Consider the following 56,548-nt stretch of genomic DNA (forward strand, 5'->3'; position numbering starts at 1 on the left):
GCCCGAATTCACCTATTCGTAGGCCCTCTTGCCCGATATGCTCCCGCGATGACGCCATTCACCCGCGGAACCGCCGTCGCGCTCATGCTCGGCGCCGCCCTCGGCGCGGGCATCCCGGCCAACGCGACGCCCGGCACGGACATCACCGCCGTCACTCTCGCCCAAGCCCAGATCCCCGCCGGCCTGCTCCCGTTCGTCGCGGGCACCGATCTCGTGGTCCGCGAAATCACCATCGCCCCAGGCGGTTCCACCGGCTGGCACTACCACGACGGCCCCGTCTTCGGCATCATCCGCGCAGGCACCCTCACCCACCCCGGCCCCGACTGCGCCGCTCCCGTCTACCACGCGGGCGATTTCATCTACGAACCCGAAGGCGACTGGAACATCCACATCGGCCGCAACCTAGGCCCCGACCCCCTCATCCTCGACGTCGTCTACGCCCCGCCCACCGGCAAACCCCTCTTCGAAGACGCCCCCACCCCACCCTGCGCTTAAACCGATTTCACACCGATATTGTGACTCGAACATATTTTCGAATCTCGAGGTATCTTCGTCGGCATGGTCGGTTCACAACACGAAGCGTTGCACCGGATCTTCCAGCACGACCCAGGAATGTTCGCGCGCGCATTTCGCGAATTGAAAGTTCCCCTTGGCGTCCCGAGCGAAGTAGCTTTGCTACCAACCGATCTCACCGAGATCAGACCACTCGAGCGCCGAGTGGACACCCTATTACGATTCACTACGCCAGCGGGCCGATTTCTATTACTTGTCGAGGCGCAAGGCGAATGCGACCCCGACAAGCCTTCGGCGTGGACGTACTACCTTGCCCACGCACACGCGAAATACCGCCTTCCCGCGGTGCTGCTGGTCGTCTGCCATGACCGTGGCACCGCAGCGTGGGCAGCCCAGACCGCCCAGATCGGCCCGTCGTTCTGGGCTGGCAGCCTCACCATGTCGCCCCTGGTCCTCGGCCCGGACAACGTGCCAGTCGTCACCGATCCAGCCCTCGCCGCCGACGACGTCCCGCTCGCCACCCTCTCCGCAATGACGCACGCCAAAGACCCCAGCATTGATGCGATACTGAAGTCGCTGGCCGCCGCACTGCGGGGGATCGACGAAGAAGACGCCCACATCTTCGCCGAACTCACCGAACTCGGCCTTGGCAACGCCCAGGCCGCCGAAACTTGGAGGCATATGATGACCCTCGATCCGGCGTTCTTCCGCTCGGAAACCTCGCAGCGCCTGCGGGCGGAGGGCCGGGCCGAAGGGGAAACCAGCGAGGTCGTCAGAAGCATTCTCGACATCCTTGATGTGCGATCGATCGAGGTTCCGCCCGACGCCCACGTCCGCATTACATCGTGTGACGACCTGGACAAGCTGCGCTCATGGCTTCGCCGTTCGGCGACAGTGACCTCTGCCGCTGAACTTTTCGAGGCCTAGTGGCGGAGATATACGTCCACCAGTCTGTCTTGGATGAGATTTCTCGGCGAGTGCACGAGCTGCGGCGAGAAGCGGTAGTAGCCGACGTAATCGCAGAATGCGTTCTCGAGGTCCTGCATGTGCGATCGATCGAAGTCCCACCCGATGTTCGTGCTCGCATCACGGGACACCCGCCGAACCCGAAGGTGGTGCTTCCGTGGCTCCAGCGTGCGGTGACCGCGGCCACGATCTCCGACCTCTTGATCGATGATCAGGCGTAGTCAAAGCAAGCCTTCGCGCAGACAAACTGATTGGGGGAGTGAGATCGATGGGCGAACATGTGCGCTGGTCCGAACTGCGCGCCGAAGTTATGAATCGACCAGGGGCCGAGGTCGCTTAAGAGGCGGCACGAACGCGGTTCGAACTCGGGTTTGAGATCCCTGACCTGGACGCCGTGGTCCGTCCGGGATCGGGTCGGAAACAACTTTCGAGAAATTTGGTGAGATAGGTCGAGGTGGGGATGACGGCTCCGACCAAGGGGTGACAGCAAGTCACATCACTGGCAAGGAGCCGTTATGTCTATCAATACTTTCTTCTGGTTCGAGAGTGCGGCTGAGGAGGCTGCCACTCTGTATACGGCGCTGGTGCCGAACTCGCGGATTACCGATGTCGCCCGGGACTCGGCGGGGGTGGCGTTTGTGGTTTCGGTCGAGCTCGACGGGCAGTCGGTGACGCTGATGAACGGTGGGGCCGGGCATCCGCTGACCGATGCGGCGTCGTTGCAGGTGGTCGTGGAGACGCAGGAGGAGATCGACCGGTTGTGGGATGCGCTTACCGAGGGTGGCGCGCCGGCGCCGTGCGGCTGGCTGACCGATCGGTTCGGTCTGTCCTGGCAGGTCACCCCTGCGGTTTTGCCGACACTGATGAGCGGTGCCAACCCGGCGAAGACCATCGCCGTCGGGACCGCGCTGCGCGGCATGTCCAAGCTCGATATCAAGACGCTTCAGGATGCTTACGACAACGCCTGAGGACGTTTAGGGTCGGGTCATGCAGCAATTCGAGGCGACCATCGAGTCCGGTACTGGTGGCGGCGCGTACGTCGCGGTGCCGGGCGAGGTGGTCGCGGCGCTGGGCGGCGGCGGCGGATTCCGGTTGCGGCGGCCTTCGACGGTGTCGAGTATCGCGGGTCCATCGCGGACATGGGCTCCGGGCCCTGCCTCGGCGTGCTGAAGGCGATCCGCACCGAGTTGGGCAAGGAGCCCGGCGACCGGGTCGTGGTGACCGTGGTGCGCGATGACGCCGAACGGACTATCGAGGTCCCGGACGACCTGGCCGACGCACTGCGATCCGCCGGGCTGCGTGCCGCTTTCGACAAACTGTCCTATTCGCGGCGGCGCGACCATGTCACGGCGGTCGTCGAGGCCAAGCGCGCGGAGACACGCACCCGGCGGATCGCGAAGGTCGTCGAGTCGTTGAGTTGATCCTGCTTATTCGGCCCCGGGGTCGATGTCGGCGAACGTATCGACCCAACGATGTGGTGGACGTGGCGGATTGGGCTCACCGGGGCGGGCGAGACCGATGGCATGCCAGCCCGCCGCGACGGCCGCGTCGACCTCGTCGGGATGATCCGACAGGAAGAGGATGCGGTCGCCGGGGACACCGATGGCGCCCGCGATCTTCTCGTACGACGACGGCTCGCGTTTGCCACCCGCCGTTGACAGATCGAAGTGACCACTGATCAGCGCGGACAACGCACCGCCACGCGCGAACGCGAACCAATCCTGTTGGTTGCGAATCGATCCCGACGAATACACGTACAGCGCGAGACCGTTCGCATGCCAGGCCCGCAGCGCGGGCGGCACATCGGCGAAGAACTCACCATGCAGCGCACCGTTGCGGAACCCTTCCGCGCAGATCAGCCCCTGTGCCGCTTTGAGCGACTCGGCCTTGACGTCGGTGTCGAGCCAGCCCCGCAGGATATCGGCGACCTCGTCGGTGTCGGCATCGGGCCGCCCGGCCTGTTCCCGAGTTGCGGCGATGATGGGAGCCGCCGCGTCCGTGCGGTTTTCGGCCAACCACGCCGGAAGCCGTTCGCGGGTATAGCCGTACAGGTCTTCCCGCACCGAACTGGTGGGGCTGGTGGTCCCTTCGATGTCGAGTACCACCGTCGTGATCATGAGTTGGCGAGCAGTTCGTCGAGGGTCGGGAACCCTTCGCTGATCCGGTCGCCGCTGAAATCGCCGACCCAGCCGTCCTCTTCCTCGAAGAATCGGATGGCGATGAAATCGGGCCTGCTGCCCATGTCGAACCAGTGCAGGGTGCCCGCGGGCACCGAGAGCAGGTCGCCGCCCTCGCAGACGACGGCCAGCACCTCGTGCCCGAGGTGCAGGTAGAAGCAGCCGCGGCCGGCGGCGAAGTAGCGGACCTCGTCCTCGGCGTGCCGGTGCTCGTTGAGGAACTTCTCCCGCGCGCCCTTGGCGATGTGCGGCCACTCCGGGTTCGCGTCGTCCGGGTGGATCCGGGCGATGTCGATGTGCCGGTAGCGCCCGGACTCGTTCAGCTCGGCGACCTGGTCGGTGTAGTGCGTGAGCAACTCGTCGGAGTCGACCGCGGCGGCGTTGTCCACCACCGGCCACCGACCGAATGTGATGCCGTGCTTTGCCAATTCGGTGCCGATCACCGCGTCGTCGGTGGTCCGCACCCGCACGTCGGCCGCGTTGTCGGCGGCCATCACCTGGAGCAGGGTCATGTCAGTCCAATCTCGAGATTCTCGTCGCGCGTGCCGAAGGCCTGGCGACGCCCGGTGCGGGCGACCAGCTCGCACAGGGCCTCCAGGCATTCGGCGCGATCGCGCGCCTGGGAAAGATTGTCCCCCCACGCGGTGATCCCGTGGCCGGCGATGAACAGGACCGGGGGAGCGGCGGGGTGGTCGGTGAGGTAGCGCTCGATATCGGCGCCGATGCGTGGCACGTCGGACCAGTTGGGGAACACCGGGATGTCGATGGCCGCGGGGTCGGTGCCGCCGAGACCCTTGATCAGCTCGTAGTCGGTGATGCGTAAGAAGCTCAGCTCGTCGGAAGCGCCGGAGCGCGTTGCCAACGCGGTGGCATACGGCGGATGAATGTGCACGACGGCCTGCGCGGCGGTGGCTCTATACGCCGCGGTGTGAATCGTGGTCTCCGCCGAGGGTTTCCGGCTGCTGCTCGCGATCGGCGTCGAATCCGCGACCTGGACGGTCACCATGTCGTGTTCGGTGAGTTCGCCTTTGGACAGACCACTTCCGGTGATCACGGCCGTCGCGCCGGTCCGCACCGAGATGTTGCCCGCCGTGCCCGGCATCCACCCGCGTTGATACAACCCGTGCGCGATATCGGCAATTGCCTTGCCGGGCCACGGATTTTCGCCGGTGCCCGCATCATCGCCGGATCGGTCCGACGCGCCATGCACCACACCCAACTCGGTGACGACCGCCGTCACCAAATCCCCTGGCGTCACATCGAATGCCGGGTTGAACACCTCGGTTCCCTCGGGAGCCGTTGCGACGCCGCCGAATCCGATCACCTCGGTGGCGGCGCGCTCCTCCACCACGATGTCGCGCCCGGTCGCCATGTTCGGATCGCGGGTCGATTCCGGTGCCACCACGATGAACGGAATCCCGTGCTGGCGCGCCGCGAGTGCCAGCGAGTACGTGCCGATCTTGTTTGCCACGTCTCCGTTCACGGTGACCCGATCCGCGCCGACCAGGACGCAGTCGACCTGGCCGGTCGCCATGGCCCAGGCCGCCGCGGCATCGACGGTCAGCCGATGCGGAATGCCCGCCTCGGCCAGTTCCCAGGTGGTGAGCCGCGCACCCTGCAGCAGCGGCCGGGTCTCGTCGACCAGCACGTTCTCGATCGCACCACGATCGGCCAGCACCCGCAGCGCGCCGATCGCGGTACCGAACGCGCTCGTCGCGAGCCGTCCGGTGTTGCAGTGGGTGAGCACGCGCAGCGGCCGATCCGGGCAGAGCCGCTGCACCAGATCGGCGGCATGCGTCGCGGCGGCCCGGTTGACCCGGCCGTCCTCGGCGAGCATGTCCAGAGTTGCGGCGAGCACCGCGTCGGCGCCCTGCGCGATCTCGGCGCGCACCCGCCGCACCGCCCACGCGAGGTTCACCGCGGTCGGCCGGGCGGCCGCGAGGCGGTCGGCGTCGGCCTGCGCGCGAACCTCGTCGACGACGCCGTCGACGGTGTGCGCGGCGGTCGCGATGACCACGCCGAATGCCCCCGCGATGCCGATGGCGGGCGCGCCACGGATGGCCAGCACCTGGATGGCCTCGATGACCGCGTCGACGGTGCCGAGCCGCAGCTCGCGGACTTCGTGCGGCAGCCCGCGCTGGTCGATGGTGACCAGCGCACCGTCGTCCCAGATCAGGGAACTGTCGTCCATCAGGCGCATCCTTTATCGCGTGGAGCCATAGTTGTGCCTGGTCAACGGTATCGGACGGGACGGATCGGAGAAAGTCGGCCGATCGTCGAGAACCGGCATCGGCGGCTCGGGATGCGCGAGCGGGTTTATTCGGCGGCGGCCTGGGCGCGCAGCTTAGCGGCCCGTTCGCGGGGGTCGTAGTCCGGCCCGACGCCCTCGATCAGCAGCAGATCGCCGTCGATGTGATCGGTGCGCAGCCGGATAATCGCCTGATACGCGGGGGAGCGGTACCACGCCCGTGCCGTGTCCAGATCGGGAAATTCGATCAGGACCATGCTGCCCGGCCAGTTGCCCTCCGCGATCTCGGCGGGCGGGCCGTGGATGACGAAGCGGCCGTGGAACGGATCCAAGGTGTCCTGAATGCGCTCCAGGTACTCGAGGATGTCGGCGTGCGGCCTGCGTGCGCGCAGGTGGGCGAAGCCGTAGGCGGCCATGTGCTGTTCCCTTGTTCGGTGGCGGCGTCGATCCGCGACGCCGATCCGAACGTATGCCGCGCAGTGCGACGGAACAATTACCTCGGAGGTAAGCACCGATCCGACTACCCCGCAACGAATTCCGCTCTACCGTCTCGATGCCCGCGGAACGTGTCGCTGATTCTCGCGACGTTCGGCCGACGAATCCGGTTCCGGCAATGGCACACTCGTTGAGGCCGTGAATCCTTCTGGCTGCCAAGGGCTTCAGCGACGCGCCGCCTCGGCGGGGCTGTCCGACGCCCTGATAGACACGGCGGCTGTTCACGCGGTACCGCGGCCCGATCCGGTAGCGCGAGTGACCGCGGCAACGGTTCGTCACCAGTCGCGGCTGACGCCCAACGACCACAGCCGCGGCCGCCGGTTCCACAGTGAACCGGCGGCACGCGGTGCAGATCAGTTAGTGGTTGTCCATCCGGCGCTGGTCGGCATTACGCCGATCGTCGTCCGACTGGCGCTGGTTCGGCATGCGCTGGCCGTCCGAGGGTGCGCCGGGGCGGTTCATGCCCTGGTTCTGGTTTTGATCCTGGCGCTGCTGTTGCTGCTGCCGATCCATCTGCCTCGGCATTTTCTTAGGCGTTTTCTTGGACTTTTCAGCCATCTCCACTCGGTCCTTTCCGGGGATTGATATTCGCCTAACGTCACTCACGATAGCGAGCCGCGAGCAATTCCGGAAGGGAAAGTGAAAAATGCCTGTCACACCGGCGATCCGACCGATATCCGCAGGTAGCGGCCGTATTGGTCGATTAAGGCTTGCGTGCTTCGATTAGAAATCGGGTCGAGTGGGCGACGAATGGACCGTGCGCTTCGATCTCGTCGTGCAGCGCGCGGAGGCGGTCCCGATACCCGTCCACGGTGAAGTCGGGGACCATCCACGGCACCTTCCGCAGGAAGTACGCGACCGCCCCGATATCGCCGAACTCGACGCGCAACCGTTCGTATCGGAGATCGACGATATCGAGTCCGGCGGCGGTCGCGGCGGCCCGATCATCATCGGGATTTCGGCGCTTACGAATTTCTTCCGTTTGTGCGCCGATGAAATACTCGACGAGTTCGAAAACACTTGCATCGCCGACGTGTTGCGCCAAATAGGTGCCGGACGGGCGCAGCACCCGCGCGATCTCGGACCACCACACGGTCACCGGATGCCGGCTACTCACCAGATCAAAGGCATTGTCCCCGAATGGCAACGGCGGCTCGTCGGAATCGGCGATCAGTGCTACACCCAAGGGGTGCAGCAGTTGCGTCGCCTTGGCGATGTTCGGCGGCCACGACTCGGTCGCCACCATCAGCGGCGGCAGGCTCCCGGCCCCGGCCAGCACCTCGCCGCCCCCGGTCTGAATATCCAGTGCCGCAGCGACTTTCCCCAGCCGCTCACCGAGCACCCGTTGATAGCCCCAGGACGGCCGCTGCTCGCTGGCCCGCCCGTCGAGCCACCCGAAATCCCAACCGGCGACGGAGACCGCACCGGCCTCCGCTACCAGATCCTCGAAGCTGCGTCCCATGCCCCGATTGTTGCCGAGCGGTTGCCGACACGGCAACAGGTTTCCTACCTTGGCAGCGGCAGGAACTCGACCGTCGCGCCGTCGTCGGCGTCGGCGGGCACGATGACCAGGCCGTCTCGGTCGACCAGGCCGCCGAGATGGGCGGTGCGGATGGTCGGGTCGCCGAGCCAGCCACCCTGCGGTGCGAAGCGGGCGGGAACGATGCGGGCGACCGGTCCCGATATCTCGGCGGCGTTGTGCAGCGGGCCGAGCAAGCGGTGACCGGCGGAGCCGCCGGTGCGGCCCTCGACCAGGGCGGGTACCAGCGCCATCAGGGTGGCCACGGCGGCGAACGGATTACCGGGCAGGCCGAGAACCGTAGTGCCCGAAGCCAGTTCGGCGACGACCGTGGAGCCACCAGGCCGTAGCCGTAGTCGCCGCACCAGGACTCGCGCCTCGGTGCGGTCCACCGCGGCGCGTAGCTGATCGGCCGCGCCACTGCCGGTCGCGCCGACGATCACCAGCAGGTCGCACTCGGGCGGCGCGGTGAGCACCTCGTCGAAGCCGTTCGGGGTGTCGCGTAGGTGCACCCGATCGGTGGTGCGTATCCCATACCAGGACAACAGGTCCGGCAGGATCGGCCCGATCGAGTCGCGGGTCTGGCCCGCGTGCAACGGACCCTCGCTGCGAATCTCGTCGCCGGTCATCACGATCCTGGCGCGGACCGGTCCGCGCACCGCCGCCGCGGTCACCTCGACGCTCGCCGCCGCGGAAATCAACGCCGCGGTGACCGGAGTCCCCTGCGGCGCAACGAGATCGCCGGGACAACGGTCCTCGCCTTGGCGGCGGATGTCGTCCCTGATCGGGGTGTCCGGCAGCCGATGCAGGCTGTCATCCGGTGCCACCCGGACGAATTCGTCGCGAAGCACACCGGTGGTGCCGTCCGGCACGTGCGCGCCGGTGGCGATGCGCACCGCCTCGCCGGGCAGCAGTCCCACCGGGCGCTGCCCACCGGCGAACCCGATATCGCGGCGCAACCGCCACGGTCCCTCGCCCGCCACCGCGTACCCGTCCATCGCGGACACGTCGAAGCGGGGCAGTGGCGCGGCGGCGGCCAGGGGCGCCGCGAGCGCCGCGCCGCGCACCGAGCGCAGGTCGGCCGTATAACTGGTCAGCCGGGAAAGGTTGTCGCGCAGGATGTTCCGTGCGTCGTCCAGGGAGAGCGCTGGCGCGGGCTCGGCGACCGAGGCGCGGGCCTGCCGTACCTGCTCGTCGGTATCGCAGTCGGCGACACCGGGCAGCGCGATGATCGCCGAATCGGCGGGAATCAGCGCCTTCATCGGCTGATTGATCAGCGAATCCAACCTGTCGAGCGCCGCCGCCAGCGCGGTCCGCCGCCACACTCCGATCAGGTACTGCGGCCGCCCCGACTCGTCCGCCGCGAACACCGCGTCGGCCCCGGATTCGCAGGTATGCCTGACCAATTCGGTGATCGACCAGGTGGACAGGAACGGCAGATCGGCCGCGAGCACCACCACCAGCGGCGCCGCCGACCCGAGCGATCGCAGCCCGGCCCCGATCGCCGCCACCGGCCCCGACCCCGGTGGCACCTCACGCGTCTGGGTGATCTCCGGCGGCAGCTCGGGCCGGTGCGGTCCGACCACGACGGTGTGCGCGCACGAGGCGACGGCGGCCAACGCGGCGTCGAGCATGGACCGACCACCGATGACGATCGCCGGTTTATCGACACCGCCCATCCGGCTGGCCCGTCCGCCCGCGAGCACGATCGCGTCGGCAGCGGTCACCGAGCACGGCCTCGGGGTAGGTACACCATGGCGGACATGCTAATTCGTCGCCGCCGCGAAGCCGGGAGGCGGGACGCGACTGCTTAGCTGAGCGAGTGGTCGCGCACCGGCCGGAGCAGGCAGAACTCGTTGGCCTCCGGATCGGCGAGGGTCAGGGTGGGTGCGATTGCCGGGGCCGCGCTGTCGCGATCGATCGGGGTAGCACCGGCGGCCCGCAGCCGGGCCACCTCGGCGGCCTGGTCGTCGAACGAGGCCAGATTCAGATGCAGCAGGTTGCGCCCGGACTTCTCCTCCGGCGTGCGCACGAACTCCAGCCACGACCCGAGCCCGGTCGCCGACCGCAGCCCGGCGACCCGCTCGCCGCCATGGGTGACCGGCCAGCCGGAGGCGGTGGCCCAGAATTGGGCCAGCCGCAGCGGGTCTCGGGTGTCCACCACAACGGCCGCGACCGCGCCGGTGTCCACGTACTGCTCGCGCGGCTCCAGCACACAGAATTCGTTGCCCTCGGGATCGCCGAGCACCACCCACGGCACCGCGCCCTGCCCGATGTCGACGCGGCGGGCGCCGAGCGACAGCGCGCGGTCCACCTGCAGGCGTTGATGATCGATCGAACGGCTGGCCAGGTCGAGGTGAATCCGGTTCTTGCCGTGCTTGGCTCGGGTAGCGGGCAGGAAGGCCAGGGCCAGGTCGGCACCGTCGGGGTCGGGGGCCGCCACGTCGACCTCTTCCGGGCGGTCGATGGTCACGGCCCAACCGAGCAGCTCGGCCCAGAAATCCGCGACGAGCCGCGGCCGGTCTGCATCGAACACGACACACGCCAGGCGGGTGGACATGGAGTAACGGTAACCGTCGGGCGGCGCGCCGGGTGTCCGTTTACGGAAACGGAAAACGCGCCGCCCGCAGGTTCACTCGGCCCTCACGAATCGGCACGCCCTCGGTCGCCAGCAGCCGCAGTTGCCGGTCGGCCAGATGCGCGGCGGGCTTGCCGCCCGCGCCGATGACCCGGTGCCACGGCAGGTCGGCGGCGTCGGTGCGCATGATCCAGCCGACGGTGCGCGGCGTGGAGAGTCCGGCGGCCGCGGCGATGTCACCGTAGGTCGCCACCCGGCCGGGCGGTATCGATGCCACCAGGGCTCGAACCCGCTCGACCTGATCGTCGGTGGTGGCCATCGCGCTCAGAGCACCGAGCGGATCAGCGCGGCGGTCTCGGCGGGCATGGCCTGCGGGATCATGTGATCGTTGTCCCACTCGTGCACGGTGAGGTGCTCGCCGAGGTGCGCGGTGAGCGCGGCGCGGAACGCGGGCGTGACGAACGGCGGCTGCACCTTCAGCGCCTGCACCAGCACCGTCGGCAGGCCCCGCGGCGGCAACACGAAGGGGCGGGCCAGCTGACCCCAATAGGAGGTGACCGCGGGCAGACTCATCCGCCAGGCGAAGCGGCCCTGCGGCGTCGGCACCAGATGTTCGGTGAGCTCGGCGGTCAGAATGCCGGGTGCCGCATCGGCCCACGCGGAGGCGAGTTTGTCTTCGCGGGCCCGGGCCACGGATTCGTAGTCGGGTTCGGCCAACAGTGATTCGGCGACGTCGCCGACCAGGTCGGGCGCGAGCGCGATGGCCGGATCGAGGAGCACAAGCTGCCGGACCAGGTCTGGGCGGCGTTGCGCGAGATATAACGCACTCGCGCCGCCGAACGAGTGCCCGACCACAGTCACCGGTTCCACCGTCTCCGCTTCGAGCAACTCGACCAGGTCCTCGACGACGGCCTCGAAGGTCCACGGCGGCAGCGCGCTCGATCGCCCGTGTCCGCGCAGGTCGGGAGCGATGATCCGGACGTCGGGGAGATGGTTGGCTGCCAGGTCTTCCCAGCGTTTGCCGTGGCCGGTCACACCGTGCAGGGCCAGCACGGCCGGTCCGGTCGCCGGGCCGAATCGATAGACATTCAGAGCAGACACCGGTCCATTCTGACCTGTGCCGCCCACGGCCGTTGGGCGAGTCGCGCGAGGGGGCCGTCGGCGTGTCGGTCGTGTCTGTTGCAATAGCCCGCGTGGTGCGATCGGATAGCGCGGTGCGACTTGTTCGCCGGAACGTGGCGGCACCCAGGCCGCGCGCCTGGGGTGCCGACGTGCGCGCGCTGTTCGACGCCGCGGCGGCGGCCGGTCCGACGCGTCCCGGGTGGCGGCCCTGGCAGGTGCTCGGCGGACCGGGCACGGGCAAGACGGCCCTGCTCGTCGATCTCGCGGCCGATCGCATCGCGGCGGGGGACGATCCGGAATCCGTGCTGGTCCTTGCCCATTCGAAGCAGGCGGCGAGCGCCGCCCGCGACGCCATCACCGCCCGCTTGAGTTCACCCACCCCGTCGGCTTCGCCTCCTGCCGTCCCCTTGAGCTCACCCACCCCGTCGACTCCGCCGCTGGCCGGCCCAGACTTCGAGGGCGGTGTACCCGGCGCGACCAGGGAGCCGCTGGCCCGCACCCTGCACTCCTACGCCTTCTCGGTGCTGCGCAGACACGCGACCGCGCACGGCAACCCGCCGCCGCGTTTGCTGACCGGTGCCGAGCAGGATGCGGTGCTGCGCGAAATGCTGCGCGGCGACCTGACCGACATCGCGGCGGGAGCGGACGGGCTGTGGCCGCAACGCCTGCAACCCGCGCTCGCGCTCGGTGGGTTCGCCGAACAGTTGCGCGATCTGATGCTGCGCGCCACCGAACGCGGCCTCGGTCCGGAGGATCTGGTGCGCCTCGGCCGCGAGCACGGTAAACCGGAGTGGGTGGCGGCGGGCAAGTTCGCGGTGCGGTATGAGCAGACGATGCTGTTGCGCTGGTCGGTGGGCGTCGAGGCGCCGGAGGCGACCGCGCCCGCGCTGGATGCCGCCGAACTGATCGGCGCCGCGCTCGACGCGCTCGCCGGTGACGCCGATCTGCTTGCCGCCGAACGGGCCCGGATCCGGTACCTGCTGGTCGACGACGCGCAGCATCTCGATCCGCAGGCCGCGATCCTGGTCAGGGCGATCGGGCACAGCGCGCACACCACCGTCGTCGCGGGCGACCCCGATCAGGGCATCTTCGCCTTCCGCGGCGCGGACGCGCGGTTCGTCGCCGACCTGGCCGAGCCGGACGGCCGGCGAATCGTGCTGCGGGACAACCATCGAGCGGGCGGACCGGTGCAGCTGGCGGTCGCCAGGGTGGCGGCCAAGTTGCCGGGCAGTGCGCCGCAACGCTTTTCGCTGCCGAAGCGGGCCGAGCAACCGGCCGACGACGGCACCGAGGTGCGGGTGCGGGTACTCGCCACCCCGGCGAAGGAGGCGGCGCTCATCGCCGACCACCTGCGCCGCGCGCACCTGACCGGCGGGGTGCCGTGGTCGCGGATGGCGGTGATCGTCCGCTCGGTGCCGCTGTCGTTGCCGCCGCTGCGTCGTGCGCTGCTCGCGGCGGGGGTGCCGGTGCAGCAGCCCGCGCTGGATACGCCGTTGGCGCGGCGGCGCGGTGCGGCCTGGATGCTGCTGTCGCTTAGGGCGGTGCTCGCGGGGGAGAAGGGGTCGGCGTTCGATCCGGAAGACGCGCTGGATCTGCTCGCGGGCCCGCTCGGCGGCGCCGATCAGATCACGCTGCGGCGGCTGCGCCGTGGCGTGCGGCGCAGCGTGCTGGAATCCGAGCGGAACCGGGCGCGGTCCGGGCGGGCGGCGCCGGAGAGCGAGCCGGAGCCCGAACGGATCATCGAAAGCTCGGAGCGCGGTTCCGGGCTGCCTGAACCGAGTCCAGGGACGCTCGAGCGGGACGCCGACGACGCCGATTGGTATGGCGTAGAGCCCGAATGGACCCCCGAAGACTCCGAATGGCGCGGCAGCGAGGCCGAGCAGGCCGCGGAAACAGCCGAACAGCCCGCTCCCGACTCCGACAGCTCCGAACCGGCCGCGGACGACGAGGAGCCCGCGGAGAGTTCCGAAGCGGGTGACGAGCCCGTCGAATTGCGGCACGGCATCGATCAATCCTCCGCGGAGGTGCTGCGGGATCTGCTGATCGGCGCCGGGGATTCGCGAATCCTGGATCGGCTGACCGATGTCGAGGCGGCACCGCTGCGGCGGGTGCTCGATGCGTTGGCACGGGCTCGCAAGGCGCGTCGTCGCGGGGCAGGTCTCGAGGATGTGCTGTGGGCGCTGTGGACGGCATCGCGGCTGGAGCGTCGCTGGGTCGGGCAGTCCGAACGCGGCGGCGCCGTCGGGATGCAGGCCGACCGCGATCTCGACGCCGCCGTCGGGCTGTTCGATGCCGCCGCGGGCTATGTGGACCGGCTGCCCCGCGCGAGCATCGAAGGATTCGTGGAATACCTGCTGCAGCAGGAGATTCCGAACGGCTCGGGGCCACGCACCGCGCCGAAGGAGGCCGTCGCCCTGCTCAGCGCGCACGCCGCCGCGGGTCGCGAATGGGATGTCGTCGCGGTTGCCGCTGTGCAGGAAGGGATTTGGCCGAACCCGCGGGCGCGCGGCACGCTGCTGAACACCGAGGACCTGGTCGACCTGACCGCCGGTGTCATCGACGGCGGCGAACAGGTGAGCCGCGCGGCGCCGATCCTGGCCGAGGAACGCAGGCTGTTGCTGGTCGCGTGCAGCAGGGCGCGGCGTTCGTTGCTGGTCACCGCGGTGGAATCGGTGTCGGGAGAACGGGATCTGGTGCCGTCGCGGTTCCTTGCCGAATTGCTCGGGCACGACGAAGACGGTGAACCGGGCGCGCTGCCGATCGCCGATCCCGGTCGCGCCCTGGTGATGCATTCGCTGGTGGCCGAATTGCGTGGCGCCGTCTGCGATCCCGAGTCCGACCCGGACCGCAGGCAACGCGCCGCGCACCAGTTGGCCCGGCTGGCCAGTGCCGGCGTGCCGGGTACCCATCCCGACGACTGGTATGGCACCGCCGAATTGAGCTCGCGGCGGACGCTGTGGGACGAGGACGACAGCGCCGTCGGCCTCTCGCCGTCCACCGTGGAACTGCTGCGCACCTGCCCGCTGCGCTGGGCGCTGGAACGGCACGGTGGCACCGACGGCGACAACCCGCACGCCGTCAAGGGCAATCTGGTGCACACGCTGGTGCAGGCGCTGGCCGGGCAGGTGCCCGAGGCGCAGGTGCGTGCCGCGCTCGACAAGGCCTGGCAGTCGGTCGATCCGGGGTCCGGCTGGCATTCCCGGCAGGAGCTGCGCCGCACCGAGACCATGCTGGAAACCTTCATGGCCTGGGTGCGCAACACCCGCGGCGAACTCACCCAGGCCGGGGTCGAGGTGCCGGTGGACTGCGTGCTGCCGCCGCGCACGGAAGACGAACGGCCCGTGCGGATTCGTGGCCGGGTGGACCGGCTGGAGCGGGATGCGCTCGGCCGCTTCGTGATCGTGGACGTGAAGACCGGGAAGTCGCCGGTCACCAAGCAGGCGGCGGTCGATCACGCGCAGCTGGCGACGTATCAGGTGGCGGCGGCGATGGGTGCGCTCGACGCGGCCACCGTGGAAGCGCGTGCGGAGGTGGGTGAATCAGGTTCCGTAGCAGGCGAATCGGATGCTGTGGATTCCGGCCAAGGTGAATTGGACGTCGCGCCAGGCGATTCGGAGACTGCGGACAAGTCGATTGCTGACGAGTCGGGTACGACCGGACCCGGCCTCGACGCGGACGAACAGGGCTCGGCCGCAGGTGAATCCGGCCCACTTGGCGAACCCGGCGGCGCCCGGTTGGTGTATGTCGCCAAGCCGAGCAGCAAGGAGGGCGCCACCCAGCGCATGCAACCGCCGCTCGACCCCGAAGCACTCGACAAGTGGCGCGACACCATTCACGACGCGGCCGCGGCCACCCAGGGCCCGAGCTACCTCGCCATGCGCAACGACGGTTGCCGCCACTGCCCGGTCTCCGGCAGCTGCCCCGTCCAGGACACCGGCAGGCAGGTGACCGACGAGTGAGGGATAAACGCTTCCGGGTACCGCTGCCGATCTGTGGGGCCGAGTGTCTTTGCTGCACAGTCATACCGGAGCGCGCGATCGATGCCGCGGCGCACTCGAATGTCGGGCGTCGTCGCGGTGCCACCCGGCGCGGGCGTCGTGCGCGGCCTGGCGGCCCGGGATCGTCGGTGTGCGACGCCGATGAGGCGCAGCCGTGACCGGCGGGCGGGTAACGCCGCATCAACTGGCCGACGCACTCGGCCTGCCGCCGCCCACCGACGAACAGGCGGCGGTGATCGCCGCGCCGCCCGGTCCGACACTGGTCGTCGCGGGCGCGGGCGCGGGCAAGACCGAGACGATGGCCGCCCGGGTCGTGTGGATGGTGGCCAACCGCCTGGTGCTGCCCGATGAGGTGCTCGGCCTGACCTTCACCCGAAAAGCCGCGCAGCAGTTGACCGCTCGCATCCGGACCCGGCTGGCCCGGCTGGCTGGCGCGCCGTTGTTGCGCGAGCTCGACCCGTCCGGTCAGCTGCGGGCACAGCTGTCCGGCGCGGAGCCGGAGATCAGCACCTACCACTCGTACGCGGGCAGGCTGCTCACCGAACACGGCCTGCTGCTGCCCGTGGAACCCTCGGCGACGCTGCTCACCCAGACCCAGCTCTGGCAGCTCGCCCACCAGGTGGTGCGGACCTGGGACGGCGACCTGGACACCGACCGCACCCCGGTCTCGGTCACCGAGGCGATCCTCGCCCTGTCCGGACAACTCGCAGAGCATCTGGTCGAGCCGGAACAGCTGGCCGAGGCGCACACCGACCTCGAAAAGCTGGTGCATACCCTGCCGCCCGGCCCACGCCAGCGCGGCGGGCCGAGCCAGACCCTGCTCGGCATCCTCCAGGTCCAGCGCGAACGCATCGCCTTGCTGCCGCTGGTCCAGCAGCTGGCCGACGCGTTACGCCGTCGCGGCGCACTAGATTTCGGCGCTCAGATGTCCCTGGCCGCCCGCCTCGCCGCCGAACACCCCGAGGTCGCCGCCGCTGAACGCACCCGCTTCCGGCTTGTGCTCCTCGATGAATACCAGGACACCGGTCACGCCCAACGCGTCCTGCTGGCCGCTCTGTTCGGTGGTGCTCCGGAGGCCGATCCGACGACCGGTGCCGAGCACCCTGCAGGAGCCGAATCGGCGTCAGCTGACGCCCAGGGTGGATCGCGTGCCGCCGAGCCCCGGTATGTCAGGCCGATGAGCGAGGAGTCCGGGCGACAACGAACCGGCAGGCAGCGCACCGCCAAGCCCGCGAATGCCGTTGCGGAGGAAGCGACATCGCGCCGACAGCGCCTGGCCGTCACGGCGGTCGGCGATCCGATGCAATCGATCTACGGATGGCGCGGCGCGTCCGCCGCGAACCTGCCGCGCTTTGCCACCGACTTTCCCATGGCACCCGGCGTTCCCGCGCCGACGCTGCCGCTGCTGACCAGTTGGCGCAATCCGCCCGAGGCCTTGGCGCTGGCGAATCTGGTCGCGGACCCGTTGCGCCGCAAGGCCATCGAGGGCGGCGGCGTGACCGTCGACGCCTTGCGGGCGAAACCCGATGCGGGGCCGGGCGTTGTCGCCCTGGCCTTGACCGAAACCGTTGCCGAGGAACGCGAGTGGCTGGCCATCCGGATCGCCGAGGAATGGTCGGCCCGCCGTGCCGCAGGGGAGCCGCCACCCACCTCCGCGGTGCTGGTGCGGCGCAACGCCGATGCGTCCCCGCTCGCCGAAGCGCTACGCGCGCAAGGGTTGCCGGTGGAGATCGTCGGCCTCGGCGGCCTGCTCGCCACACCCGAGGTCGCCGATATCGTCGCCACGCTGCGGTTGATCGCCGAACCCGGCTCCGGTAGCGCGGCCATGCGGGTGCTCACCGGCGCCCGCTGGCGGATCGGTGTCGCCGACATCGCGGCGCTGGCCCACCGCGCGCGCACCCTGTCGATCAGCCGCTTCACCAGCGGTGACGCACCGGAGATCACCGACGGGAGCACCCTGGCCGCGGCCTTGCGCGAGGTGGCGCCGGAGCCTGCCGAACAGGCGGGCTTGGCCGACGCGATCGCCGATCCTGGTCCGCGCGAACAGTATTCGGAGTCCGGCTTCGCCCGTATCCAGGCGCTGAGCAGGGAGCTCGGCGCATTACGCGAACGCAGCGGCCAGCTACTGACCGAGCTGGTCGCCGACGTGGAGCGCACCATCGGCGTCGGCGTGGAGACGCAGGCCCGCCGTGCCATGTCGGGCACCGGTGCCGGGCGCGAGCATCTGGACGCCTTCGCCGAAGTGGTCGCCGGGTACGCCGCCGACTCCGGTGCGGCGCTGAGCGGGTTGCTGTCCTTTCTCGCCGCTGCCGAGTCGGTCGAAAACGGCTTGGAGCCAGGCGAAGTCGAGGTCGCCAAGGATCGGGTGCAGGTGCTGACCGTGCACGCGGCAAAGGGGCTCGAGTGGGAGATCGTGTCGGTACCGCACGTGGTGCGCGGCGTGTTCCCGTCGGGCACCGCGTCGGGCACCTGGCTCGGCGCGCTCGCCGAACTGCCGACCAAATTGCGCGGCGACCGCCAACAGGACGACGCGGCCGAGGGCGTCCCCGTCCTCGACCTGGCCGACCTGTACGACCGCGCCGACCTCGAGCGCGCCATCAAGTCACACAAGGAGGCGCTGGAACGCCGCCGCATCGACGAAGAGCGCCGCCTGTTCTACGTCGCACTCACCAGAACCGAACGCGTGCTGCTCGTTTCGTCGCACCACTGGGCGGAAACCGGAACCTCCCCCAAGGGCCCGTCCGACTTCCTGCTGGAACTGAAGCACGCCAGCGAATCCGCCGACAGCCCGGCCGACGGCGTCGTCGACATCGCCCGCTGGGACGACCCACCGGAGCACGACGCGGTGAACCCGTTCACGGACAACCCCGCCACCGCCGAATGGCCGCGCGATCCCCTCGGCAACCGCCGCGACCCCATCGAACAGGGTGCCGCTCTGGTGCGCGCCGCTCTTGTCGAACTCCGCGCCGAGCCCGCCGCACCGCGAGACTCCGCGAAAGACGTCACCATCGGAAAACCGGACGCCGGTTCGGCGCTCGACCAGGCCCCCGAGGGACTCTTCGACGAAACCACCTTTGCGACAGACGAATTCAGCGAGCCCTACCCCTTCGAGCCGCCGGACGACATCGATGCCCTGCCACCGGACCCCATGGACGATCCCGGTCCCGCAGCCGCCGAGCCCCCGCACCTCGGCGCCGTCCCGCCCGACCCCATGCACGAGCGCATCTCCGACGAGGACATCGCCTTTGCCGCAGCGGAATTCATCGACGACTACCCGCTCGGCCCGACACCGGACCCCGACGACCCCGACGGCTGGGCCGCCGACGTCGACGCCCTACTCGCCGAATTCGAATCCGAGCAGGCCGCCGCCGAAGAGGTCGAACTGCCCGGCCAGATCGCCGCGACCGCGCTGGTGGAGATGCGCGCCGACCCGACGAAACTCGCTGCCCGCCTGCGCCGTCCGCTCCCGTTCCCGCCGAGCCCGCTGGCCCGCCGCGGCACCGCGTTCCACGCCTGGGTGCAGCGCTGGTTCGGTGCCACCCGCCTGCTCGGCCTCGACGAACTCCCCGGCGCGGCCGACGGCGCCGCGGCCGACGCGGGTGTCGACGACGAGCTGACTGCCATGCAGGACGCGTTCCTGAATTCCTCGTGGGCCAACCGTAGCCCGATCGACGTGGAGGTCCCGTTCGAAACCTCCCTGGCGGGCACCGTGATTCGCGGCCGGATGGACGCGGTGTTCGCCGAGCCCGGCGGCGGCTGGATCGTGGTCGACTGGAAGACCGGCGCCGAGCCGACCCCCGCCGAGGAGCCCGCGGTCGCCATGCAGCTCGCCGTCTATCGGCTGGCCTGGGCCAGGCTGATGGCGTCCAGGGAGGGCAGACCCGAGCAGGAGATGCTCGAACGCATCGGTGCCGCTTTCCATTACGTGCGCACCGGCCGCACCATCGCCCCCGCCGAGCTGGCCGGGGCCGCCGAACTGGCCGAGCTGATCAGGAATTCCGCGCCGACCGGCTCACCTTCAACGCCTGGGTGATCAGCGGGATCTGCAGCGGCAGTCGCAGCACCGTCCCGATCTTGAACAGCTGCGAGGCCTTCTTGTTGCCGAGCGTGTCTACGGTCATCTGCACGTTGGCCGGGAGGACCGCGAGGAACAGCAGCGCGGCCAGCCGCCCGCCGAGGCCGCGGGTCCGCGGGAGCGCCAGCGCGGCGGCGACGCCGAGCTCGGCGACGCCCGAGGCGTAGGTGTAGTTCCTCGGCTCGCCGGGCAGGGCCTTCGGCACGATCGAATCGAAGGGCTTCGGCATGACGAAATGCAGCACCCCACTGCCGAACAACAGGGCGGCGAGGGCCAATGCGGGCCGTCGCCCGGAGTTGCGGACGGGGGCGAGTGCGTTTTCTGCCATGAGGCACCTTTGCATTCATCGGGTGTTCGCGTCGAGGCCGGGTGGTAGCGCGGGCAGCAGGTAGGCTCCCGTGCTGTGCTGGCGGGACAAGCAATGCCGGAGACATCCGGCACGAGAAATATCAGGGCGGGTGCGTCCGGTGTTCGGTGATCGAGCGCGCACGCTCGGGCTGTCGAATCGCCCGCATTTCGCCCTGGTCGGCGTGCTGCGCATCCCGGAAGTCCAGAGCAGCCCGTGGATTTCGCTGTCGCGCCGGGTGCTGTTCGCGGTCGCGCTGCTGTTCGCCGCGGCCCTGGTGGTCTACGTCGGCCGCGACGGCTACCACGACAACGCGGGCGACCCGCTCGGCTTCCTCGACGCGTTCTATTACGCGACGGTGTCGCTGTCCACCACCGGTTACGGCGATATCGCCCCGGTGACGGCCGAGGCCCGGCTGGTGAACATCGTCATCATCACCCCGCTGCGCATCCTCTTCCTCATCGTTCTCGTCGGTACCACCCTCGGCGTGCTGACGGAACGGTCCCGGCAGGCTTTCAAGATTCAGCGATGGAGGCACAGCGTGCGCAATCACACCGTGGTCGTCGGATACGGCACGAAGGGCCGTACCGCGATCGACGCCATGCTCGGCGACAACGTGCAGCCCGCCGACATCGTGGTGGTGGACACCGATGTCGTCGCGCTGGACGCGGCCGCCAACGCGGGCCTGGTGACGGTGCACGGTTCGGCGACCCAATCCGACGTGCAGCGGCTGGCCGGCGTGCAGAACGCGTCCTCGGTGGTGGTCGCGACCAATCGGGACGACACCGCGGTGCTGGTCACCCTCACCGCCCGCGAGCTCACCAAGAGCGCCAAGATCGTGGTCTCGATTCGCGAGGCGGAGAACACCCATCTGGTCCGCCAGTCCGGCGCCGACTCGGTGGTGGTCTCCTCGGAGACCGCGGGCCGGTTGCTCGGCATCGCGACGACCACGCCGTCGGTGGTCGAGATGATGGAAGACCTGCTCACCCCGGAGGAGGGGTTCGCGATCGCCGAGCGCGAGGTGGAGTCCACCGAAATCGGTGGCTCGCCACGGCATCTGGGCGACATCGTGCTCGGTGTGGTGCGGGCCGGCGTGCTGGCCAGGGTGGGCGAGCCGGAGGTCGACTCGCTCGAGGCGGGGGACAAGCTGCTCTACATCCGCCGCGCGGCCAAGTAAGGCCGCGCGAGGGGCGCCGGGGGTACGGCGCGATAGTCTCGGTGGGTGCCGGTCTTTCAGCTCAATGGTGTTCCCTTGCTGTCCCGTCCTGTGCTCGATCGCGCCGAGGAGACGCGGGCCGACGCGCAGGCTCTCCAGGAGGGTTGGCGCGACGCCAAGCTGCTGCGGGTGAACGCCCGCGGCCAGGTCAGATACGAAGACGGCGCGCTCGTCCTGGACAAGGCGATCGACCTCGCGCCCGAGCCGAGTCCCGAGGCGGTGTTCCTCGGTATCGACGGCGGCACCCACCTGTGGGCCGTGCGCGACCGGGAGCTGCAGGGCTCGCTGACCGACCTGCGCGGCATGTCGAACACGGTCGACGATCTCACCGCGGCCGTCCTCTCCACCGCGGTCGCCCTGCTGAACTGGCACGACAAGGCCGGATTCAACAGCGCCGACGGCACGGTGACCACGCTGAGCAAGGCCGGTTGGTCGCGGGTGACCGAAGGCGGCTACGAGGAGTTCCCGCGGATCGACCCCGCGGTCATCTGCCTGATCCACGACGGTGGCGACCAGGTGCTGCTCGCGCGGCAGCACAGCTGGCCGGAGACGCTGTTCTCGCTGCTCGCCGGGTTTGTCGAGGCGGGCGAGTCGCTGGAGCGGTGCGTCGAGCGGGAGATCAAGGAAGAGGTCGGCGTCGATGTGCGCGACATCAACTACCTGGGCAGTCAGCCGTGGCCGTTCCCCCGGTCGCTGATGCTCGGGTTCGCCGCGGTCGGCGATCCGGCGCAGCCGCTGGTCTTTTCCGACGGTGAGATCGCCGAGGCGCACTGGTTCAGCCGCGCGGAGGTGCGCGAGGCGTTGAACGCCGGTGACTGGTCGGCGCAGGGCACGGGCGCGCGCCTGTTGCTGCCGGGTTCCATCTCCATCGCCCGCACCATCATGGAGTCCTGGGCCGCGCTCGACTGAGCGCGAAAAAGTCCGCTGCGGGCCGGTCGGCCCGCGCGGAGGGACGGAACTACGTGGTGATCAGGCCAGTGCGGCCAGCGCCTGCTTGACGGCAACCAGGGTCGGGTTGGTCGCGGTCGAGCCGTCCGAGAATTTCACCGTCGGCACCACATGGTTGCCACCGTTGACGCTGCCCACGAACTCGGCCGATGCCGGATCTTGTTCGATGTCGATCTCGATGTAGCTGATACCGGACTCGTCCAGCTGCTTCTTCAGCCTGCGGCAGTAGCCGCACCAGGTGGTCGAGTACATCGTCAGGTCGGGCGTCGCGTCAGTCACGGATTGTGCAACGCCGATCAGGTCGCCGGTGTTCCAGTCAAGTCTTTTTCCGCTACCTCTTGCGTTGATTTTAGTAAGCGCGCATACTAATCCCATGACGATCATTGCCAACGCGCAAGCCAGCTCGACCGCACCAGCCGCCGCCTTCTTCGCCAAGTGGGCGGACATGGCCACCTGGCCGGAATGGAACAACGACACCGAATGGGTTCGACTCGACGGCCCGTTCGTCCAGGGCGCCACGGGGACGTTGAAGCCGAAGGGCGGGCCGAAGGTGCCGTTCGTCGTCGAGCGGCTCAACGACACCGAATTCGTCGACGTCTCCAAGCTCATCGGCGCCCGGCTCACCTTCGACCACCAGATCACCGAGGCCGATGGCCGGACCACGATCAGCGTCACCGTCTCGATCGACGGACCGCTGCGCTGGCTCTGGACCAAGGTGATGGGCGGCGACCTCGCCAAGTCGGTGCGGCCCGACCTCGACGCGCTCATCGTCGTCGCCGAGGGGGTGCGGGCATGACCAGGTATTGGTTGGGTGTGGTGTCCAAGGAGCACGTGCTGCGCGGCGTCGAACTCGGCTTCGCGCAGGCCAATCACGGCAAGCGCACGTCCGTCGAACGCATGCAGCCCGGCGACACGCTCATCTACTACTCGCCGCGCGAGGGCATCCGCTCCGGCGCTCAGGTCCGCGCGTTCACCGCGATCGGCATCATCGATGACCGCCCCGCCTGGCAGGCCGACCCGGTCGAGCTGCCGGACGGCGGCTGCTTCCAGCCGTGGCGCCGGTCGGTCAGCTACCGGACCGAGGCCAAGGAGACGGCGATCGACGAGCTGCGCGACGAGCTCGATCTGACCAGCTCACCGAACTGGGGAATGGTTTTGCGGCGCGGCCTGATAGAACTCACCGCACACGATCATGCGGTGATCGCGAAAGCGATGACCGGCGAGTGAGGGAGGCCGATGAGGAATGAGGGGCTACGCACCGAGTTCGAGCAGGCCGACGAAAGTCCTGGATTGTTGCTCTGGCAGGTGACCAATCGGTGGCAGGCGGCACAGCGCGCGGCGCTCGCGCCGTTCGACCTCACCCACGTGCAGTTCGTGCTGCTCGCCTCGCTCACCTACCTCACGGTGGCAGGCGACCCGGTGATGCAGCGCGACCTCGCCGCGCAGGCCGCCACCGACCCGATGATGACCTCCCAGGTGTTGCGCGCGCTCGAACAGAAAGGCCTGGTCGAGCGCCGCGATCACCCGAGCGATCGGCGGGCGAAGTCGCTGGTGCCCACCGAAGCCGGTGCGGCACTGGCGAATCGGGCGGTGGTCGTGGTGGAGGCCTGCGATCGCGAGTTCTTCGGCCCGCTCGGCACGCGGACCGGGCAGTTCGCCACCGACCTACGCAGCCTGCGGCGGCTATAAGACCTCGTCGATCCCGAGGCCGTGGTGCGGCCACGGCGTCCGGCGTGGCCGGTCGGGACCGGATCCGGCGCCCCATTGACCCGCGGCGTGCGTCTGGCACAGCAGCGCCCAAAGGCACAGGGCCACAACCCCGTACACCAGGCCGAGCGCCCCGATACGCGGTCCGAAGGCGCCGAGCACCACCGCGAGCACCGCACACGGCAGCGGCCAGGTCAGCACCCAGCGCCACCCGGCCCCGCTGCGCGCGCCACCGAGCCCGGTGATGATGAAATACGCCGACGCACCGCCGGCCAGCGACCAGCCGATGCCGGTGGAGACGTGTCCCTGCGCGTGTTCGACGGCCAGCCCGAGACCGGCCGTGATCGTGGCGATCGCGCCGGTGACCCAGCAGTGCATGGCCATGACGTGCTGCCTCGGTATCGACCCGTCCGACTCCGCACCCGTCATCAGGCGCGGCACGAAGCCGTACAGCAGGGTCAATGCCCACATGCTCGCCAGCACCACGAACGCACCGAAGCCGAGGGCGAGCACCTGCACATTCCACGTCACCCCACCCACCGCGCCGATCACCGCGATGACACCCTCACCGAGCACGATGATCACGTACAGGCCGAGCCGCTCGCCGAGATGCGCCGGATTGGTGTGCAGCGCCTTGACTTTCGGCGGCTCGATCCCCTTGAAGCGGCGCGAGTTGCGCACCCGGCGGTCGATCGCCTCCTGTGCGCCCGCCATCATCTGTTCGCCGGTCAGCGCGAACATCAGCCACAGATCCAGGGCGAGGCCGAGCGCCCACAGCCAGTACTTCCACGGTTCGGGCACCCAGAGCGAGGCGATCCACGGCAGCACGCCGATGGACAGCTGGGTGATCGGCCAGTCGACCATCAGCCTGCCGCGCCCCCATACCTGCGCGGCCACCATGCGCACCAGCACGTAGACCGCCGCGAACGTGGTCGCGTGCCGGTCCGGGATGCCGGTGACCGCCGCCGCCATCACGCCGAGGCCGAGCATCGCCCCGAGCATCAGATAGATCCTGGTGTGATCGCGGGCGATGTTGCCGTACAGCATGATGCACGCCCAGACCGTCCAAAAAGCCAGGTAGAGCAGGACGTACAGGGCGAAGTCGCCGAGCGAGGGGCCGCGATGCAGCAGATGGGTGAGCTGACCGATGCCTGCGACCGCGACGAGGTCGAAGAACAGCTCCATCCAGGTCGCGTGCCGGTCGGTCGGTTGCGCGTCGGTCGACGGCGTGTCGTGTGCCACGAGGGGACAGTATTGCGCGCGCGGCGAGAGTTGTCGGCGGGCACTGTCATGATGGTTGCCGTGTCGTCTACCAGTACGCACCAACCGACCGGCCCCGAGCTGGATTCACTCGACCCCGAACAAGCCGCCGCCGTGCGCGCGCCACGGGGTCCGGTGTGCGTACTCGCGGGGGCGGGCACCGGCAAGACCAGGACCATTACCTATCGGATCGCGCATCTGGTGTCCGCGGGACATGTGAAGGCCGACCAGGTGCTCGCGGTCACCTTCACCGCGCGGGCGGCGGGGGAGTTGCGCAATCGGCTGCGCGCGCTCGGGCTCGGCGGCGACGCGAACCAGGTGCAGGCGCGCACCTTCCACGCGGCCGCGCTGCGCCAGCTCAAATACTTCTGGCCGCAGATCGTCGGCGATGTGCCGTGGCGGCTGATCGACGGCAAGTTCCCGATCGTCGCGCAGGCGGCGAACCGGGCCGGGCTCTCCTCGGCCACCGACAGCGTGCGCGACCTGCTCAGCGAGATCGAATGGGCGAAGGCCTCGCTCATCGCGCCGGAGGACTATCCGGCGGCGGTGGCCAAGCAGCGCCGCGAGACGCCGTACGACGCGCTGCGGGTGGCCGAGGTGTACGCGGGGTACGAGAAGCTCAAGGCCACGCCGGACGGTCTGCTGCTCGACTTCGACGATCTGTTGCTGCACACCGCGGCGGCGCTGGAGGACTATCCGGCGGTGGCCGACGAATTCCGCGGCCGCTATCGCAGTTTCGTGGTCGACGAGTACCAGGACGTCACCCCGTTGCAGCAGCGCGTGCTCGACGCCTGGCTCGGCGAGCGCGACGACCTGACCGTGGTCGGCGACGCGAACCAGACGATCTACTCGTTCACCGGCGCTACCCCCGGCTATCTGCTCGACTTCTCCCGCCGCTTCCCCGACGCCACCGTGGTCCGGCTGGAACGCGACTATCGCTCGACCCCGCAGGTGGTCTCGCTGGCCAACCGGGTGATCGGCGTGGCGCGCGGGCGTATCGCCGGCACCCGGCTGCAGCTCATCGGCCAGCGCCCGGACGGACCCGAGCCGGTCTTCGCCGAATACGACGACGGCCCGGCCGAGGCCGCCGCGGTAGCGAAGTCGATCAAACGGTTGATCGACGCGGGCACACCCGCCGCCGAGATCGCCGTGCTCTACCGGATCAACGCGCAGTCCGAGAGCTACGAGCAGGCGCTCACCGAGCGCGGCATCGCCTACCAGGTGCGCGGCGGCGAGGGATTCTTCTCGCGGGCCGAGGTCAGGCAGGCCGTTTCGGTCCTGCGGCAGGCCGCCTCGCGCGACGACCTGCCCGCCGAGGCACGCAGCGGTGCCGCGCTGGTCACCCTGGTCCGCGCGGTGCTGGCGCCGGTCGGCCTCACCACGGAAGAGCCCGTCGGCGCGCAGGCCCGGGAGAAATGGTCCTCGCTCGTCGCGCTGGTCAGCCTGACCGAGGAACTGGTCAGCCACGACGACCAGCTCGACCTGCCCGGCCTGCTGCGCGAGTTGGCCGCCCGTACCGAGGCGCGGCACCCACCGACCGTGCAGGGCGTCACGCTCGCCTCGCTGCACGCCGCCAAGGGGCTGGAGTGGGACGCGGTGTTCCTGGTCGGCGTGGCCGACGGCACGCTGCCGATCGCGCACGTGCTCGCCGACGACGGTTCGGTCGGCGACGAGGCGAAGCTGGAGGAGGAGCGTCGGCTGCTCTACGTCGGCGTGACCAGGGCACGCGAACATCTGCAGCTGTCCTGGGCGCTGGCGCGCGGCGAAGGCAAGCGCCGCACCCGCCGCCGGTCCCGGTTTCTCAACGGTCTCGTCCCCGACGATTCACCCGCATCCAGGATCGCGACGCCGGTCGTCGAGGCGAAAGGCATGCGTCCGACCTGCCGAGTGTGTGCGAAGCCACTCATCGGCACCTATGCGACTATGCTTGGCCGCTGTCGTCGTTGCCCGGCGGAACTCGATGCCGAACTTCTGACGGCTCTGCAGGAGTGGCGCGCGGAGAAGGCGGAGGCGTTGCAGGTGCGCGAGTTCGTGGTGTTCACCGACACCACGTTGACCGCGATCGCCGAACAACTCCCAGGTGACGACGCCGCGCTGGCCGCGATCGCGGGCATCGGCGCGAAGAAGCTCGAACAGTACGGCGCCGACGTGCTCGCGATCATTGCCTCGCGGCTGCGCGCAAGACCCCAAAACCGCAGGTAGAAAATAGGTTGTACCGCCCGGCGAACTTGCCTATGGTGGGTTTTACGCACCGGGAGGTTATCCCGGCGCGCAGAGTTCAAACAGACACAACGAGTTAGGAGGGAGGCAGACGTGAACATCACATTCTTCAATGCGATCGGCGTTGCGGTGAATTCACCCATGTCGGCCTCCCGGGGGATCCTCGCCTTGCAGGGGATCGGTCTGTCCGAAATCGGTGTCTTCGGCACGCAGGCGCAACTCGCGCCCACGCATGCCCCGATGTGCACCGTCATTTTGGACAAGCCCAGTGCGGGTGGCTGGCACCCGTCTGTCGTCGAAACGGCAGACGTCAACGTCGCCGCAGCAGCCGGTTATGAGCCGGCGGATCTGCAGGCAACACGCCTCCGCCCCGCACACCAAGCGATCGTGATCAGGACTCGACAGAAATGTCGAATACCTAGGTAGGGAACTTCCCTCCCAGACCTCCTGGCCACGGCTCGCACGAAGCGAAACCGTGGCCAATCTTTTTCGGCCCTTCAGCCAGCCGGCCCCGGTTTCGCGGACAACACAACGAACCGCTGCAACGAGCTGAAGGAGAACGACGTGTTCACCGCCCAGGAATGGCCACAAGCCACTACTGACGTGACATGCGAAACCGTGGCGCCGACCACTCGGACCCGGGAGGGCAACAAGTCCGTGCCTTGCCGAGCCGGAGATCCCGATCTCTGGTTCGCCGAGAGCCCCAACCAGTTGGAGCAGGCCAAGGCGCTGTGCGCCAGCTGCCCCATCCGCAGGGGCTGCTTGACCGCGGCCATGGATCGGCGTGAGCCGTGGGGTGTCTGGGGTGGCGAGATCTTCGATCAGGGGGTCGTCATCGCCCGCAAGCGCCCGCGCGGACGTCCGCGCAAGGTCGCGGTACCGGCATGAAGCCGGAAGTAACTTCCCTCCCTCCGGTCGATGTGCTCGATTCGGTTGGTCCTGACACGGGCCGAGCCAACGAACGAGAAAGCAGACGAACCGCTCACCGTCGCTCGGTGAGCGGCTCGTTTGCGTTGTCGTGCAGTGCTTTCGGGGATATGCGGGGTGGGGATCAGGTTCGTCGTGGCCCGTGGGGTGCCCGGCGGACCGTCAGCCCGTCGGCAACGGCGAGCAAGAGTGTTCTGGTGTCGTCGGCGTGCGCCCACCAGCGGTGGCGCACGCCCGACGGGCAGTAGTAGGAGTCTCCGGTGGACAGCGTCACCTGTTCGCCGTTGGCGGCGACCGTGATGGTCCCGGAGACCACGTAGATCAATTCGTCGTTCTGATGCTTGAATTCACGCTCGCCGCGGTCGGTGCCGCCGGTGAACTCGAGCGCGCGCAGTTTCCTCGGCCCGTGCACCAGCGAGCGCACCGAACCGTCGTTTTTCCGATCGGCCTGTTCGAGCACGCCCTCGCCCGCCCGGACGATCACCGAGCCCGGCGTGCTGTCGGCCGCCGCCAGCAGTTCCGTCGCCGTGGTGCTGAGCGCGTCGGCGATGCGCTGCAACGAGCGCAGGCTCGTATTGGTCCGCCCGTTTTCCAGCTGGCTCAGAAACGACTGCGACAATTCGGTCTTCGCCGCCAGCTGGGCCAGCGTCAGCCGAGCCGCCCGCCTGCGGTCATGCACGACGTTGCCGAGCCCGGGCCACCGCGCCCGGTCGTCGTGTCCGATCTGATGCACTTACTCAAAACCTCTCTCGCTGCTTCGCACAGTGTCAGCAGCGAGGTACGGAATCTCGTATTTACATCACGGTGATCGCAATGCTTCCAGAGCTTTCTGTCTGGTTGATAGGGCAGAACCCCCTCGAACACCGACGGTCGCCATCGACCCGACGTCAGAAGTCGAATACCGACACCGTCGTCGCGCGCAACACGCACGAATTGGAAAAGAAGCCATGATCGGAGATCGGCTGCCCGCGCCAGACACCGTCGATGGTGGCGACGACGGGATCGAAATCCTGCGAACACAGCGGCGGCACAGTGAAATCCGCGAGTTCGCGGATGTTTCCGTCGGCCGCCTCCAGGTTCTTACAGGCCTCCTTGGCTTTCGGATGGGTCCCGCCGATCGTCGGCGCGCAAATCAAGCTGACCACGCGCTTGTCGACCACCTCGACCGATACCCCCGGCCCCACCGAGAGCGACACCACCGACTGCGCATCCTTGTCGGTCGCGGCGTCGACCGGCGCGGCCACCGATGATCCGAGCAGCACCGCCGCACTGATCGAAACACCGACAATCCGACCGGTGCGCGCCATGGCCATCACCCTTCGTAGACGGAGCCGATCCGACCTGAGACGAGGCTAATCGACCAACCACTCCGCTCCGCGCAATTGGCGTCGCCCGGCTGGGTCTCGCCGATCGCGCTGCCTACGCCGACGACAGGCCGGATGGCTCAGCTGACGGTGCGCTCCTCGCGGAAACCGGGCATCCAGGTGCGCACCAGTTCCATGAAGGGCAGTTCGGCGTCGAGCTGGGCGAGGATGCCGACGGAGCCGCCGAGGACGCGGAAGATCATCACGTATTCGGCCGGGAGTTGCAGGGCGCGTGCGGTTTTCATCTCCTGGCTGGAGATGTCGGAGGCCTTGCCGGCGACCCGCTGCATCCACTTGCGGGTGAAGTGGAACGAGTCGGACTTGATCGGGTCGGTGAAGGGACGCAGGTAGTCGGCGATCTCCTTGTGCGTGACGGTGCGGCCAGGGATGACCCAGCCGTTGTCGTACATCAGCGCGGTGAGTTCGGCGAAGCGTTCCTCGACCGCGAGCGCGAGCATCCGGCCGAGTACCACGGGGAAGCCGTTCGGCATCGGCGCGCAGGCGCCGAAGTCGATGACGGCGAGCTTGCCGTCGGCGAGCATCATGAAGTTGCCCGGGTGCGGGTCGGCGTGCAGCAGGCCGACCGTCTCGGGGGAGGAGAAGTGGAAGCGGCCCATCAGTCCGGCGACCCGGTTGCGCAGCTCGCGGGTGCCTTCGGGATCCTCGGCGCCCGCCTTGATGATCGAGGAGACCGCGGTGCCGTCGAGCCATTCGGTGACAATCACCTTCGGCGCGCTGGCCACCACCTTGGGCACCACGATCTCCTGGTGCCCGTCGAAACCCTTGGCGAAGGCGCGCTGGTTGGTGGCCTCGTTGCGGTAGTCGAGCTCTTCCTCGGTGCGCTCGGTGATCTCGGCCAGGATCGGCTTGACGTCGGCGCCGGGGATGACCGACGCGAGCAGCCCGGTCATCCGGTTCAGCGTCTTGAGGTCCGCGCGCAACGCCTCGTCGGCGCCGGGGTACTGCACCTTCACCGCGACGGTGCGCCCGTCCGACCACACCGCCTTGTGCACCTGCCCGATGCTGGCCGACGCGGCCGGGCTGTCGTCGAACTCCCGGAACCGCTCCCGCCACTGGGTGCCGAGCTGCTGGTCGAGCACCCGATGCACGGTCTCGGCGGGCATCGGCGGCGCGGCGGCCTGCAGTTTGGTCAGTGCCTCGCGGTAGTGCTCGCCGAACTCCTCGGGGACCGCGGCCTCCATCACGCTGAGTGCCTGCCCGAACTTCATCGCGCCGCCCTTGAGCTCGCCGAGCACGGTGAACAGCTGCTCAGCGGCCTTCTGGTTCAGCTGCGCGTTGATCTCGGTCCGGTCGCCGCCCGCCAGCTTCTTCCCGAACCCCACGGCGGCCCGCCCGGCGATACCGAGCGGAATCTTGGCCAACTTGGCGTTACGGGACGAGCGACGGCGCACAATCTCAGACACGTACCCATCATGGCGGAAGGAACCACCACTTAGCCATGGCAATCTTGAATCGACCCTGCCCGCGGGAGTGACCCCGATCACTCGGTCTCCGATCGCGCGGGCAATCGAGGGCGGCCTCGACATGCGGTGAGCCCAGCGGGAATTCGCCGGCAATCGCAGTCCGCGTGGCGCGGCCACCGCCGCCGACCGAGCAGATGCGCGGCCAGGTCCAATTCGAGAGTCGCATCCAACGTGGCCAGCTTTCGCCGGGCCGACAGCGCCAGGATGTCCTCCACCTCGCTGACCGCGAGTGCGGCGGTGGCCGCGATCTTGGCCGGGGACGCGTGCCCGACCCGGCCGAGCAACTGCGCGGCCAAGTGCGGCCAGTCGGCATCGTTGTCGGCGCGCAGCAGGTCGGCACAGCGCAGGCAACTGGTCGCACCGGGCAGCACCAGCGGGCCGATCACGCCGCGGCCGTCGCGGATCCGCACCGGCAGGTGCGCGATCCGATGCCGCACCAGATCGTCGATGAGCCCCGGGTCGGCGATCATCGTGTCGGCCAAGACCACCAGGTCGGCCTGCCAGCCGGACACCGGCGCCGCGTGCGGACGGTAGTCGCGCGAACGGCTCGGCCGGACACCGAGTTTGCGCAGCCCCGCGGCGATCGCGTCGGACATCGGCCCGAGCCCGTGCACCCGCACCGACCTGATCCGTCCGCCGCGATCCTCGGGATGTTCGAGCAGCCCGGCCTCGTCGAGCACATCGAGCAGCGCCACCGCGAGATCCGGCTCGACGCCGCATTCGCCGGCGCGCCAGACGATTTGGGGCCGGGTCTGGGTCCCGTCCAGCAGGCGTAGGAAGGCGAGCACGGTGTCGGCGTCGAGACCGGCGGCGTCGAGCAGCAACGCGGTCTCGGGGTGCCAGCCGAGTTGTACGGTGCCGGACGGGCGCACCAGCACGGTGATCTGCGGGGGCAGCATCGGGCCGCGACACAGTGATGTCATGCCGGGCAGTATGCGCAACCCGCGCTGTCCGGCCGGTGCCGAATCCCCTAGTTATCCACAGGGATTCGGCACTACCAACAGGACAATCAAGCGGACGTGCCGCTGTCCTTGCCCAGGTCCGGGCCGGACTCACCGCCGTCCGCGCGTCGTTCGGCGGCCTCGTCGGACTTGTCTCGCTCGGCCTTTTCCCGCGCCTCGGTCTCCGCAAGCTGCGCCAGCGGATCGTCGAACGCGGTGGTGCCGCCGCCGATCACCGAATCGATGAATCCGGCGGGGGAGTCCAGGTCGTTGGAGTCGGGCAGCAGGTCCGGGTGCGCCCAGACGCCGTCGCGCTTCTCCACGCCCGCGTCACTGGTGAGCCTGCGCCACAACGCGGCCGCCTCACGCAGCTTGCGCGGCCGCAGCTCCAGCCCGACCAGGGTCGCGAACGTCTGCTCGGCCGGACCACCGGTGGCCCGCCGCCGACGCAGCGTCTCGGCCAGCGCGCCCGCGCCGGGCAGCCGGTCACCGACGGCATCGGTGACCACGACCTCGACCCAGCCCTCGATCAACGCGAGCAGCGTCTCCAGTCGTTCCAGCGCCTGCTTCTGTTCCGGCGTGGTCTGCGGCTCGAACGTGCCCTGCGACAGGATCTCCTCGAGCTTGCCCGGATCGGTCAACGCCGTCGGGTCGATGCCCTGGGCGGCTTCCTCCAGCGCGGAGAAGTCCATCCGGATGCCGCGCGCGTAGTCCTCGACCGCCGCGAGCACCTGCTGGCGCAGCCACGGCACGTGCCCGAACAGCCGCTGATGCGCGGCCTCCCTGGCCGCGAGGAACACCATGATCTCGCTCTCCGGCTGCTCGAGCCCCGCGCTGAATTCCGCGATGGCGGCGGGCAGCAGGGCGGCGGTACCGGTCGGGCCCAGCGGCAGCCCGATATCGGTGGAGGTCAGCACCTCCTTGGCGAGCTGGCCGAGCGCCTGGCCGAGCTGCGAGCCGAACGCGAGGCCGCCCATCTGGCCGAGCATGCCGACCATCGGCGCCGCGAATTCCTTGGCCTCTTCCGGCAGCGACGCGGTCCACATGCCCGATATCTGCTGGGCCACCGGATCGCACAGCCGCTGCCAGGTGGTCAGGGTCTCTTCGATCCAGTCGTTGGCGGTCCACGCGACGGTCTTGCTCGCGCCGGCGGGCAGGGTGGTCGCGCCGTCGAGCCACAGCTCGGCGAGGTGCGCGGCATCGGCGACGGCACTCGCCGTCTTCGCCGACACCGGGGTCACGCTCGCGCCGAGCTGCTGGCGGGCCAGCCGCTTGGCGACGTCGTAGTTCACCGGGCCGGACTGCGCCGAACCCGGCTGCCCCATGCCGCTGAGCATCTGACCGAGCGAGGTCAACATCTGCCCGAGCTGTGACGGATCGAAACCGCCGCCCGGTCCACCCACTCCGAACGGGTTGTTCGACTCGGGACCGCCCGGTTCGTCACCGCGCTTGCGGTCGTCGTCGTCGCGGTTCGAAAATCCGAAGGGGACGTCACTCATATGGTTCACGTTACGCGTCCAGTGCAGGCAGTTGATGTTCGCGCGGCGCGAAACCGGGAACGCGCGGGAACGCCGAATGTCCGCCTCTACCGCCGTTCCACGGCGGCCATCACTACTGTGGTCCAGGTGAATCGTCGGATCCTCACCCTGGTGGCCGCTCTGATCCCGGTGCTCGTGCTCGGCGCGCTCGGCACCGTGCTCACTGTGCCGTTCGTCGCACTCGGCCCCGGCCCCACCTTCAACACGCTCGGCAAGGTCGACGGCAAAGAGGTGGTCGACGTCCGCGGCACCGAGGTGGACCCGGCCACCGGCCACCTCAATATGACCACCGTGTCGGTGCGCGACGGGTTGAGCATCTTCGAGGCGTTCGGCTTCTGGGTGAGCGGCAAGCACGGCCTGGTGCCGCGCGCGGAGGTCTACCCGCCCGGGGTGTCGCGTGACGAGATCGACAAGTCCAACCAGCAGGACTTCAAGGATTCCGAGGGCAATGCCGAGGTCGCGGCGCTGCACTACCTGAACATGCCGACCGTCGTGCTGCTGCGCAAGGTGGCCGACGACGGCCCCGCCAAGGACACGCTGCACGCCGGCGACGAGATCATCAGCATCAACGGCGCGCCGATCGCCGCGCCGAAGGACGTGGTCACGGCCGTGTCGTCGCAGCCGCCGGGTGCGCAGCTGACCATGCAGATTCGTCGCGACAGCGCCGAGCAGACCGTGCAGGTGACCCTCGGCGCCCGACCGGACGACAAGGACAAGGGCTACCTCGGCGTGACACCGGGGGAGGGCGCGCGCCCGCCGCTGCATGTCGACTTCAACCTCGCCGACATCGGCGGCCCGTCGGCCGGTCTGATGTTCAGCCTCGCGCTCATCGACAAGCTCACCCCCGGCGAGCTGGACGGCAGCAAGTTCGTCGCGGGCACCGGCACCATCGATCAGGACGGTAAAGTCGGCCCGATCGGTGGCATCCAGTACAAGATGATGGCCGCGCGCGACGCGGGTGCGGAGACCTTCATGGTGCCCGCCGCGAACTGCAACGAGGCCAAGCAACGCACCCCCGACGGCCTGCGCCTGGTAAAGGTCGAAACCCTCACCAGCGCCGTGCAATCGCTCAACGACATCAACGCGGGGAAGGAACCCGTCAGCTGCGGCTGAGCCCGGCCGATCAGTCCAGCCCCGACCACTCCAGCGTCGCGTGCAACGCGTCGATCAGGTTGGGCGCCAGATTCGGGTAGGTACGCAGGTCCATATCGCCGAAGTCGTCGGCGTCGTCCTCGGGCCGCAACTGCAGCAGACACAGCGACGCGCCCTCACGCAGCACCGCGGCGAACAGCCGGGCCTCGCGCCGTTCCGGATGTGCCTCCGCCGCCGCGCGCGCGGCCGCGTCGGCCGCCTCGTGGTCGGCGAGCAGCGGCACCAGCGCCTCGTCCAGGGTGGATTCGGCATCCGGCGGCAGCACCACGATCTCCTGCACCAGCACGCAGCCCTGCACGGCCGGCGGCCAACTGGTGGTCGCAAGGAACTCGTCCAGCGCCACCGACCCCCCGGTGATGTCGTCCGGAAACAGTTCCTGCGCAACAGGAGTGAGCTCAGCCGCCTCGTCAATCTCTTCGAGCAGCTCAGGCTGGGCCGCCACCAGGTCGGCGGTAGGAACCAGCGCAAACATCTGCGGCGGTCTACCCCACCCTTCGACGTCGACGAATTCGGCGACCTCGCGAACAGAGCGGGCGAGGACGAGTTCGGCGTGCAGATCTGCGGGGGTCACGGAGAACATCCAATCAAACGGCCCCCCGCGGCAATCACCAAACCCGCCGCTTCGTAATCACCAACCCCGCCGCTTCCCACCAACCTCCCCCGAATTAGGAGCCCTAACCGCTCCCGACTAGTAGCCATAGCCGCTCCCACCGAACCCAACCAGCCCCCACGAAGCGAGTCTTACGAGCGACCGTTCGTGGCCAGCCCGGAACCCGCCGCTTCGTAATCACCGAGCCCGTCGCTTCGCTCCAACCTCCCCAAATTAGGACCCATAGCCGTTCCCGCCCGAACCCAACCAGCCCCCACGGAGCGAGTCTTACGAGCGACCGTTCGTGGCCCGTCTCGCGTCCGAGTGGTCGAAGCGCATGCGCCGCAGGCGCGAGTCTCGACCGCTCGGACGCGAGACACCGGGGGCCACGAACACGCCGCGCCCGCGCGGCCAATAAATACAGCCGTAGAGTGGGGCCGAACGGTCCGAAAGGACCACCCGCAACATCGGACTGCGGCATCTCGGCCGGACTTGTCGGCGCGAGTGCCGCCGGACCTTGGAGAGTGGCACCGTGGGCATGCGGCCCCCCACCGGATTACCTTCGCTTTCCCGACGCAGCCGCGTACTGCTGCTGGCGGCTATTGCCCTTGCGGCGTTGCTGCTGCTCGGTCCGCGACTGACCGACACCTATACGAATTGGTTGTGGTTCGGCGAGGTCGGTTTCCGCAACGTGTATCTCACGGTGTTGCGGACGCGGATCTTGTTGTTCCTCGCTGTCGCGATCTTTGTCGGCGTGGTCGTGTGGCTGGCGTTGTTGCTCGCCTATCGATCCCGGCCGGTGTTTGTGCCGGTGGCCGGACCGAACGATCCGATCGCGCGCTATCGCACCACCGTGATGAGCAGGCTGCGGTTGTTCGGTGTCGGCATCCCGGTGCTGCTCGGCCTGCTGTCCGGCCTGGTGGCGCAGTCGAATTGGGTCACCGTCAATTTGTTCTTGAACAGCAGCTCGTTCGGCCAGCAGGACCCGCAGTTCCATCTCGACGTCAGTTTCTACGCGTTCGAGCTGCCGTTCTATCGGATGATTCTGAACTGGTTGTTCGTCGCGGTGGTCATCGCGTTCTTCGCCAGCTTGGTGACGCATTACGTTTTCGGCGGTTTGCGGCTGAGCGGTCGCGAGGGCACGTTGACCCGCGCCGCGCGCATCCAATTGGCTGTGCTCGCGGGTCTTTTCGTGCTGCTCAAGGCGATCGCGTACTGGTTCGATCGCTATGAGCTGTTGATGAGCAGCCGTAAGGAGCCCACCTTCACCGGTGGTTCCTTCACCGATATCAACGCGGTGCTGCCGGCCAAGCTGATTCTGTTGTCGATCGCGGTGATCTGCGCGCTCGCCTTCTTCGCCGGCATCGTGCTGCGCGATCTGCGGGTGCCCGCCATGGCGGCCGCGCTGCTGGTGTTGTCTTCGATCTTGGTCGGCGCGGTGTGGCCGCTGGTGGTCGAGCAGTTCTCGGTGCGTCCGAACGCGGCGGACAAGGAGAGCGAATACATCCAACGCAATATCGCCGCGACCAGGCAGGCGTTCGGTATCACCGACGACAAGATCACGTATCAGGATTACAAGGGCGAGAGCAACAAGAGCCCGCTGCAGGTTCCGGTCGACGCCGCGACCATCGGCAATGCCCGGTTGCTCGATCCGAATATCTTGTCGCCCACCTTCACTCAGCTGCGCCAGCTGAAGAATTTCTACGGCTTCCCGGAGTCGCTGGACATCGACCGCTACAACATCGACGGCGATGTACAGGACTACATCGTGGCGGCCCGCGAGTTGTCGCCCGCGGCGTTGAGCGGCAACCAGAAGGACTGGATCAACCAGCACACCGTCTACACCCACGGCAACGGTTTCGTCGCCGCGCCCGCGAACCGGGTCAACAAGCCGCAAAGCGACGACCCGAACGCGACTGGCGGCAGCAGCGACAGCGGCTACCCGATCTTCATGGTCAGCGACCTGTTCACGCCGCCGGACAAGCAGCGGATCAAGGTCGATCAGCCGCGCATCTACTTCGGCGAGGTGATCTCGCAGGCCAGCCCGGACTACGCGATCGTCGGCGCGAAGGCGGCCGAGCGGCCCCGCGAATACGATTCCGACACCGCGCAATTCACCTATGGCGGCAAGGGCGGCGTGCCGATCGGCAACTGGTTCAACCGGTTTGCCTTCGCCGCCAAGTACGCCGAGCGCAACATTCTGTTCTCCTCGGCTATCGGCAACGACTCCAAGATCATCTTCAATCGCGATCCGCGGGATCGGGTGCAGAAGGTGGCGCCATGGCTGACCACCGACGGCAACGCCTACCCGGCGGTCGTCAACGGGCGGATCCAGTGGATCGTGGACGCCTACACCACGCTGGACGACTACCCGTACGCGCAGAAGACCTCGCTGGACGGTGTCGAGGACAGTATCGACAAGAAGACCGGCAGGCTGCTTCCGCGTAAGGAGGTCAGCTACATCCGTAACTCGGTGAAGGCCACCGTCGACGCCTACGACGGCACCGTGAAGCTGTACGAGGTGGACTCGAAGGATCCGGTGCTGAAGGCCTGGCGTGGCGTGTTCCCCGGCGCGGTCGAGCCGGAGAGCGCGATCACCCCGGAGCTGCGCGCGCACTTCCGTTATCCGGAAGATCTGTTCAAGGTGCAGCGCGAGATGCTGACGAAGTACCACGTCGATGATCCGCGCGAGTTCTTCACCAACAACGCGTTCTGGTCGGTGGCGACCGACCCGACGATCGACGGTGGGGCCCCGGCCAACCAGCCGCCCTATTACGTGCTGCTCGGTGACCCGAAGGGCGGGAACAAGCCGGTCTTCAATCTGACCAGCGCGATGGTCGGCTACAACCGGCAGTTCCTGTCGGCGTATATCTCGGTGCGGTCGGATCCGGACGACTACGGCAAGTTCACCATCCTGCGGTTGCCGACCGATACGCAGACGCTCGGCCCGCAGCAGACGCAGAACCGGATGACGACGGCGCCGGAGGTCTCTCGGGAGAAGACGCTGCTGTCCAACTCGAACAAGATCAAATACGGCAATCTGCTGACCTTGCCGATCGCCGACGGCGGCATTCTCTATGTTGAGCCGTTCTACAACGAACGTAATACCGGAGCTAACACCGCGACCTTCCCGCAGCTGCTGCGGGTCCTGGTGAGTTATCGGGACGAGGCGGGCAGTGTGAAGGTGGGTTATGCCTCCACCCTGGCCGAAGCGCTGAACCAGGTGCTGCCCGGAAGTGGGGCGCTGGCAACACCTTTCGGCGGCGACTCGGGCATTCGGCCTCGACCGGGCAGCACCCCGCCGCCGCCACCGGAGCAGGGCACCCCGCCGCCGAACACCGGTACCCCGCCGCCGGCGGGCACCCCGCCGCCGGCCGGTTCCGCCGCGGCCAAGGATGCTGCGGCCGCAGTGCTGAATACGAAGATCGACGCGGTACGTAATGCTATGCGCACCGGCAACTTCCAGGATTTCGGTCGAGCACTCGATGAACTGGACGCGGCAGTAAAGGCGTACCAGGACGCGGGGCGCTAGCACCGTCAGCAACGGAACGAAATACGCCGCCATCACTGATGGCGGCGTATTTCGTTACGGTAAAGAAAGTTCCGGTTCCGAATGCTATTCACCGACGTAGTTGTCAACGTGGGTTTCGGAACTCTGGTAGCAAACAAATTCATGATTGCCGACGCTCGGTACCACTTGTTGGACATCGGTCGTAATTGCACCAGCTCATGTCGGTGGCGTCGTAGCGGTCGGACTCCCGCCGCTGATCGGCCGCCGCCATTTCTTATGTCAAGACAAATCCTGCGGCGATTACAAGGGAGTGCGCGAACGGATCGGCGCCGCTGTCCCGTCCACGGGACAGCGGCACCGATCCGGTGTCAGTCGAAGCTCAGCGGCCTGCGATCGACTCGATGAGCGAGCCGTTCTGCTCCAGGATCTGCTGATACTGGGCTTCGAGGCCGTGCTGCTTGGCCAGGTCGCTGCCGACGGACTTGGCCTGCTCGACCAGGGCCTTGGGGCCGCCGGGGACGGCGGGAAGGGCGGGTGCGGCGGGCTCGGGGGCCTGCTCCGGCTCCTGAACCGCCTGGGGCTCCGGCTCGGAGGTGCCCGGCCGCAGGTACTGGCCGCACACCGGCCAGGCGCCTTGGCCCTGGCTGGCGAGCACGTTCTCCGCGACGCGGATCTGCTCGTCCTTGCTTGCGTTGTTGGCGGAGCCGTGGCCACCGTTGGCGGCCCAGGTGCTCTGCGAGAACTGCAGGCCGCCGTAAAAGCCGTTGCCGGTGGCGATGCCCCAGTTGCCGCCGCTTTCGCACTGCGCGACGCCGTCCCAGTTATGGGCAGGCGCGGCCGATGCGGTCGCGGAGGAGAGTGCGAACGGGACGGCAACAAGGGCGCCGGTAACAGCGGCAAAGCCGAGGGCGCGGGCGTTGAACTTCCGGTTCTCAGTCATAAGTGCATTTCCCTCCCTGCGCCTACCAACTCGGCGAAACAGTCGCCGGTCCCTGCCCCCAGGTTGTCGGGGATCCTCGAACCGCGGGGCAGGGTCGCCGGTATTCGAACGGTTCGAGTTCGAGCCCTTCACGGATGATCCGGGCCGTGAACGCACGGTAACGAAGAAATCTCGGCAGATCACGTCTTGATAACACTCGCATTCCATGATGCGAATAACCCGAATATGGCCCTTTGCGCAGGTGAGTAATGCCGCCGACACGCATTCTGGACGGTCTGTTATAGCAACGTTATGTGTTCGAGATCACTACGATATTGTGGCCCGGATCACGTTTAACCGGTTGCCGCGCCCGGTGATAGACCCATTCGCATCGACCGACCGTCCGTCGCGCGCGGCCCGTCGCCGAGAGGTCCGTGTGACCCCGCTCTCCCGCCCCTGGAACCTGCCTCCACGTGGAGCAAATGCGCGTCTAACCAGCCGATTTGGCGTCAGCGTGAACCCGTGTGTAATGTTGTGTTTACCGACGCGGGGTGGAGCAGCTCGGTAGCTCGCTGGGCTCATAACCCAGAGGTCGCAGGTTCAAATCCTGTCCCCGCTACAACGAAGAACGGCCCGGAACACACAGTTCCGGGCCGTTTTTCTGTGCCGTCAGTGGTTGTCGGCCGACACCGTGAAGTGGTGGGCGGTGATCGCCAGGTGGTGGCGCATATAGAGGCGGTGGGCGGGGGCGCGGTCGGGGCCGACTCCCGAGTCGAGATGGACGGCTTCGCAGTTCAGGCGCAGTGCTTCCTGTTTGGCCCAGGTCATGAGGAGGTCGGCGTGCCCATGACCGCGCGCCGCGGGCATGGTGATCAGGTCGTCTACGTACAGGTGATGGCCCCACGCGCTGTGCCATGCCTCGCGGAAGCCAAGCACCGAGACCGCCGAGTCGTCGGCCTCGGTGAACACCCCGACGAGGCGGTAGCCGCGCGGGCGCAGGTCGGTGTCGACGAAGTCGACGAGCGCGTCGACCGTGCCCCATCGGGGGCGCAGCTCGAGCAGCGCCGCCGCGCCCAACTTGGTCTGATCTGCGCTGATTTCGCGAATCTCGGTCATAGCTAGCGACGTTAGCGGCGCTCCTGGTCCCGAGCCGAGGGCCACTTCGCCGCAACTCCGGCAGACCACCGCACCCGGCAACCCTTAGGACTGGGCGAGTAGTCCGTCGATGATGACGCGCAGCTTCCATGCCGCCCTGGCACTGCCCCCGCTGGTGAGCAGTGGAGCGACTGCCCGGATCGTGGGGTAGCTCTCGGCGGGCAGTGCTTGGTAGACCGCGTCGAGACGAGCCGCGGTGGCGTCCACGGGCTCGGTGCCGGTCCGTGCGGCGGCTTCCAGGGCGGCGGAGGCGATGTACTGGCCGAGCAGGTCGACTGCCCAGGCACTGGCGGCATCCTGGATCCCGCCGAGCCGGAGCAGGCGCAGCATCTCCTCGATGAGCCGCAGCATGTGCGGGCCGGTCGGTGCCTCGGTGAAGCCGACGGCGGCGAGGTCGCGGTGGGTCGCGAGCGTGGCGACGATCCGGTCGACGAGCAGTTCCAGCCGAGCACGCCAATCGCCGTCCCCATCGGTCGGCAGCTCGACGGCCGCCACGGCGAGGTCGTGCGTCGACAGCATCAGCTCACGACGATCGCTCACATAGACATAGAGCGACGCGGACCCCGTATCGAGCGCCTGGGCCACCCGCCGCATGCTCACCGCGTCACAGCCCAACTCGTCGATCAGGTCGAGGGCCGCCGCCACGATCGCGTCGAGGCTCAGCGGCGCCTTCGCGGGGCTGGTACGGGGATTGGGGCGGGGGCTGCCGGGCATATGCCGAATCCTATCTTGACAAACAGTGCTCGGAGCGACCATCGTTCTGAACGATCAGTGATCGTTACGATCGGTGATCGCCCATCGAGTCCAAGGAGAGGCCATGAAGGTAATCGTGTTCGGAGCAGCCGGGCGGACGGGCCGAGTCATCGTGGCGGAGGCGCTGAACGCCGGTCACGATGTCACCGCCGCGGTGCGCACTCCGGCAAAGCTGTCATCGGTCGATCAGGAACGGTTCACCGTGGCGCGTGCCGACGTCCGCGACCCGGACAGCGTGCGTGCCGCGGTCGCGGGCCACGACGCGGTGGTGAGTGCGATCGGTCCCGCGGGCCGACACGCCGACGGCCTGTATTCCGACGGCGCCCGCGCCATGGTCTCGGCGATGCGATCCACCGGAGTGCACCGCCTGATCGCCATCACCTCCAGCGGCGTTCGCCGGGACGATCCGAATCACGCGCTGTGGTACCGGCTCGTCGCGCGAACCCTGATGAACGAGCTCTACGGCGACATGCGCCTGATGGAATCCATCATCAGCGAATCCGCCGTGGACTGGACCTTCGTCCGGCCCGCCCGCCTGACCGATGACCCGCCGACCGGCAGCTACCGCGTCCAGGACGGCGAAACGCCAAGTGGCGGTTGGAAAGTACCGGTAGCCGACCTGGCCCGCTTCATCGTCGGCGAGCTCGACGACCACCGCTGGTCACATGCCGCGCCCACCCTCGCGCAATAACATTCACACCTCATCCAGCGCGCGCCGGCCGGTGATCGGCCCCCACACGCCGACGAGGGCGACCATGGCGAGCAACGCGACGGTGATCACCGAGAACACCAGCCCGGGCCCGTTTGCGCGATCGAGCAGCGGCAGCAGCAGGAACGGCAGCAGCGCGGTGCTGACCTTCGACAGCGAATAGGTCGCGCCCGATGCGGTGCCGCGCACCGCGGTGGGGAACGACTCCGGGAGGTAGGCGTGAATCGCGTCGGAGAACACGTTGCTGGCCACGGTGAACAGGCCGCCCGACAACAGGATCAGCGGCACACTGGTGGCGAAGCCGAAGATCAAGCCGAACAGCGCCATCAACGTCGCGGTCGCCATCACGAGATACTTGCGCTCGACCCGCTCCATCAACGGGATCGCCAGCAGCGACCCCAGCGGATAGCCGAGATAGGTGATGGCCAAGTAGCTCAACGAGGTCACCACCTCGAATCCCTTGCGGTCCAGCACGAGTACCGCGAGGGTGCCGAACCCGTAGTAGCCGAACACCTGCAGGATCATCACGGCGGAGAACAGCGTCGTCTTGCCGCGGTACGGCGGCCGGACGATCGCGCTGAACGGCGTGGTTTCGGTCTTCTTCGCTTGCCGCGCAAGCCAATGCGGCGACTCCGGCATGTCCCGCCGGGCGAAGACCACCACCGCGGCACCGAGCCCGCCGATGACGAACAGCCAGCGCCAGCCGTCGATCCCGAAGGGCTGCAACGGAACCAGCCACTTGGCAAGAAATCCGACGGTCGGCACCGCGCAGAACCCGATCGTGTACGCCATCGCGATCATCCGCCCCCGCACCTGCGGCGGAACCACTTCCGACAGATAGGTATCGGACACCGTCATCTCGGCACCGATGCCGAGCCCGGCCAGGAATCGGGTGGCCATCAGGAAAATGATGTTCGGGCTGAACGCGCCGAGCAGCGTGAACCCGGAATACAACGCGATGTTGATCATGAACATCCGCCGCCTGCCGAACACATCCGACAGCCGCCCGATCACCAGCGCGCCGAGGAACTGCCCGGCGAACGCCGACGCCAAGATCCCGCTGAGCTGAAACGTGGACAGGTGCATCTCCTGCTTCAGCACCCCGGTGATGGTTCCCGCGAGGAACAGCTCGTACAGATCGAAGAACAGTCCGGCACCGACCAGCGCGACCAACTTGCGATGAATGGGACGAACCGGAAGCTCGTCCAGCCGTAGCGGTTCCCGCCCGACGTCGGATGTTGTGATCATCCCGCCATACTCCTGATCAACCCCCCTTCCAGCAACAAATGAGCGTGGTGTGTCCGCTTCGCGAAGCTTGCTCCGCCGTTGTCGGAACGTGCCCGTCCGGAACCGCGATTTCCCCCTACCCGGCAGTGCCGCGGTGGTTGACTTGCCGCGTGCCGGCCGCGTCCGGCCGCACTTGAAGTACACCGAGGTCAGGAGGCCACGGATATGCCTACTCATGACGGAAGCTGGCTGCAAGGGACACCGTGCTGGGTCGACAGTCAGGTCGACGACACCACGCGGGCCCGCGAGTTCTACGGGGAGTTGTTCGGCTGGGAGATCATGGACGGCCCGCCGGACGCGGGCGGTTATCTGATGGCGCTACGCCACGGCAGGCCCGCCGCGGGGATCGGGCGCAAGCCCGAAGGCATGGTCATGCCGTCGGTGTGGACCACCTACTTCGCCGCCGACGACGCCGACGAGATCGCCGAAAAGGTCACGGCGGCAGGTGGTTCGGTGATGATGCCACCGTTCGATGTGCTCGATGTCGGCCGGATGTTCGTCGCCGCCGATCCGGTCGGCGCGATCTTCGGCGTGTGGGAAGCCAAGGCGCATACCGGGGCGGGCGTCTACAACGAGGACGGCGCGTACTGCTGGAACGAACTGCACACCGATCAGTACAAGCAGGCGCAGGAGTTCTACGCGGCCGTATTCGGTTGGCACTACACCGAAATCGGGGACGGCCAGGATTTCGTCTACTCCACCTTCGGCCTGACGCAGGACAGCGGCCCGGTCGGCGGCGTCAACGACGCGAGCAAGACGCCGGGCGATTCCCCGTCGTTCTGGTTGAGCTGGTTCCAGGTCGACAACACCGACGCGGCCGTCGCGAAGGCCACCGAGCTGGGCGCGACGGTGCTGATGGGCGTGCACGACAGCGCGTTCGGCCGGATGGGCGTGCTACAGGGTCCGCAAGGCGAGGCGTTCGGCGTCATCGACCCCGCGACGACGGTGAGTGAGCCGCAGGCAGGGGCGTAATCGGGGGAACGGCCACCTCGGTCTGTCGAGTCGTCGCCTTGACGGCCCTGTTCTCCGCGGCCGCCGCGGCGTTGGCCAGTTCCACGTTCTCGGGAGCGGCGGCGGCTTTGTCGGCGGCTCGCGCGGCCCGATCGGCTTCGAACGCGCCGAGGAAGCTGTTGGTGGCGTCCTCGGTGGCGAGGACGGCGGACAAGGCGGCGTGCGCCGCGTCGGCGGCGGCTTGGGCGGCGGTGGCGGCCGACGAGGCGGCATCGGCGGCTTTCGTCGCGCTGTCGATCCCGGTGTGGATGGTGTCGCGCGGGCTGCCTGCCTTCGCCTTGCGATCGGTCTTCGTGCTCGGGGTGGCGGCGCGGCCCGCGGATTCGGCGCGATCGCGAGCACTCGCCGCGCGCTGTCGAGCCTGGTGGATCAGGGCCTGGTGCGTGGGCTGCTCGACCGAACGCGCGCCGGGCGCCTGGCCGCCGACGTCCTCGGCGCCCGCGACACCGACTCCGGAAAGGAGCAGCGCCGAACACGCGAGGACCAGGACAACGACTCGGGGGCGATCCCTACGCATAGTGCTCCATCCTCGAAGAAGACCGGGCAGTCGGATTCACCGTACGTCGCCGCTGCCGGATTCGCGAAGACCTCAGGTGGCGCGCCGTGTCGCATCTGTGCTGGTCACCGCCCTGCCGATCGGCGGTATCCGGGCGGGGTGCCTGCGACAAGACCGTGCTCGTGGGCGTAGACGACCGCATGGATGCGGTCGCGCACACCGAGTTTGGCGAGTACGCGGGAGACATGTGTCTTCACCGTTTCCGCACCGACGCCGAGCAGGAGCAGCACTTCCAGCTCGCGGGCGGTGAGCTGATCGACCTCGGCCGGGGTGTGGGGTGGAGCGAGGGTGGTCGCGAAGCGCGTTGCCAGCCGGCGCGTCATCGACGGATCGATCAGGGCATCGCCACGTGCCGCGATGCGGATGGCGGCCACGAGCTCTTCCGGCGGCAGGCTCTTCAACAGGAAACCGCTCGCCTCGGCCTGCAGCGCGCGATAGAGGTTGGCATCGCTGTCGTAGGTGGTGAGCACCAAGACATGGGTGCCGCCCGCCTCACCAAGAACATCGGCACCGACAACCCACTGGAGGTCAACTACCACGAGCTGGCCGGACTGGTCCGCGACGTGCGCTGTGCCACCACCTGGCGCGGCCGCCTCGGCTACGTCTTCGGCCCGCCCGGCTGGGCCGAGCAGGTCTCGGTAGCGCAGGTGCCGCAGGAGCCAGAACGGTCCAACTCACCTGAGCGTGACCGGGCGGTGCCTTGCATCGCCCGGATTCACCTATCCGCCAGTCGGTTTCAGGCGTTGTCCAGAAAGAAGCGCAGGCTGGCGATGCTCGGCGAGCCGGCGGCGAATTCGACGAACGCGACCCCGCGGGTATCCCCGAAACGCACCGACGCCGTCACCGTGCGACCGGCCGCGATCAGCTTGCCCCAGCGCATGTTTCGCGCCCGGTTGGTGAACTCCTCCACCGAAATCGGGGTGCCTGCGGGCAATTCGATCACGGCATAGTGCCCGAGCAGTCCGCGGACGCGCACGATATCCGTGCTGCCCGCCGCGGCGAACAACCGGGATGTCACCCGCCTGCCTGTCCGGCCGACCCCGCCGAGCGCCCGCATCATGCCGAGCGCGCCCTCGACCCCCAGATTGCTGATCAGCTGCGGCCCGAGCCGCATCGCGGCACCTAGCCCGCTCGGCCCGGTTCGCAAGAGCTGCACGATCATCGGGCCGAGCTCCCAGTGCGCGGCCAGCTGCGCGATCTTCCAGTCGCCGTCCTCCTCGGTGAGCTGATAGCGCAGGTGCATCGGGACCGAGACCCTGGCGCCGGTCGACATGGTGGTCTCGATGGTCAGATCGCGCACCACCGTCGGCGGCGCCACGATGTCGCGCTCGACGCGAAAGGCGATGTCGTTCGGGCCGATAAAGGTGTCGTAGAAGCTTTCGATGGCGGCCCGGCCGACGTGCGGGCGGGAGCCGACTGGGTCGTTCACCTCGGCGTCGGTAGTGAAGAGGTCGACCCACGCGGATTTGTCGTGCGCGGCGACCGCGCGTGGTGACGCCTGGACGGCCGCCAACAGCTCCGCGGCCGAGGGTTCCAGCGGCATGACAAATCCTCCGATGTCGACGATGACTCGACCCCATGGTAGAACAAGTTCCAGTTGGACCAGTGTGGCCGGGGCGGACGCATCGGCGATGAAGCAACTCTCCGGTGTGATGGACGAGTCTCGCAATAACGATGCATGAACGTTGCATTGTCCTGGCGTCTCGCTAGAGTCGAGGGATGGGCATCGAGTGTTCGAGCGTCGTCGCGGCACCCCGGTCCGAGGTTTTCGACTGGTACGCCCGACCAGGCGCGTTCGCGCGGCTGGCGCCGCCGTGGCAACCGGCCTCGGTGCTCGCCGAGGCCGGTTCGCTGGCCGACGGCAAGGCCGTACTCGGGCTGCCGGGCGGGCTGCGCTGGGTGGCTCAGCACGATCCCACCCGCTACGACCCGCCGCACCGATTCGTCGACCGGATCGCCGTCGACGGTCTCGGTTCGCTGCCCGCGGGCCTGCTGCTGCGGTGGCGGCACACGCACGATTTCGAGATGCTCGACGAGGCGCACACCAGGGTGCTGGATCGGGTCGAGTCCCCGGTGCCCGCGTTCGTCCTGCGCCCGATGTTCGACTACCGCTATCGGCAGCTGGCAGACGATCTGGCCGCGCACTCGGACGCGGAGCGAGCGGGCTTCGCGGCCAAGACAATCGCGGTGACCGGGGCCTCGGGTCTGGTCGGCTCGGCGCTCATCGCGTTCCTGACGACCGGCGGCCACACCGTGCTCCGCCTGGTCCGGCATTCGCCGAAAACCGGTGAAAGGCAGTGGAACCCGGACGATCCCGCATCCGATCTGCTCGACGGGGTAGACGCGGTGGTGCATCTGGCGGGCGCCTCGATCGCGGGCCGATTTACCGACGAACACAAGCAGGCCGTGCTGGACAGCCGGATCGGACCGACCGAGCGGCTCGCCGCGCTGGCCGCCCGCGCGGGCGTGCCGACCTTCGTCAGCGCGTCCGCCGTCGGCTACTACGGCTACGACCGTGGCGACGAACGGCTGCCCGAGAACGCTTCGCGCGGTGACGGTTTCCTCGCCGACGTGGTCGACGCGTGGGAGGCGGCGGCCGACGCGGCCCGCGGGGTCAGAGTCGTCAAGGTGCGTACCGGCATCGTGCAATCGCCGCGCGGCGGCACCCTGCGTCTGCTGCGGCCGCTGTTCGCGACCGGGCTCGGCGGCCGGATCGGCGACGGCGAGCAGTGGCTGTCCTGGATCGGCATCGACGATCTGGTGGACATCTACCACCGCGCGCTGTGGGACACCACTCTGTCCGGTCCGGTGAATGCCGTTGCCCCGCAGCCTGTTCGCAACAGCGAGTACACCCACATCCTGGCCGGCGTGCTGCGCAGGCCCGCACTGGTTCCGGTGCCCGAGTTCGGCCCGGCGCTGCTACTCGGCGAACAGGGTGCGCGCGAGCTCGCCGCCGCCAGTCAACGGGTGGTGCCCGCCGTGCTGGACAAGGCCGGGCATCGGTTCCGCACACCGGATCTCGCCTCGGCGCTGCGCCATCTGCTCGGTCGCGCCCGTCGCTGAACCGCCGGATCAGCGGGTGAGCAGGATCTGGTGCACATCGAGGTAGCCGCAGCGAAACCCGGCTTCGGCGTGCGCCAGATATAGCCGCCACATCCGCCGGAAGATCGGATCGAAGCCCAGCTCCGCGACGCGGTCGGCGCGGGCGTTGAACCGTTGCTGCCACAGCCGCAGCGTGTGCGCGTAATGCTCACCCATCGACAGTTGTTCGCGGACAACGAGTTCGGTGCGCCGCCCGGCCACATCGGCGAGCAACCGGGTCGACGGCAGGAAGCCGCCGGGGAAGATGTATTTCTGCACCCAGGTATAGGTGGAGCGGGTGGCGAGCATGCGGTGGTGCGGCATGGTGATCGCCTGGATCACCGCGCGCCCGTCCGGTGCCAGCACCCGGTCGATGGTCTCGAAAAACGTCTCCAGGTATTCGTAGCCGACCGCCTCGATCATCTCCACCGACACCACCGCGTCGAATTCGCCGGTCACCCGACGATAGTCGAGCAGGTCGATGGTGACGCGCTCGGACAGGCCCGCGGCGGCGATGCGATCCAGCGCGAGCGCGCGCTGCTCGGTGGACAGTGTCACCGATCGCACCGTCGCGCCGCGGGCGGCCGCGCGCAGCGCCAATTCGCCCCAGCCGGTGCCGATTTCGAGCAGCCTGGTGCCTGGTCCGACGCCGGCGCGATCGAGTATCCGATCAATCTTGGCCTGCTGGGCGGCAGCGAGGTCGGCCCAGCGCGGCGGGGGCGCGGTGGCCGGGAACAACGCACTCGAATAGGTCAGTGTCTCGTCCAGGAACAGCTCGAACAGATTGTTCGACAGGTCGTAATGCCTGGCGATATTGCTTCGGCTGTTCGATTCGCTGTTGCGTTCGGCGGCGGGGTGCCTCGATACATAGAGGCGGCGGAGCGCACGTATCGGTGCGGGGACGAGCGTGCCGATGTGCGCGGCGAACACGGTGAGCGTCGCGGCCGGATCGGGTGCCGACCAGTCGCCCGCCATATACGACTCGCCGAAGCCGATCAGCCCGCCGACCCCGAGCCTGGCGGTGAAGTCAGCCGGGCGGTGCAGGATCAGCCGTGGCGCGTCGGCCGCGCCCGCACCGAGGACCGCCCCGTCCGGGTACTCGACCCGGATCGGGAGCGTGCGCACCGCGCGCCGGAACAGCCGGTCCGCCACGGCCGCGGCGATCCTGGCGCCGGTACCGGTCGGCACCCGATCGACGTCGGGCCAATACGACGCGGGCGGCGCTGTGACGTGCGGGTGGATACTCACGACCGCGCCGCACTGACGTTCGGCTCCGTCGTACGTACGCGGTGCCTTCGGTTCACTCGCTGACGCTCGTTCACTGCGAATACTCCTCGAAGTGCTTGGCCGGTCGGCGGACGAGAGGCGGGCCGCGCGCTCAGAGCCGCACGCCGTGCCTGCGAATAAGCGCCGAGACCACAAGTGGGGCAAGGGGTACCGCCACTGTCGCGCGCAGGATGGTACGCACGGTGGCCGAATGGCAACGTCCGGTCGTCGAGGCGGCGAAAATCGGCTGGCGGTGGCCGAACGATTGCTACCGCAGTCGGGTGAGATGCTGTCCCGCTTCATCACACCGTCGACGTATTGCCTCGATTACGCATCGTTTTATGGTAACGGCCGCAAAACGATGCACCATGTGGCGCGCGATCCGGCTCGCGTCAGCTCAGATAATCGATGGCTTCGGCCAGGCTCGCGACACGTTCCGCGGCGTCGGGCAGGATCACCGAATCCCAGCCGGGCCCCCCGACGAGCACCCGTGACCCCGCGTCCAGGCAGAACCGCACCGCCGAGGTCAAGGCGGTCGATTCCTGCTGCGACCACAGCATTACCGCGGCGGGCTGATCGTGTCGCGCGAGGCTGTCGGTCAACGCGCTGGTCGGCACATCCGCGCCGAGCATGTACGCGCTGACGTCGCGCTCGGCGAGTCCCGCGCGCAGCACCTCGAGCGGAAGTGCGTGCGTTTCTCCGCTGGTGCAGGCCAGCACCACGGGATGTGGCGTGGGCACATCCGGCGGCGGATTGGTGCGATGCAGTACCGAGGTGATGCACCATGACAGCAGGTGCTCCACATCGATGCACCCCTCGCCGGCGCCCTGACGCGCGACGATGTCGGCGAAGGCGGGGCGGCACAGCTGATCCCACGTGGCCACCACCCCGAACGTGCGGAAATGCGCCTCCAGATAGCTGGACACCGCGCGCGTCTCGAGCGTGAATGCCGCGGCGAGTAACGGGAATCGGTCGCCGAGGCGCGGTACCGGTCCGCGCACCGCCGCCGCCGCGCCCGCCGGGCTCGCGCCGTCCTGGATCAGCGTGAGCATCTGCCCGAGCAGCGCGATGTCGGTTTCGGTGTAGAGCCGATGCTTGCCGGGTCGATGCTGTGGCGGCCCGATGCTGTAGCGGCGATTCCAGCTTCGCAGCGTCGCCGTGGGGATGCCGAGGCGCTCGGCAACCGCGCGGACCGTATATCCGGCCGCGTCGGAAGCGGAAGCGGAACCGGCGGACATTGTCCTATTCTGCCTCTTCCGGTTCGCCCGATTCGCCATGCCCTGGCGGCCGCGCGTCGCGCGGGCTATCCGGTGCCGGTGGCACGGCGGTCAGCCCTGCGCGGTGCCGGTCGCAGTCGCACCGCACCACGGACCCCGGGCAGCCGCGACCGCGACGGTCGATTCCGCCTGCGATCCGTGGCAGCCAGGGCGAGGTCACGGGTTCCTCCTTGAATCAGGACTTTGAATCAATCATGCATCGTTATGAGCTACCATGGCCAGTGTCGTCGTTTTCCGAGGAGTTCGCGTGACATCTCGAACGAAGCGTTATCCCGTTCGCCTGTTCGTTGCCATGGCCGCATCGGCCGTCGCGATCTCGGCGATGGGGAGCGCGCAAGCAGCCCCCGTCGCCGCGCCATCGCCGGTGCCGTCGCTCGATCTGAACCGGTACCTGGGCACCTGGAATCAGCTCGCGGCGGTGCCGCAGTACTTCAACCTCGTCTGCGCGCGCGATACGCAGGCGAATTACGCGCTCGACGCGCAGGGCAACGTCGCGGTCCGCAATACCTGCACCACCTGGTCCAACATGAACAACGAAATCGCGGGCACCGCCACGGTCAATGACCTGATGACCGGCGCGCAACTGCACGTCAGCTTTCCCGGCGTGCCCACTCAGGAACAGCTCGACGGGCCGACCAACTACATCGTGACGGCGCTCGACCAGGACTATTCGTGGGCGGTCGTCACCGATCCCGGCCGCACCTCCGGCTTCGTACTCGCCCGCGCGCCCATGCTGGACGCGGCCGCGTGGGCGCAGGTGCGTGCGGGAATCGTTGCGGCAGGCCAAGATCCGTGCGTATACCTGACCTCGCCGGCGACGGGTGGTCTGGCGAAAATCGTTCCGCTCTGCACGCTCTGACAAGCGCTCCCGGCGCCTGCGAGGGTCGCGTCGACGGTGCCGGGCTTTGAGCCGCCTCACGCCACCGTGGCGCCACCCTCATGGATGCCGGGTCGTTGTCACTTCACCCAGCGAAGAGGAGTAGATGACCGTCACCATCGCCTTGTTCACCCGTGATCTGCGGGTGCACGACAACCCCGTACTCACCGCGGCGCATCGCGAAGGTGCCGCGGTGGTACCGCTTTTCGTCATCGACGACGCCATCTCGGCGGGCCGTTTCGCCGCGCCGAATCGCGCACGCTTTCTGGCCGCCGCCTTAGGCGAGCTGGACGCCGAGCTACAGGCGATCGGTGGTCGACTGGTGGTACGGCGCGGTGATGTGGTCGCGGAGGTGGCGCGGGTAGCCGCGGACGTACACGCCGACAGCGTGCACATCGCCGCCGATGTGAGCCGGTACTCGCAGCGACGCGAACAGGCGCTGCGGGAACGACTGGGGCAGCGCGGATGCCTGCTGCACACGCATACTTCGTCGATCACCGCCGCCGATCCCGCGGAGCTCGTTCCGTCCACCGGGCGAGACCATTTCGCGATCTTCACTCCGTATTTCCGGCGATGGGCCGAGACGCATCAGCGCAAGCCGTTCGGAAAGCCACGCGAGCTGACCATGCCGCCGGTGGCGAGCGATCCGCTGCCGGATGCCGGGGAACTCTGCGCGGGCCCGAGCTCGCCACAGCTCGCGGTCGGTGGCGAGACGACGGGGCGAAAGCTGCTGCGGGACTGGCTGTCCGGGCCGATCGAGGGGTACGAGGACAGCAGTGACGACCTCGCCGCCGACGCCACCTCACACCTGTCGGCGTATCTGCACTTCGGCTGTGTATCGCCGGTCGATCTGGTGCATCGGGTCGACATGTCGACGCCCGGCGGTCATGCTTTCGCCAGGCAGCTGGCGTGGCGCGACTTCCATCACCAACTGCTCGCCGCCCGCCCGGACGCCGCATGGTCGGATTACCGGCCCCGTTCGATCAGTTGGCGCGCCGATCCCCAAGCCGTGGCGGCCTGGCAGGACGGCCGCACCGGCTACCCGATCATCGACGCGGCGATGCGGCAGTTGCGGGCCGAAGGCTGGATGCCGGGTCGCGCCAGGCTGATTGCCGCCAGCTTCCTGGCCAAGTCGCTGCGCGTGGACTGGCGCGTCGGGGCCGAACACTTCCTGCACTGGCTGGTCGACGCCGATCTGGCGAATAATCAACTCAACTGGCAGTGGGTGGCGGGCACCGGTACCGACACCAGGCCGAATCGGGTGCTCAACCCGCTGCGCCAAGCCAAACGCTACGACCAGGACGGCGATTACGTCCGTCGCTGGCTGCCCGAGCTGGCACATATCTCCGGTGCCGCGGTGCACACGCCGTGGCGTGAAAACGTCGATCCGGCGGTGTACCCCGCGCCGATCATCGAATGTGTCGGTATGTAGCGCACCGATATTGCCCGTATGGTCGAGCCGACGGCGCGATGCCAGAATGGTTCGATGGCAACCATCGTGGCCTTTCATGCGCACCCGGATGACGAAACTCTGCTGACGGGCGGCACATTGGCCGCCGCGGCCGCGGCGGGGCACCGGACGGTGATCGTCGTGGCCACCGACGGGCACATGGCCGCGCTCGATGGGCGAAAAGCTTTGCGGCTGAACGAATTGGCGGCTAGCGCGGCCGCGCTCGGCGTCGCCAGGGTGGTGCATCTCGGCTACGCCGACAGCGGCCACGGCGCCGTGCTGTTCGCGGATCCGCCGGATCGCGTGCGCTTTCTGCGGGCCGAGGTGGACGAGGCCGCCGAGCGGCTCGCCGCGATCCTGCGCGAGGAGAACGCCGAGATCCTGCTGAGCTACGACCGCAACGGCGGCTATGGGCATCGTGACCACGTACGGGTGCACGAGGTCGGTACCCGGGCCGCCGAGTTGGCCGGTGTGCCACGGGTGCTCGACGCCACCGCGCCTCGCGAAAATGTCGCGCGCATAGTGCGTTTCCTTCGATCACTGCGAGGCCGGATCGGCCCCTCGCTCCTCGGATCGCTGTACAGCGCGGGTTCCGAGATCACCCATCGCATCGATGTGAGCGACTACGCGGCGCAGCGCAAAAAGGCTGTCGCCGCGCACCGTTCGATCATCGAGGGATCGGGCAGCTTCGCCACGATCGCCAAAGTCATACTGCGACTACCGACGCCGATCCTCGGCCGGGTCATGCACTGGGAGTGGTATATCGAAGAGGGCGCGGTGCCGGGGGATAGCCCGCTCGACGACATCTTCAAACCTGCCCGACGCTGACTTTCGTTGGCTGCCAACCGGTGTCGGTCAGGTAGTCACGTCGACAGCTGCCCGCGGGGCAGCGCGACCGTGAAGATGGCCCCCTCACCGGGTTCGCTGTGCACAGTGACGCGCCCGCCGTGCGCCGCGACCAGTGCGTGCACGATCGAGAGACCGAGCCCGCTGCCACCGCTCGCCCTGGTCCGTGAGGTGTCCGTGCGATAGAACCGTTCGAAGACGCGGGCGGCGGCATCGGGGGACAGTCCGGGGCCGGAGTCGATCACATCGATGCGGACTTCGTCGCGAGCAGGGGTGAGCCGCACCATGACAGCGGCCTCGGGCGGGGTGTGGGCGAGGGCGTTGCCGAGCAGGTTGGCGAGTACCTGGCGCAGTCGCGGCCCGTCGCCGATCACGTCCATGGTGCCCTCGCCGGTGTTCACCACGACGCCGATGCGCCGCTCGGGCGACGTCTGCTGCCGTGCGGCCATGGCTTGGGCGTTGTGTACGGCATCGCCCGCCAACGCGAGCAGGTCCACCGGTTTGCGCTCCAGCGGGCGCTTTTCGTCCAACCGAGCCAGCAGCAGCAGATCCTCGACGAGCAACCCCATCCGCTCCGCCTCGGATTCGATCCGCCCGACCACCATGGTGGCATCGGTGCTCGCGCCCTGCCGATACAGCTCGGCGAAGCCGCGGATGGTGGTCAGCGGCGTGCGCAGCTCGTGGCTGGCATCGGCGACGAACTGGCGCATCTTGGCCTCGGAACGGCGCGCCGCCTCCTCCGAAGCCTCGGTCGCGGCCACGCCGTACTGGATCTGGGCGAGCATCTCGTTCAACGAGCGGGCCAGATGATCGACCTCGGTGTCCACGCCGCGCACCGGGACTCTGCTGTGCAGGTCGCCGCCCGCGATGGCCGCCGCGGTGTCCTCCACCTCGCGCAGCGGCCGCAGGCTGCGCTGGATCACCAGGTAGCCGACCACGCCCAGCGCGACCAAGGCGATGGTGCCGGTGGCGAGCTCGAAAAAGATCAAGCGGGACACCGTCTCTCGATTGTCGGTGAGCGGCAATCCGATGGTGGTCGAGCCGTATTGGTTCGAGGTGGTCAGTACCCGCCAGTGCACCGACGAGTCGTCGGCGGAGCCGACCGTCGTCGGGCTGTCGCCGGTCTGCCCGCTGAGATCCGGTACGCCCGAGGCGTTTCCGCCGCCGGGCACCTCGAAGAACACCTGGCCGCCCGCACTCTTGTGCAGCTCGAAGAACCGGCGCGGCTGCTCGGCCACCGATCGGGGCTGCGGCGGTGGACCTGGGGAGTCGGCCGGAACCCATTGCACAGCACCGTCATTCGTGCGCACCTGCTTCATCGGCCGCGGCTGCGCCCACCCGCGCGACGCGTCGTAGAGCTGCTCGTCGGTGCGCTGGGTCAACGATTGACTCAACGCCGACGTCACCGCCGCCCCCGAGGCGATCAGCGCCGACGCCGTCAGCACGAGCAACGCGATCACCAGCCCGATCCGCAGCGGTACCGACGCCACCCGCCGCGACAGTCGTGCGCGCGCGTTCATGCCCGCCTCGACTGTGGTTCACGTGGCAGGTGACCAACGCCGATCCCGATTCGCGCGAGAGGTGTGCCGATCATGCCCACATGATCGCGCCGCTACCGCTGTCGCAGCTGCGAGCGAGCTGGGTATCTGCTGTGAGGATCCGACCAGGGGCGCCCGCACCGCGCCGTTGCGCTGCGGACACCCGGGCCGGTTGGCTCGTGCCGATCAGCGGCGATACGGCGTAAAGACCTAGTACCCATTCGGTGCGCCGCTCACCCCTTCCTTCGGTGAGTTCGATCGCGCGCGTGATTTCGCTGAATCCGGGTCGGGGTTGGCGAGCCTGCCCACGCTGGATTGGTGCACACGATGATCTCGGTTAACGCCACCGTTCGCAGCGGCGAAAGACCAATTACCCAGCGCCGAGGCAACCGCGCTGATCCGCAAGGTCCGCAGGCACACCGACGATGGAGGCCCACCGTGTTGAACCGCACCCACCTGCTCGCCCTACCGGTACTCGCCGCCGCCCTCGCGATCACCGCGGGCCCCGCCGCCGCCCAAACCGGTGACCTCGATACGTGGACCCCCGTCGACTACCGCGACTATCTGGCGACCGACGCCGAACACAACGGCGCCCTCTTCTTCGAGACCCCAGACGGCCGCAGCTGCGGCTTCCACTGGAACAGCGGCCCCGCCGGTTGCGACGCCGTGCCGATCGACGCGCCACCCGGAACCAACCAGATCCGCTCCTCCATCATCGAACCCGCTCACTTCGTCACCGCCGACCATCCCACCTTCACCCACCCCAACGGCGCGAAGGTGCTCCCCGAGGGCCACAAGGTCACCTTCGCGGGCACCACCTGCGGCGTCGGCTACCAGGGCACCGTCGACTGCGAAACCGGCGACCACGGCTTCGTCCTCGCCGCTACCTACAGCGTCCTGCACTGATCAGCCATGGTCGGCAGCAGGCC

54 protein-coding genes and 1 tRNA gene (1 of these 55 running past the window's edge) are annotated in these 56,548 nt (G+C 68.4%); 26 read left to right on the plus strand and 29 right to left on the minus strand.

The genetic code is table 11. The annotated features are described in order from the left end of the window. Nucleotides 1-48: 48 nt before the first annotated feature. The 5 genes from ACIBCN_RS18050 to ACIBCN_RS18070 all read left to right on the plus strand — a co-directional run bounded on the left by ACIBCN_RS18050 (nt 49) and on the right by ACIBCN_RS18070 (nt 2,900). Nucleotides 49-495 (plus strand): cupin domain-containing protein, encoded by a 447-nt coding sequence (locus ACIBCN_RS18050; RefSeq protein ID WP_396992694.1) that lies wholly within the window; start codon nt 49-51, stop codon nt 493-495. Between the two features lie 117 nt (nt 496-612). After that, nucleotides 613-1,440, plus strand: coding sequence for a hypothetical protein (locus ACIBCN_RS18055; protein WP_396992695.1), 828 nt, complete (start codon nt 613-615; stop codon nt 1,438-1,440). 554 nt (nt 1,441-1,994) lie between these two features. After that, complete coding sequence (locus tag ACIBCN_RS18060; RefSeq protein ID WP_396992696.1) at nt 1,995-2,447, plus strand: VOC family protein; 453 nt, start codon at nt 1,995-1,997, stop codon at nt 2,445-2,447. 19 nt (nt 2,448-2,466) lie between these two features. Beyond that, nucleotides 2,467-2,649, plus strand: coding sequence for a hypothetical protein (locus ACIBCN_RS18065; RefSeq protein WP_396992697.1), 183 nt, complete (start codon nt 2,467-2,469; stop codon nt 2,647-2,649). Continuing rightward, a complete protein-coding gene (locus tag ACIBCN_RS18070) occupies nt 2,610-2,900 on the plus strand; it encodes a YdeI/OmpD-associated family protein (RefSeq protein ID WP_396993302.1) in 291 nt (96 codons plus the stop codon). The genes ACIBCN_RS18065 and ACIBCN_RS18070 overlap by 40 nt, the downstream gene beginning before the upstream one ends. 6 nt (nt 2,901-2,906) lie before the next feature. On the opposite strand, the gene mtnC is transcribed toward ACIBCN_RS18070, so the two are convergent. From mtnC to ACIBCN_RS18090, 4 genes are all read right to left on the minus strand, one after another. Further along, a complete protein-coding gene (gene mtnC, locus ACIBCN_RS18075; RefSeq protein WP_396992698.1) occupies nt 2,907-3,596 on the minus strand; it encodes an acireductone synthase in 690 nt (229 codons plus the stop codon). Continuing rightward, nucleotides 3,593-4,168 carry a 1,2-dihydroxy-3-keto-5-methylthiopentene dioxygenase gene (locus ACIBCN_RS18080; RefSeq protein WP_396992699.1) on the minus strand — a complete coding sequence of 192 codons (576 nt, stop codon included), beginning with the start codon at nt 4,166-4,168 and terminating at the stop codon, nt 3,593-3,595. The genes mtnC and ACIBCN_RS18080 overlap by 4 nt, the downstream gene beginning before the upstream one ends. Further along, entirely contained in the window at nt 4,165-5,847 is a 1,683-nt protein-coding gene (mtnA, locus tag ACIBCN_RS18085) for an S-methyl-5-thioribose-1-phosphate isomerase (protein WP_396992701.1), read from the minus strand. Before mtnA ends, ACIBCN_RS18080 begins: the two co-directional genes overlap by 4 nt. 125 nt (nt 5,848-5,972) lie before the next feature. Then, nucleotides 5,973-6,320: a DUF1330 domain-containing protein gene (locus ACIBCN_RS18090; protein WP_396992702.1), complete on the minus strand. Its 348-nt coding sequence runs from the start codon at nt 6,318-6,320 to the stop codon at nt 5,973-5,975. Nucleotides 6,321-6,654: 334 nt separating this feature from the next. On the opposite strand from ACIBCN_RS18090, the gene ACIBCN_RS18095 reads away from it, so the two are divergent. Next, nucleotides 6,655-6,984 (plus strand): hypothetical protein, encoded by a 330-nt coding sequence (locus ACIBCN_RS18095; RefSeq protein WP_396992703.1) that lies wholly within the window; start codon nt 6,655-6,657, stop codon nt 6,982-6,984. 118 nt (nt 6,985-7,102) lie between these two features. Here ACIBCN_RS18095 and ACIBCN_RS18100 read toward each other — a convergent pair whose 3' ends face one another. The 5 genes from ACIBCN_RS18100 to ACIBCN_RS18120 all read right to left on the minus strand — a co-directional run bounded on the left by ACIBCN_RS18100 (nt 7,103) and on the right by ACIBCN_RS18120 (nt 11,597). Further along, nucleotides 7,103-7,861 carry a methyltransferase domain-containing protein gene (locus ACIBCN_RS18100; protein ID WP_396992705.1) on the minus strand — a complete coding sequence of 253 codons (759 nt, stop codon included), beginning with the start codon at nt 7,859-7,861 and terminating at the stop codon, nt 7,103-7,105. Nucleotides 7,862-7,905: 44 nt separating this feature from the next. After that, nucleotides 7,906-9,645 carry an NTP transferase domain-containing protein gene (locus ACIBCN_RS18105; protein ID WP_396992706.1) on the minus strand — a complete coding sequence of 580 codons (1,740 nt, stop codon included), beginning with the start codon at nt 9,643-9,645 and terminating at the stop codon, nt 7,906-7,908. 83 nt (nt 9,646-9,728) lie between these two features. Next, nucleotides 9,729-10,478, minus strand: coding sequence for a VOC family protein (locus tag ACIBCN_RS18110; protein WP_396992707.1), 750 nt, complete (start codon nt 10,476-10,478; stop codon nt 9,729-9,731). Nucleotides 10,479-10,518: 40 nt separating this feature from the next. Next, on the minus strand, nt 10,519-10,815 hold the full coding sequence (locus ACIBCN_RS18115; protein WP_357380677.1) for an MGMT family protein: 297 nt from the start codon (nt 10,813-10,815) through the stop codon (nt 10,519-10,521). Between the two features lie 5 nt (nt 10,816-10,820). Beyond that, nucleotides 10,821-11,597, minus strand: coding sequence for an alpha/beta fold hydrolase (locus ACIBCN_RS18120; protein WP_396992708.1), 777 nt, complete (start codon nt 11,595-11,597; stop codon nt 10,821-10,823). A gap of 95 nt (nt 11,598-11,692) precedes the next feature. Here ACIBCN_RS18120 and ACIBCN_RS18125 point away from each other — a divergent pair, with 95 nt between their 5' ends. Both ACIBCN_RS18125 and ACIBCN_RS18130 read left to right on the plus strand, forming a co-directional pair. Next, the gene (locus tag ACIBCN_RS18125) at nt 11,693-15,577 is read left to right on the plus strand and encodes an ATP-dependent helicase (protein WP_396993303.1); all 3,885 of its coding nucleotides are present in this window, start codon (nt 11,693-11,695) and stop codon (nt 15,575-15,577) included. Nucleotides 15,578-15,770: 193 nt separating this feature from the next. Then, nucleotides 15,771-19,649, plus strand: coding sequence for a UvrD-helicase domain-containing protein (locus tag ACIBCN_RS18130; RefSeq protein ID WP_396992709.1), 3,879 nt, complete (start codon nt 15,771-15,773; stop codon nt 19,647-19,649). Here the strand turns inward: ACIBCN_RS18130 and ACIBCN_RS18135 are convergent. Continuing rightward, entirely contained in the window at nt 19,606-20,019 is a 414-nt protein-coding gene (locus tag ACIBCN_RS18135) for a hypothetical protein (protein WP_396992710.1), read from the minus strand. The genes ACIBCN_RS18130 and ACIBCN_RS18135 overlap by 44 nt on opposite strands. Nucleotides 20,020-20,158: 139 nt before the next feature. On the opposite strand from ACIBCN_RS18135, the gene ACIBCN_RS18140 reads away from it, so the two are divergent. Both ACIBCN_RS18140 and nudC read left to right on the plus strand, forming a co-directional pair. Continuing rightward, nucleotides 20,159-21,214 (plus strand): potassium channel family protein, encoded by a 1,056-nt coding sequence (locus ACIBCN_RS18140; RefSeq protein ID WP_396992711.1) that lies wholly within the window; start codon nt 20,159-20,161, stop codon nt 21,212-21,214. 45 nt (nt 21,215-21,259) lie between these two features. Continuing rightward, entirely contained in the window at nt 21,260-22,162 is a 903-nt protein-coding gene (nudC, locus tag ACIBCN_RS18145; protein ID WP_396992712.1) for an NAD(+) diphosphatase, read from the plus strand. A gap of 60 nt (nt 22,163-22,222) precedes the next feature. On the opposite strand, the gene ACIBCN_RS18150 is transcribed toward nudC, so the two are convergent. After that, nucleotides 22,223-22,453, minus strand: a complete 231-nt coding sequence (locus tag ACIBCN_RS18150) for a mycoredoxin (protein ID WP_396993304.1) — start codon at nt 22,451-22,453, stop codon at nt 22,223-22,225. 121 nt (nt 22,454-22,574) lie between these two features. Between ACIBCN_RS18150 and ACIBCN_RS18155 the strand changes: the two genes are divergently transcribed. The 3 genes from ACIBCN_RS18155 to ACIBCN_RS18165 are packed head-to-tail and all read left to right on the plus strand — an operon-like array spanning nt 22,575 to nt 23,890. Next, entirely contained in the window at nt 22,575-22,997 is a 423-nt protein-coding gene (locus ACIBCN_RS18155; protein ID WP_396992713.1) for a hypothetical protein, read from the plus strand. Then, nucleotides 22,994-23,428, plus strand: coding sequence for an EVE domain-containing protein (locus tag ACIBCN_RS18160; protein WP_396992714.1), 435 nt, complete (start codon nt 22,994-22,996; stop codon nt 23,426-23,428). The genes ACIBCN_RS18155 and ACIBCN_RS18160 overlap by 4 nt, the downstream gene beginning before the upstream one ends. A gap of 9 nt (nt 23,429-23,437) precedes the next feature. Next, nucleotides 23,438-23,890, plus strand: coding sequence for a MarR family winged helix-turn-helix transcriptional regulator (locus ACIBCN_RS18165; protein ID WP_396992715.1), 453 nt, complete (start codon nt 23,438-23,440; stop codon nt 23,888-23,890). Here the strand turns inward: ACIBCN_RS18165 and ACIBCN_RS18170 are convergent. Next, nucleotides 23,885-25,150, minus strand: coding sequence for a low temperature requirement protein A (locus ACIBCN_RS18170; protein ID WP_396992716.1), 1,266 nt, complete (start codon nt 25,148-25,150; stop codon nt 23,885-23,887). The genes ACIBCN_RS18165 and ACIBCN_RS18170 overlap by 6 nt on opposite strands. Before the next feature lie 51 nt (nt 25,151-25,201). Between ACIBCN_RS18170 and ACIBCN_RS18175 the strand changes: the two genes are divergently transcribed. The 3 genes from ACIBCN_RS18175 to ACIBCN_RS18185 all read left to right on the plus strand — a co-directional run bounded on the left by ACIBCN_RS18175 (nt 25,202) and on the right by ACIBCN_RS18185 (nt 28,276). Beyond that, the gene (locus ACIBCN_RS18175) at nt 25,202-27,370 is read left to right on the plus strand and encodes an ATP-dependent DNA helicase UvrD2 (RefSeq protein WP_396993305.1); all 2,169 of its coding nucleotides are present in this window, start codon (nt 25,202-25,204) and stop codon (nt 27,368-27,370) included. A 111-nt stretch (nt 27,371-27,481) separates the two neighbouring features. Next, nucleotides 27,482-27,814, plus strand: coding sequence for a hypothetical protein (locus ACIBCN_RS18180; protein WP_396992717.1), 333 nt, complete (start codon nt 27,482-27,484; stop codon nt 27,812-27,814). Between the two features lie 138 nt (nt 27,815-27,952). After that, the gene (locus tag ACIBCN_RS18185) at nt 27,953-28,276 is read left to right on the plus strand and encodes a WhiB family transcriptional regulator (protein ID WP_396992718.1); all 324 of its coding nucleotides are present in this window, start codon (nt 27,953-27,955) and stop codon (nt 28,274-28,276) included. A gap of 163 nt (nt 28,277-28,439) precedes the next feature. On the opposite strand, the gene ACIBCN_RS18190 is transcribed toward ACIBCN_RS18185, so the two are convergent. From ACIBCN_RS18190 to ACIBCN_RS18210, 5 genes are all read right to left on the minus strand, one after another. Beyond that, nucleotides 28,440-29,048 (minus strand): helix-turn-helix domain-containing protein, encoded by a 609-nt coding sequence (locus ACIBCN_RS18190; protein ID WP_396992719.1) that lies wholly within the window; start codon nt 29,046-29,048, stop codon nt 28,440-28,442. A gap of 154 nt (nt 29,049-29,202) precedes the next feature. Further along, entirely contained in the window at nt 29,203-29,559 is a 357-nt protein-coding gene (locus ACIBCN_RS18195; RefSeq protein ID WP_396992720.1) for an SSI family serine proteinase inhibitor, read from the minus strand. 200 nt (nt 29,560-29,759) lie between these two features. After that, complete coding sequence (locus ACIBCN_RS18200; protein ID WP_396992721.1) at nt 29,760-31,103, minus strand: ABC1 kinase family protein; 1,344 nt, start codon at nt 31,101-31,103, stop codon at nt 29,760-29,762. A 77-nt stretch (nt 31,104-31,180) separates the two neighbouring features. After that, nucleotides 31,181-32,086, minus strand: a complete 906-nt coding sequence (locus ACIBCN_RS18205) for a hypothetical protein (RefSeq protein WP_396992722.1) — start codon at nt 32,084-32,086, stop codon at nt 31,181-31,183. Nucleotides 32,087-32,172: 86 nt separating this feature from the next. Next, nucleotides 32,173-33,603 carry a zinc-dependent metalloprotease gene (locus ACIBCN_RS18210; protein ID WP_396992723.1) on the minus strand — a complete coding sequence of 477 codons (1,431 nt, stop codon included), beginning with the start codon at nt 33,601-33,603 and terminating at the stop codon, nt 32,173-32,175. 126 nt (nt 33,604-33,729) lie between these two features. On the opposite strand from ACIBCN_RS18210, the gene ACIBCN_RS18215 reads away from it, so the two are divergent. Further along, complete coding sequence (locus ACIBCN_RS18215; protein ID WP_396992724.1) at nt 33,730-34,755, plus strand: PDZ domain-containing protein; 1,026 nt, start codon at nt 33,730-33,732, stop codon at nt 34,753-34,755. 10 nt (nt 34,756-34,765) lie between these two features. Here ACIBCN_RS18215 and ACIBCN_RS18220 read toward each other — a convergent pair whose 3' ends face one another. Continuing rightward, the gene (locus tag ACIBCN_RS18220; protein WP_396992725.1) at nt 34,766-35,365 is read right to left on the minus strand and encodes a PPA1309 family protein; all 600 of its coding nucleotides are present in this window, start codon (nt 35,363-35,365) and stop codon (nt 34,766-34,768) included. A gap of 550 nt (nt 35,366-35,915) precedes the next feature. On the opposite strand from ACIBCN_RS18220, the gene ACIBCN_RS18225 reads away from it, so the two are divergent. Beyond that, nucleotides 35,916-38,915, plus strand: coding sequence for a UPF0182 family protein (locus ACIBCN_RS18225; protein ID WP_396992726.1), 3,000 nt, complete (start codon nt 35,916-35,918; stop codon nt 38,913-38,915). 358 nt (nt 38,916-39,273) lie between these two features. On the opposite strand, the gene ACIBCN_RS18230 is transcribed toward ACIBCN_RS18225, so the two are convergent. Further along, the gene (locus ACIBCN_RS18230) at nt 39,274-39,834 is read right to left on the minus strand and encodes a transglycosylase family protein (RefSeq protein WP_396992727.1); all 561 of its coding nucleotides are present in this window, start codon (nt 39,832-39,834) and stop codon (nt 39,274-39,276) included. Between the two features lie 524 nt (nt 39,835-40,358). Between ACIBCN_RS18230 and ACIBCN_RS18235 the strand changes: the two genes are divergently transcribed. After that, nucleotides 40,359-40,432, plus strand: a tRNA-Met gene (locus ACIBCN_RS18235). Nucleotides 40,433-40,482: 50 nt separating this feature from the next. Here the strand turns inward: ACIBCN_RS18235 and ACIBCN_RS18240 are convergent. Together ACIBCN_RS18240 and ACIBCN_RS18245 are read right to left on the minus strand one after the other, a co-directional pair. Then, a complete protein-coding gene (locus ACIBCN_RS18240; protein ID WP_396992728.1) occupies nt 40,483-40,929 on the minus strand; it encodes a GNAT family N-acetyltransferase in 447 nt (148 codons plus the stop codon). An 84-nt stretch (nt 40,930-41,013) separates the two neighbouring features. Next, on the minus strand, nt 41,014-41,682 hold the full coding sequence (locus ACIBCN_RS18245) for a TetR/AcrR family transcriptional regulator (RefSeq protein WP_396992729.1): 669 nt from the start codon (nt 41,680-41,682) through the stop codon (nt 41,014-41,016). A 103-nt stretch (nt 41,683-41,785) separates the two neighbouring features. On the opposite strand from ACIBCN_RS18245, the gene ACIBCN_RS18250 reads away from it, so the two are divergent. Next, a complete protein-coding gene (locus ACIBCN_RS18250) occupies nt 41,786-42,412 on the plus strand; it encodes an NAD(P)-dependent oxidoreductase (protein ID WP_396992730.1) in 627 nt (208 codons plus the stop codon). A gap of 3 nt (nt 42,413-42,415) precedes the next feature. Here the strand turns inward: ACIBCN_RS18250 and ACIBCN_RS18255 are convergent, their stop codons facing one another. Next, nucleotides 42,416-43,678 carry an MFS transporter gene (locus ACIBCN_RS18255; RefSeq protein ID WP_396992731.1) on the minus strand — a complete coding sequence of 421 codons (1,263 nt, stop codon included), beginning with the start codon at nt 43,676-43,678 and terminating at the stop codon, nt 42,416-42,418. A 204-nt stretch (nt 43,679-43,882) separates the two neighbouring features. On the opposite strand from ACIBCN_RS18255, the gene ACIBCN_RS18260 reads away from it, so the two are divergent. Continuing rightward, nucleotides 43,883-44,689: a VOC family protein gene (locus ACIBCN_RS18260; RefSeq protein WP_396992732.1), complete on the plus strand. Its 807-nt coding sequence runs from the start codon at nt 43,883-43,885 to the stop codon at nt 44,687-44,689. Here ACIBCN_RS18260 and ACIBCN_RS18265 read toward each other — a convergent pair. From ACIBCN_RS18265 to ACIBCN_RS18275, 3 genes are all read right to left on the minus strand, one after another. Beyond that, complete coding sequence (locus ACIBCN_RS18265) at nt 44,643-45,245, minus strand: hypothetical protein (RefSeq protein WP_396992733.1); 603 nt, start codon at nt 45,243-45,245, stop codon at nt 44,643-44,645. The genes ACIBCN_RS18260 and ACIBCN_RS18265 overlap by 47 nt on opposite strands. 104 nt (nt 45,246-45,349) lie before the next feature. Next, entirely contained in the window at nt 45,350-45,823 is a 474-nt protein-coding gene (locus tag ACIBCN_RS18270) for a LuxR C-terminal-related transcriptional regulator (protein WP_396992734.1), read from the minus strand. Between the two features lie 197 nt (nt 45,824-46,020). Then, on the minus strand, nt 46,021-46,827 hold the full coding sequence (locus ACIBCN_RS18275; protein WP_396992735.1) for a nuclear transport factor 2 family protein: 807 nt from the start codon (nt 46,825-46,827) through the stop codon (nt 46,021-46,023). Between the two features lie 176 nt (nt 46,828-47,003). Here ACIBCN_RS18275 and ACIBCN_RS18280 point away from each other — a divergent pair, with 176 nt between their 5' ends. Then, nucleotides 47,004-48,347, plus strand: coding sequence for a TIGR01777 family oxidoreductase (locus ACIBCN_RS18280; protein ID WP_396992736.1), 1,344 nt, complete (start codon nt 47,004-47,006; stop codon nt 48,345-48,347). Between the two features lie 9 nt (nt 48,348-48,356). Here the strand turns inward: ACIBCN_RS18280 and ACIBCN_RS18285 are convergent, their stop codons facing one another. Both ACIBCN_RS18285 and ACIBCN_RS18290 read right to left on the minus strand, forming a co-directional pair. Continuing rightward, the gene (locus ACIBCN_RS18285) at nt 48,357-49,613 is read right to left on the minus strand and encodes a class I SAM-dependent methyltransferase (protein WP_396992737.1); all 1,257 of its coding nucleotides are present in this window, start codon (nt 49,611-49,613) and stop codon (nt 48,357-48,359) included. A 410-nt stretch (nt 49,614-50,023) separates the two neighbouring features. Next, the gene (locus tag ACIBCN_RS18290; RefSeq protein ID WP_396992738.1) at nt 50,024-50,869 is read right to left on the minus strand and encodes a MerR family transcriptional regulator; all 846 of its coding nucleotides are present in this window, start codon (nt 50,867-50,869) and stop codon (nt 50,024-50,026) included. 361 nt (nt 50,870-51,230) lie between these two features. Between ACIBCN_RS18290 and ACIBCN_RS18295 the strand changes: the two genes are divergently transcribed. The 3 genes from ACIBCN_RS18295 to ACIBCN_RS18305 all read left to right on the plus strand — a co-directional run bounded on the left by ACIBCN_RS18295 (nt 51,231) and on the right by ACIBCN_RS18305 (nt 54,063). Beyond that, a complete protein-coding gene (locus ACIBCN_RS18295) occupies nt 51,231-51,767 on the plus strand; it encodes a lipocalin family protein (RefSeq protein WP_396993306.1) in 537 nt (178 codons plus the stop codon). A 124-nt stretch (nt 51,768-51,891) separates the two neighbouring features. Continuing rightward, nucleotides 51,892-53,217: a cryptochrome/photolyase family protein gene (locus tag ACIBCN_RS18300; protein WP_396992739.1), complete on the plus strand. Its 1,326-nt coding sequence runs from the start codon at nt 51,892-51,894 to the stop codon at nt 53,215-53,217. 54 nt (nt 53,218-53,271) lie between these two features. Then, nucleotides 53,272-54,063: a PIG-L deacetylase family protein gene (locus ACIBCN_RS18305; RefSeq protein ID WP_396992740.1), complete on the plus strand. Its 792-nt coding sequence runs from the start codon at nt 53,272-53,274 to the stop codon at nt 54,061-54,063. 35 nt (nt 54,064-54,098) lie between these two features. On the opposite strand, the gene ACIBCN_RS18310 is transcribed toward ACIBCN_RS18305, so the two are convergent. Further along, on the minus strand, nt 54,099-55,601 hold the full coding sequence (locus tag ACIBCN_RS18310; RefSeq protein ID WP_396992741.1) for a sensor histidine kinase: 1,503 nt from the start codon (nt 55,599-55,601) through the stop codon (nt 54,099-54,101). Between the two features lie 456 nt (nt 55,602-56,057). Here ACIBCN_RS18310 and ACIBCN_RS18315 point away from each other — a divergent pair, with 456 nt between their 5' ends. Next, nucleotides 56,058-56,525, plus strand: a complete 468-nt coding sequence (locus tag ACIBCN_RS18315) for a hypothetical protein (RefSeq protein WP_396992742.1) — start codon at nt 56,058-56,060, stop codon at nt 56,523-56,525. Here ACIBCN_RS18315 and ACIBCN_RS18320 read toward each other — a convergent pair whose 3' ends face one another. Beyond that, nucleotides 56,526-56,548: the final stretch of a peptide deformylase gene (locus ACIBCN_RS18320; RefSeq protein WP_396993307.1), read on the minus strand. The gene runs 550 nt beyond the window's last position; only the last 23 of its 573 coding nucleotides appear in the window; the start codon falls outside the window, past its right edge — the gene reads right to left on this strand; its stop codon occupies nt 56,526-56,528.

Source organism: Nocardia sp. NPDC051052 (genome assembly GCF_044456045.1).
Lineage (GTDB): Bacteria > Actinomycetota > Actinomycetes > Mycobacteriales > Mycobacteriaceae > Nocardia.

Bases quoted from the DNA above. Each gene is read 5' to 3' on its own strand.
- ACIBCN_RS18060 (WP_396992696.1), top strand. From the start codon at position 1,995: ATGTCTATCAATACTTTCTTCTGGTTCGAGAGTGCGGCTGAGGAGGCT.
- ACIBCN_RS18205 (WP_396992722.1), bottom strand. From the start codon at position 32,086: ATGACATCACTGTGTCGCGGCCCGATGCTGCCCCCGCAGATCACCGTG.
- ACIBCN_RS18110 (WP_396992707.1), bottom strand. From the start codon at position 10,478: ATGTCCACCCGCCTGGCGTGTGTCGTGTTCGATGCAGACCGGCCGCGG.
- mtnA (WP_396992701.1), bottom strand. From the start codon at position 5,847: ATGGACGACAGTTCCCTGATCTGGGACGACGGTGCGCTGGTCACCATC.
- ACIBCN_RS18295 (WP_396993306.1), top strand. From the start codon at position 51,231: ATGGGGAGCGCGCAAGCAGCCCCCGTCGCCGCGCCATCGCCGGTGCCG.
- ACIBCN_RS18155 (WP_396992713.1), top strand. From the start codon at position 22,575: ATGACGATCATTGCCAACGCGCAAGCCAGCTCGACCGCACCAGCCGCC.
- ACIBCN_RS18115 (WP_357380677.1), bottom strand. From the start codon at position 10,815: ATGGCCACCACCGACGATCAGGTCGAGCGGGTTCGAGCCCTGGTGGCA.
- ACIBCN_RS18265 (WP_396992733.1), bottom strand. From the start codon at position 45,245: ATGCGTAGGGATCGCCCCCGAGTCGTTGTCCTGGTCCTCGCGTGTTCG.
- ACIBCN_RS18160 (WP_396992714.1), top strand. From the start codon at position 22,994: ATGACCAGGTATTGGTTGGGTGTGGTGTCCAAGGAGCACGTGCTGCGC.
- ACIBCN_RS18245 (WP_396992729.1), bottom strand. From the start codon at position 41,682: ATGCCCGGCAGCCCCCGCCCCAATCCCCGTACCAGCCCCGCGAAGGCG.
- ACIBCN_RS18210 (WP_396992723.1), bottom strand. From the start codon at position 33,603: ATGAGTGACGTCCCCTTCGGATTTTCGAACCGCGACGACGACGACCGC.
- ACIBCN_RS18135 (WP_396992710.1), bottom strand. From the start codon at position 20,019: ATGGCAGAAAACGCACTCGCCCCCGTCCGCAACTCCGGGCGACGGCCC.
- ACIBCN_RS18260 (WP_396992732.1), top strand. From the start codon at position 43,883: ATGCCTACTCATGACGGAAGCTGGCTGCAAGGGACACCGTGCTGGGTC.
- mtnC (WP_396992698.1), bottom strand. From the start codon at position 3,596: ATGATCACGACGGTGGTACTCGACATCGAAGGGACCACCAGCCCCACC.
- ACIBCN_RS18250 (WP_396992730.1), top strand. From the start codon at position 41,786: ATGAAGGTAATCGTGTTCGGAGCAGCCGGGCGGACGGGCCGAGTCATC.
- ACIBCN_RS18100 (WP_396992705.1), bottom strand. From the start codon at position 7,861: ATGGGACGCAGCTTCGAGGATCTGGTAGCGGAGGCCGGTGCGGTCTCC.
- ACIBCN_RS18280 (WP_396992736.1), top strand. From the start codon at position 47,004: ATGGGCATCGAGTGTTCGAGCGTCGTCGCGGCACCCCGGTCCGAGGTT.
- ACIBCN_RS18055 (WP_396992695.1), top strand. From the start codon at position 613: ATGTTCGCGCGCGCATTTCGCGAATTGAAAGTTCCCCTTGGCGTCCCG.
- ACIBCN_RS18150 (WP_396993304.1), bottom strand. From the start codon at position 22,453: ATGTACTCGACCACCTGGTGCGGCTACTGCCGCAGGCTGAAGAAGCAG.
- ACIBCN_RS18230 (WP_396992727.1), bottom strand. From the start codon at position 39,834: ATGACTGAGAACCGGAAGTTCAACGCCCGCGCCCTCGGCTTTGCCGCT.
- ACIBCN_RS18310 (WP_396992741.1), bottom strand. From the start codon at position 55,601: ATGAACGCGCGCGCACGACTGTCGCGGCGGGTGGCGTCGGTACCGCTG.
- ACIBCN_RS18305 (WP_396992740.1), top strand. From the start codon at position 53,272: ATGGCAACCATCGTGGCCTTTCATGCGCACCCGGATGACGAAACTCTG.
- ACIBCN_RS18240 (WP_396992728.1), bottom strand. From the start codon at position 40,929: ATGACCGAGATTCGCGAAATCAGCGCAGATCAGACCAAGTTGGGCGCG.
- ACIBCN_RS18290 (WP_396992738.1), bottom strand. From the start codon at position 50,869: ATGTCCGCCGGTTCCGCTTCCGCTTCCGACGCGGCCGGATATACGGTC.
- ACIBCN_RS18065 (WP_396992697.1), top strand. From the start codon at position 2,467: ATGCAGCAATTCGAGGCGACCATCGAGTCCGGTACTGGTGGCGGCGCG.
- ACIBCN_RS18255 (WP_396992731.1), bottom strand. From the start codon at position 43,678: ATGATCACAACATCCGACGTCGGGCGGGAACCGCTACGGCTGGACGAG.
- ACIBCN_RS18050 (WP_396992694.1), top strand. From the start codon at position 49: ATGACGCCATTCACCCGCGGAACCGCCGTCGCGCTCATGCTCGGCGCC.
- ACIBCN_RS18090 (WP_396992702.1), bottom strand. From the start codon at position 6,320: ATGGCCGCCTACGGCTTCGCCCACCTGCGCGCACGCAGGCCGCACGCC.
- ACIBCN_RS18175 (WP_396993305.1), top strand. From the start codon at position 25,202: ATGGTTGCCGTGTCGTCTACCAGTACGCACCAACCGACCGGCCCCGAG.
- ACIBCN_RS18165 (WP_396992715.1), top strand. From the start codon at position 23,438: ATGAGGAATGAGGGGCTACGCACCGAGTTCGAGCAGGCCGACGAAAGT.
- ACIBCN_RS18300 (WP_396992739.1), top strand. From the start codon at position 51,892: ATGACCGTCACCATCGCCTTGTTCACCCGTGATCTGCGGGTGCACGAC.
- ACIBCN_RS18080 (WP_396992699.1), bottom strand. From the start codon at position 4,168: ATGACCCTGCTCCAGGTGATGGCCGCCGACAACGCGGCCGACGTGCGG.
- ACIBCN_RS18275 (WP_396992735.1), bottom strand. From the start codon at position 46,827: ATGCCGCTGGAACCCTCGGCCGCGGAGCTGTTGGCGGCCGTCCAGGCG.